At 68.5% G+C, this 55,030-nt stretch carries 54 protein-coding genes, 1 other RNA gene and 1 pseudogene (1 of these 56 cut by a window edge); 20 read left to right on the top strand and 36 right to left on the bottom strand.

Annotated elements, in window-relative coordinates; translation table 11 throughout:
- Positions 1 to 479, bottom strand: the 5' end (the start) of a protein-coding gene (locus AC1RSK_RS09150) for a sigma-54-dependent Fis family transcriptional regulator (RefSeq protein ID WP_492907191.1). It extends 565 nt beyond the left edge of the window; only the first 479 of its 1,044 coding nucleotides appear in the window; it begins with the start codon at positions 477 to 479; the stop codon falls past the left edge of the window.
- 211 nt (positions 480 to 690) lie between these two features.
- Between AC1RSK_RS09150 and adh the strand changes: the two genes are divergently transcribed.
- A complete protein-coding gene (gene adh, locus AC1RSK_RS09145; protein WP_492907190.1) occupies positions 691 to 2,208 on the top strand; it encodes an aldehyde dehydrogenase in 1,518 nt (505 codons plus the stop codon).
- Between the two features lie 173 nt (positions 2,209 to 2,381).
- On the opposite strand, the gene def is transcribed toward adh, so the two are convergent.
- The 7 genes from def to AC1RSK_RS09110 all read right to left on the bottom strand — a co-directional run bounded on the left by def (position 2,382) and on the right by AC1RSK_RS09110 (position 6,932).
- Complete coding sequence (def, locus tag AC1RSK_RS09140; RefSeq protein ID WP_492907189.1) at positions 2,382 to 2,903, bottom strand: peptide deformylase; 522 nt, start codon at positions 2,901 to 2,903, stop codon at positions 2,382 to 2,384.
- A 69-nt stretch (positions 2,904 to 2,972) separates the two neighbouring features.
- On the bottom strand, positions 2,973 to 3,251 hold the full coding sequence (locus AC1RSK_RS09135; protein WP_492907188.1) for a hypothetical protein: 279 nt from the start codon (positions 3,249 to 3,251) through the stop codon (positions 2,973 to 2,975).
- 18 nt (positions 3,252 to 3,269) lie between these two features.
- Positions 3,270 to 4,541 carry a DNA recombination protein RmuC gene (locus tag AC1RSK_RS09130; RefSeq protein ID WP_492907187.1) on the bottom strand — a complete coding sequence of 424 codons (1,272 nt, stop codon included), beginning with the start codon at positions 4,539 to 4,541 and terminating at the stop codon, positions 3,270 to 3,272.
- 227 nt (positions 4,542 to 4,768) lie between these two features.
- Positions 4,769 to 5,371 (bottom strand): recombination mediator RecR, encoded by a 603-nt coding sequence (gene recR, locus AC1RSK_RS09125; RefSeq protein WP_492907186.1) that lies wholly within the window; start codon positions 5,369 to 5,371, stop codon positions 4,769 to 4,771.
- Between the two features lie 3 nt (positions 5,372 to 5,374).
- Positions 5,375 to 5,809 (bottom strand): nuclear transport factor 2 family protein, encoded by a 435-nt coding sequence (locus AC1RSK_RS09120; RefSeq protein ID WP_492907185.1) that lies wholly within the window; start codon positions 5,807 to 5,809, stop codon positions 5,375 to 5,377.
- Positions 5,809 to 6,132, bottom strand: coding sequence for a YbaB/EbfC family nucleoid-associated protein (locus AC1RSK_RS09115; RefSeq protein WP_492907184.1), 324 nt, complete (start codon positions 6,130 to 6,132; stop codon positions 5,809 to 5,811). The genes AC1RSK_RS09120 and AC1RSK_RS09115 overlap by 1 nt, the downstream gene beginning before the upstream one ends.
- On the bottom strand, positions 6,129 to 6,932 hold the full coding sequence (locus AC1RSK_RS09110; RefSeq protein WP_492907183.1) for an SDR family oxidoreductase: 804 nt from the start codon (positions 6,930 to 6,932) through the stop codon (positions 6,129 to 6,131). The genes AC1RSK_RS09115 and AC1RSK_RS09110 overlap by 4 nt, the downstream gene beginning before the upstream one ends.
- A gap of 191 nt (positions 6,933 to 7,123) precedes the next feature.
- On the opposite strand from AC1RSK_RS09110, the gene AC1RSK_RS09105 reads away from it, so the two are divergent.
- Positions 7,124 to 7,627 (top strand): hypothetical protein, encoded by a 504-nt coding sequence (locus tag AC1RSK_RS09105; RefSeq protein WP_492907182.1) that lies wholly within the window; start codon positions 7,124 to 7,126, stop codon positions 7,625 to 7,627.
- Positions 7,628 to 7,667: 40 nt separating this feature from the next.
- Here the strand turns inward: AC1RSK_RS09105 and AC1RSK_RS09100 are convergent, their stop codons facing one another.
- Both AC1RSK_RS09100 and ffs read right to left on the bottom strand, forming a co-directional pair.
- Complete coding sequence (locus AC1RSK_RS09100; RefSeq protein ID WP_492907181.1) at positions 7,668 to 9,518, bottom strand: DNA polymerase III subunit gamma/tau; 1,851 nt, start codon at positions 9,516 to 9,518, stop codon at positions 7,668 to 7,670.
- A 116-nt stretch (positions 9,519 to 9,634) separates the two neighbouring features.
- Positions 9,635 to 9,733: signal recognition particle sRNA small type (gene ffs, locus AC1RSK_RS09095), an RNA gene on the bottom strand.
- A 226-nt stretch (positions 9,734 to 9,959) separates the two neighbouring features.
- Here ffs and nudC point away from each other — a divergent pair.
- Positions 9,960 to 10,883, top strand: coding sequence for an NAD(+) diphosphatase (gene nudC / locus AC1RSK_RS09090; protein ID WP_492907180.1), 924 nt, complete (start codon positions 9,960 to 9,962; stop codon positions 10,881 to 10,883).
- Positions 10,884 to 11,030: 147 nt separating this feature from the next.
- Here the strand turns inward: nudC and AC1RSK_RS09085 are convergent, their stop codons facing one another.
- Positions 11,031 to 11,471 carry an MAPEG family protein gene (locus AC1RSK_RS09085; protein WP_492907179.1) on the bottom strand — a complete coding sequence of 147 codons (441 nt, stop codon included), beginning with the start codon at positions 11,469 to 11,471 and terminating at the stop codon, positions 11,031 to 11,033.
- A 166-nt stretch (positions 11,472 to 11,637) separates the two neighbouring features.
- On the opposite strand from AC1RSK_RS09085, the gene AC1RSK_RS09080 reads away from it, so the two are divergent.
- Positions 11,638 to 13,218: a serine hydrolase gene (locus AC1RSK_RS09080; RefSeq protein WP_492907178.1), complete on the top strand. Its 1,581-nt coding sequence runs from the start codon at positions 11,638 to 11,640 to the stop codon at positions 13,216 to 13,218.
- 174 nt (positions 13,219 to 13,392) lie between these two features.
- Here the strand turns inward: AC1RSK_RS09080 and AC1RSK_RS09075 are convergent, their stop codons facing one another.
- Positions 13,393 to 15,309: a flavin-containing monooxygenase gene (locus tag AC1RSK_RS09075; RefSeq protein ID WP_492907177.1), complete on the bottom strand. Its 1,917-nt coding sequence runs from the start codon at positions 15,307 to 15,309 to the stop codon at positions 13,393 to 13,395.
- Between the two features lie 143 nt (positions 15,310 to 15,452).
- Between AC1RSK_RS09075 and AC1RSK_RS09070 the strand changes: the two genes are divergently transcribed.
- Positions 15,453 to 15,992, top strand: coding sequence for a DUF1697 domain-containing protein (locus tag AC1RSK_RS09070; protein WP_492907176.1), 540 nt, complete (start codon positions 15,453 to 15,455; stop codon positions 15,990 to 15,992).
- A 148-nt stretch (positions 15,993 to 16,140) separates the two neighbouring features.
- Here AC1RSK_RS09070 and AC1RSK_RS09065 read toward each other — a convergent pair whose 3' ends face one another.
- The 6 genes from AC1RSK_RS09065 to AC1RSK_RS09040 all read right to left on the bottom strand — a co-directional run bounded on the left by AC1RSK_RS09065 (position 16,141) and on the right by AC1RSK_RS09040 (position 23,384).
- On the bottom strand, positions 16,141 to 17,196 hold the full coding sequence (locus tag AC1RSK_RS09065; RefSeq protein WP_492907175.1) for a 2-oxoacid:ferredoxin oxidoreductase subunit beta: 1,056 nt from the start codon (positions 17,194 to 17,196) through the stop codon (positions 16,141 to 16,143).
- Positions 17,193 to 19,016 carry a 2-oxoacid:acceptor oxidoreductase subunit alpha gene (locus AC1RSK_RS09060; protein WP_492907174.1) on the bottom strand — a complete coding sequence of 608 codons (1,824 nt, stop codon included), beginning with the start codon at positions 19,014 to 19,016 and terminating at the stop codon, positions 17,193 to 17,195. Before AC1RSK_RS09060 ends, AC1RSK_RS09065 begins: the two co-directional genes overlap by 4 nt.
- Positions 19,016 to 20,749, bottom strand: coding sequence for an FAD-dependent oxidoreductase (locus tag AC1RSK_RS09055; RefSeq protein ID WP_492907173.1), 1,734 nt, complete (start codon positions 20,747 to 20,749; stop codon positions 19,016 to 19,018). Before AC1RSK_RS09055 ends, AC1RSK_RS09060 begins: the two co-directional genes overlap by 1 nt.
- Before the next feature lie 221 nt (positions 20,750 to 20,970).
- Positions 20,971 to 21,306 carry a hypothetical protein gene (locus tag AC1RSK_RS09050; protein ID WP_492907172.1) on the bottom strand — a complete coding sequence of 112 codons (336 nt, stop codon included), beginning with the start codon at positions 21,304 to 21,306 and terminating at the stop codon, positions 20,971 to 20,973.
- 3 nt (positions 21,307 to 21,309) lie between these two features.
- Entirely contained in the window at positions 21,310 to 21,945 is a 636-nt protein-coding gene (locus AC1RSK_RS09045) for a peptidoglycan L,D-endopeptidase MepK (RefSeq protein ID WP_492907171.1), read from the bottom strand.
- The gene (locus AC1RSK_RS09040) at positions 21,942 to 23,384 is read right to left on the bottom strand and encodes a L,D-transpeptidase family protein (protein WP_492907170.1); all 1,443 of its coding nucleotides are present in this window, start codon (positions 23,382 to 23,384) and stop codon (positions 21,942 to 21,944) included. Before AC1RSK_RS09040 ends, AC1RSK_RS09045 begins: the two co-directional genes overlap by 4 nt.
- A 146-nt stretch (positions 23,385 to 23,530) precedes the next feature.
- Between AC1RSK_RS09040 and AC1RSK_RS09035 the strand changes: the two genes are divergently transcribed.
- Positions 23,531 to 24,619 (top strand): hypothetical protein, encoded by a 1,089-nt coding sequence (locus AC1RSK_RS09035; RefSeq protein ID WP_492907169.1) that lies wholly within the window; start codon positions 23,531 to 23,533, stop codon positions 24,617 to 24,619.
- A 59-nt stretch (positions 24,620 to 24,678) separates the two neighbouring features.
- Here the strand turns inward: AC1RSK_RS09035 and AC1RSK_RS09030 are convergent, their stop codons facing one another.
- From AC1RSK_RS09030 to AC1RSK_RS09010, 5 genes are all read right to left on the bottom strand, one after another.
- Positions 24,679 to 26,925, bottom strand: coding sequence for a TonB-dependent receptor (locus tag AC1RSK_RS09030; RefSeq protein ID WP_492907168.1), 2,247 nt, complete (start codon positions 26,923 to 26,925; stop codon positions 24,679 to 24,681).
- Positions 26,926 to 27,127: 202 nt separating this feature from the next.
- Complete coding sequence (gene upp, locus AC1RSK_RS09025) at positions 27,128 to 27,757, bottom strand: uracil phosphoribosyltransferase (protein ID WP_492907167.1); 630 nt, start codon at positions 27,755 to 27,757, stop codon at positions 27,128 to 27,130.
- 11 nt (positions 27,758 to 27,768) lie between these two features.
- Positions 27,769 to 28,992: a DUF1688 family protein gene (locus AC1RSK_RS09020; protein ID WP_492907166.1), complete on the bottom strand. Its 1,224-nt coding sequence runs from the start codon at positions 28,990 to 28,992 to the stop codon at positions 27,769 to 27,771.
- A gap of 208 nt (positions 28,993 to 29,200) precedes the next feature.
- Positions 29,201 to 30,457 (bottom strand): GTP cyclohydrolase II, encoded by a 1,257-nt coding sequence (locus AC1RSK_RS09015; RefSeq protein WP_492907165.1) that lies wholly within the window; start codon positions 30,455 to 30,457, stop codon positions 29,201 to 29,203.
- A 147-nt stretch (positions 30,458 to 30,604) separates the two neighbouring features.
- Positions 30,605 to 30,748, bottom strand: a complete 144-nt coding sequence (locus AC1RSK_RS09010; RefSeq protein WP_492907164.1) for a hypothetical protein — start codon at positions 30,746 to 30,748, stop codon at positions 30,605 to 30,607.
- A gap of 266 nt (positions 30,749 to 31,014) precedes the next feature.
- Between AC1RSK_RS09010 and AC1RSK_RS09005 the strand changes: the two genes are divergently transcribed.
- Entirely contained in the window at positions 31,015 to 32,025 is a 1,011-nt protein-coding gene (locus AC1RSK_RS09005) for an adenosine deaminase (RefSeq protein ID WP_492907163.1), read from the top strand.
- Positions 32,026 to 32,076: 51 nt separating this feature from the next.
- Here the strand turns inward: AC1RSK_RS09005 and AC1RSK_RS09000 are convergent, their stop codons facing one another.
- From AC1RSK_RS09000 to AC1RSK_RS08950, 11 genes and pseudogenes are all read right to left on the bottom strand, one after another.
- On the bottom strand, positions 32,077 to 32,910 hold the full coding sequence (locus AC1RSK_RS09000) for a glycine zipper 2TM domain-containing protein (protein ID WP_492907162.1): 834 nt from the start codon (positions 32,908 to 32,910) through the stop codon (positions 32,077 to 32,079).
- A gap of 158 nt (positions 32,911 to 33,068) precedes the next feature.
- Positions 33,069 to 34,223 carry an acyl-CoA dehydrogenase family protein gene (locus AC1RSK_RS08995; RefSeq protein WP_492907161.1) on the bottom strand — a complete coding sequence of 385 codons (1,155 nt, stop codon included), beginning with the start codon at positions 34,221 to 34,223 and terminating at the stop codon, positions 33,069 to 33,071.
- Positions 34,220 to 35,374 carry an acyl-CoA dehydrogenase family protein gene (locus AC1RSK_RS08990; RefSeq protein ID WP_492907160.1) on the bottom strand — a complete coding sequence of 385 codons (1,155 nt, stop codon included), beginning with the start codon at positions 35,372 to 35,374 and terminating at the stop codon, positions 34,220 to 34,222. The genes AC1RSK_RS08995 and AC1RSK_RS08990 overlap by 4 nt, the downstream gene beginning before the upstream one ends.
- A gap of 173 nt (positions 35,375 to 35,547) precedes the next feature.
- On the bottom strand, positions 35,548 to 36,348 hold the full coding sequence (locus tag AC1RSK_RS08985) for an enoyl-CoA hydratase/isomerase family protein (RefSeq protein ID WP_492907159.1): 801 nt from the start codon (positions 36,346 to 36,348) through the stop codon (positions 35,548 to 35,550).
- A complete protein-coding gene (locus AC1RSK_RS08980) occupies positions 36,345 to 37,382 on the bottom strand; it encodes an NADP-dependent oxidoreductase (protein ID WP_492907158.1) in 1,038 nt (345 codons plus the stop codon). Before AC1RSK_RS08980 ends, AC1RSK_RS08985 begins: the two co-directional genes overlap by 4 nt.
- A 75-nt stretch (positions 37,383 to 37,457) precedes the next feature.
- Positions 37,458 to 37,853, bottom strand: coding sequence for a helix-turn-helix domain-containing protein (locus AC1RSK_RS08975; protein ID WP_492907157.1), 396 nt, complete (start codon positions 37,851 to 37,853; stop codon positions 37,458 to 37,460).
- A gap of 64 nt (positions 37,854 to 37,917) precedes the next feature.
- Complete coding sequence (locus tag AC1RSK_RS08970; RefSeq protein ID WP_492907156.1) at positions 37,918 to 38,328, bottom strand: hypothetical protein; 411 nt, start codon at positions 38,326 to 38,328, stop codon at positions 37,918 to 37,920.
- An 85-nt stretch (positions 38,329 to 38,413) separates the two neighbouring features.
- Complete coding sequence (locus AC1RSK_RS08965) at positions 38,414 to 38,764, bottom strand: hypothetical protein (protein ID WP_492907155.1); 351 nt, start codon at positions 38,762 to 38,764, stop codon at positions 38,414 to 38,416.
- 69 nt (positions 38,765 to 38,833) lie between these two features.
- Complete coding sequence (locus AC1RSK_RS08960; protein ID WP_492907422.1) at positions 38,834 to 38,968, bottom strand: hypothetical protein; 135 nt, start codon at positions 38,966 to 38,968, stop codon at positions 38,834 to 38,836.
- A gap of 5 nt (positions 38,969 to 38,973) precedes the next feature.
- The gene (locus AC1RSK_RS08955) at positions 38,974 to 39,243 is read right to left on the bottom strand and encodes a hypothetical protein (RefSeq protein WP_492907421.1); all 270 of its coding nucleotides are present in this window, start codon (positions 39,241 to 39,243) and stop codon (positions 38,974 to 38,976) included.
- A 193-nt stretch (positions 39,244 to 39,436) separates the two neighbouring features.
- Positions 39,437 to 39,577 (bottom strand): annotated as a pseudogene (locus AC1RSK_RS08950) (LuxR C-terminal-related transcriptional regulator); the annotation flags it as partial.
- Positions 39,578 to 39,662: 85 nt separating this feature from the next.
- Here AC1RSK_RS08950 and AC1RSK_RS08945 point away from each other — a divergent pair.
- Positions 39,663 to 40,655: a hypothetical protein gene (locus AC1RSK_RS08945; protein ID WP_492907154.1), complete on the top strand. Its 993-nt coding sequence runs from the start codon at positions 39,663 to 39,665 to the stop codon at positions 40,653 to 40,655.
- A 32-nt stretch (positions 40,656 to 40,687) separates the two neighbouring features.
- Here the strand turns inward: AC1RSK_RS08945 and AC1RSK_RS08940 are convergent, their stop codons facing one another.
- Positions 40,688 to 41,899: an acyl-CoA dehydrogenase family protein gene (locus AC1RSK_RS08940; protein ID WP_492907153.1), complete on the bottom strand. Its 1,212-nt coding sequence runs from the start codon at positions 41,897 to 41,899 to the stop codon at positions 40,688 to 40,690.
- A gap of 94 nt (positions 41,900 to 41,993) precedes the next feature.
- Here AC1RSK_RS08940 and AC1RSK_RS08935 point away from each other — a divergent pair, with 94 nt between their 5' ends.
- The 9 genes from AC1RSK_RS08935 (at position 41,994) to AC1RSK_RS08895 (ending at position 50,538) form a co-directional block, all read left to right on the top strand.
- Complete coding sequence (locus AC1RSK_RS08935; protein WP_492907152.1) at positions 41,994 to 44,057, top strand: 3-hydroxyacyl-CoA dehydrogenase NAD-binding domain-containing protein; 2,064 nt, start codon at positions 41,994 to 41,996, stop codon at positions 44,055 to 44,057.
- 194 nt (positions 44,058 to 44,251) lie between these two features.
- Positions 44,252 to 45,817, top strand: a complete 1,566-nt coding sequence (locus tag AC1RSK_RS08930; protein WP_492907151.1) for a class I adenylate-forming enzyme family protein — start codon at positions 44,252 to 44,254, stop codon at positions 45,815 to 45,817.
- Positions 45,817 to 46,110, top strand: coding sequence for a putative quinol monooxygenase (locus AC1RSK_RS08925; RefSeq protein ID WP_492907150.1), 294 nt, complete (start codon positions 45,817 to 45,819; stop codon positions 46,108 to 46,110). Before AC1RSK_RS08930 ends, AC1RSK_RS08925 begins: the two co-directional genes overlap by 1 nt.
- Before the next feature lie 143 nt (positions 46,111 to 46,253).
- Positions 46,254 to 46,823 (top strand): GNAT family N-acetyltransferase, encoded by a 570-nt coding sequence (locus tag AC1RSK_RS08920; RefSeq protein ID WP_492907149.1) that lies wholly within the window; start codon positions 46,254 to 46,256, stop codon positions 46,821 to 46,823.
- A gap of 56 nt (positions 46,824 to 46,879) precedes the next feature.
- On the top strand, positions 46,880 to 47,464 hold the full coding sequence (locus AC1RSK_RS08915; RefSeq protein WP_492907148.1) for a DUF1285 domain-containing protein: 585 nt from the start codon (positions 46,880 to 46,882) through the stop codon (positions 47,462 to 47,464).
- Positions 47,461 to 48,093: a CoA pyrophosphatase gene (locus tag AC1RSK_RS08910; protein WP_492907147.1), complete on the top strand. Its 633-nt coding sequence runs from the start codon at positions 47,461 to 47,463 to the stop codon at positions 48,091 to 48,093. Before AC1RSK_RS08915 ends, AC1RSK_RS08910 begins: the two co-directional genes overlap by 4 nt.
- A gap of 42 nt (positions 48,094 to 48,135) precedes the next feature.
- Entirely contained in the window at positions 48,136 to 48,315 is a 180-nt protein-coding gene (locus AC1RSK_RS08905; protein WP_492907146.1) for a hypothetical protein, read from the top strand.
- A gap of 266 nt (positions 48,316 to 48,581) precedes the next feature.
- Entirely contained in the window at positions 48,582 to 49,841 is a 1,260-nt protein-coding gene (locus tag AC1RSK_RS08900; RefSeq protein WP_492907145.1) for a CCA tRNA nucleotidyltransferase, read from the top strand.
- 37 nt (positions 49,842 to 49,878) lie between these two features.
- Complete coding sequence (locus tag AC1RSK_RS08895; protein ID WP_492907144.1) at positions 49,879 to 50,538, top strand: Isoquinoline 1-oxidoreductase subunit; 660 nt, start codon at positions 49,879 to 49,881, stop codon at positions 50,536 to 50,538.
- Between the two features lie 365 nt (positions 50,539 to 50,903).
- Here AC1RSK_RS08895 and hemF read toward each other — a convergent pair whose 3' ends face one another.
- A complete protein-coding gene (gene hemF / locus AC1RSK_RS08890) occupies positions 50,904 to 51,776 on the bottom strand; it encodes an oxygen-dependent coproporphyrinogen oxidase (protein WP_492907143.1) in 873 nt (290 codons plus the stop codon).
- A gap of 243 nt (positions 51,777 to 52,019) precedes the next feature.
- Here hemF and petA point away from each other — a divergent pair, with 243 nt between their 5' ends.
- The 3 genes from petA to AC1RSK_RS08875 are packed head-to-tail and all read left to right on the top strand — an operon-like array spanning position 52,020 to position 54,737.
- The gene (petA, locus tag AC1RSK_RS08885; RefSeq protein WP_492907142.1) at positions 52,020 to 52,562 is read left to right on the top strand and encodes a ubiquinol-cytochrome c reductase iron-sulfur subunit; all 543 of its coding nucleotides are present in this window, start codon (positions 52,020 to 52,022) and stop codon (positions 52,560 to 52,562) included.
- Positions 52,563 to 52,564: 2 nt separating this feature from the next.
- A complete protein-coding gene (locus AC1RSK_RS08880; RefSeq protein ID WP_492907141.1) occupies positions 52,565 to 53,884 on the top strand; it encodes a cytochrome b in 1,320 nt (439 codons plus the stop codon).
- Between the two features lie 7 nt (positions 53,885 to 53,891).
- Positions 53,892 to 54,737, top strand: coding sequence for a cytochrome c1 (locus AC1RSK_RS08875; protein WP_492907140.1), 846 nt, complete (start codon positions 53,892 to 53,894; stop codon positions 54,735 to 54,737).
- Positions 54,738 to 55,030: the final 293 nt, after the last annotated feature.

The following is a 55,030-nucleotide window of genomic DNA, read 5'->3' as shown; positions in this document are numbered from 1 at the left end:
GGGGCGGCGGCGCAGGTCAGGTCGCGGTGGGCGGCGAAGAAGTGTTCGGCCCCGTGCACGGCGACGGGGCGGCGCTCGGCCAGGGCGGCGCCGATGGCGTTGGTGCCGGCGGCGCTCTCCTGCCAGGCGGCGCCGGGGCGCAGGGCCAGCTGGGCGGCGGCGCCGGCGAAGGCCGGGTCGCCGACGGCGTCGAGCACCACCCCGTCGGGATTGGTCAGGATGACGATGCCGCCGGTCTCGCGCGCCTCGCCGTGCAGGGCGTCGAGCTCGGGACGGCAGAGGCGGCGCAGGGCGTCGTGGCGCTCCTGCAGGCTACGCATCTCGGCGGCGCTGGCCGGCTCGATGCGCACCGGGGCGGCCTCGTCGAGGCCCATGTCGGAGCAGCGCATCCAGGACCGCAGGATGGAATGGGCCAGCTGGTCGGCGGGGAGCTGGCCCTGGCCGAAATAGCTGCGGCGGGCGTCGTGGACGGACGTCATCAAGGTCACTCCAAGTTTCTTCCCGAACTGTCGCAGGTTGCGACACTGGCGCTCTTACTGTCGCCCGCAGCGTCAAAGTTCCCGGCGGGCCGGAAACAAGTCCACTGAATTGTTCGCAGAATAACCCAATGCGCGGTTACGCCAATTGACGCATCTCAATGACTGCCGCCGACTGGGAGCAACAATTTTCAACAAATTGGAGGACTTCCCAGTGACCAAGCACCAGCCCATCCAAGCCCAGGCCGCGCCGTTCGCCGCCCGCTATGACAACTTCATCGGCGGCCAGTGGGTCGCGCCGGCCGACGGCCGCTACTTCGACAACATCTCCCCGGTCAACGGCCGCAAGCTGTGCGAGATCGCCCGCTCCGGGGCCGCCGACATCGAGCGGGCGCTGGACGCCGCCCACGCCGCCAAGGACGGCTGGGGCCGCACCAGCCCGGCCGAGCGGGCCCTGCTCTTGAGCCGCATCGCCGACCGCATGGAAGCCAACCTGGACCTGCTGGCCCGGGCCGAGAGCTGGGACAACGGCAAGCCGATCCGCGAGACCACCGCCGCCGACCTGCCGCTGGCCATCGACCACTTCCGCTATTTCGCCGGTTGTATCCGCGCCCAGGAAGGCAGCCTGAGCCAGATCGACGACGACACCGTCGCCTATCATTTCCATGAGCCGCTGGGCGTCGTGGGCCAGATCATCCCCTGGAACTTCCCGCTGCTGATGGCCTGCTGGAAGCTGGCCCCGGCCATCGCGGCAGGCAACTGCGTGGTGCTGAAGCCCGCCGAGCAGACGCCGGCCAGCATCTGCCTGTGGGCCGAGCTGATCGCCGACATCCTGCCGCCCGGGGTGCTGAACATCGTCAACGGCTTTGGCCTCGAGGCCGGCAAGCCGCTGGCCAGCAGCCCGCGCATCGCCAAGATCGCCTTCACCGGCGAGACCAGCACCGGCCGGCTGATCATGCAGTACGCCAGCGAGAACCTGATCCCGGTGACCCTGGAGCTGGGCGGCAAGTCGCCGAACATCTTCTTCGAGGACGTCACCCGGGCGGACGACGACTATTTCGACAAGGCCATCGAGGGCTTCGTGATGTTCGCCCTGAACCAGGGCGAGGTCTGCACCTGTCCCAGCCGGGCGCTGATCCACGAGCGCATCTACGACGAGTTCATGGAGCGGGCGCTGAAGCGGGTGGCGGCCATCGTGCAGGGCGATCCCCTGGACCCGGCGACGATGATCGGGGCCCAGGCCTCGGCCGAGCAGCTGGAGAAGATCGTCGGCTATTTCGATATCGGCCGCGAGGAAGGGGCGCGGGTGCTGATCGGCGGCGAGCGGGCCAACCTGGGCGGCGAGCTGGCGGGCGGCTTCTACGTCCAGCCGACCGTGCTCAAGGGCCACAACGGCATGCGGGTGTTCCAGGAGGAGATCTTCGGCCCGGTGGTCTCGGTGACCACCTTCAAGGACGAGGACGAGGCGCTGCACATCGCCAACGACACCCTCTATGGCCTGGGGGCCGGGGTGTGGAGCCGCGACGCCAACACCTGCTACCGCTTCGGCCGGGCAATCCAGGCGGGGCGGGTGTGGACCAACTGCTACCACGCCTATCCGGCCCATGCGGCGTTCGGCGGCTACAAGTCGTCGGGCATCGGGCGGGAGACCCACCGGATGATGCTGGACCACTATCAGCAGACCAAGAACATGCTGGTCAGCTATTCGGCCAAGAAGCTGGGGTTCTTCTGAGGAAGCAGTTGCTCCCCCTTCGGGGGAGCTGGCAGCCGCGCAGCGGCTGACTGAGGGGGTCCGCTCCCCAAGCCGGCGGCGGCGGACAGAGGATCAGCCGCCGCTGTCGGTGGGGACCCCCTCCACCATCGCTGCGCGATGGTCCCCCTCCCCCGATGGGGGAGGAATTGGCTCTAAGCCGCCCGGGCCGCCTTCTTCACCTTGGTGATGGCGCGGTCGCGCTTGAGGCGGCTGAGGTGGTCGATGAAGAGGACGCCTTCGAGGTGGTCCATCTCGTGCTGGATGCAGACGGCGTAGAGGCCGTCGGCGGCTTCCTCGACCAGCTTGCCGTCGTAGTCGAGGTAGCGGATGTGGACCTGGTCGGGGCGCTCGACGGTCTCGTAGATGTCGGGCACCGACAGGCAGCCTTCCTCGTAGGGGGCGAACTGCTCGTTCTTCTCGAGGATTTCGGGATTGATGAAGTAGCGCGGGGCCGGCGGCTCGCCCTCGCGGGCCAGGTCCATGACGATGATCCGCTCGGGAATGCCGACCTGCACGGCGGCCAGGCCGATGCCGGGGGCGGCATACATGGTCTCCAGCATGTCGTCCATCAGGGCGCGGGTCTCGTCGGTGACGGTCTCCACGGGAACCGACTTCTTCTTCAGCACCGCCAGGTCGGCGGCGTTGTCGACGGTGAGGATGCGACGGACGGCCATGGGGCGCAGGTAAGGTCTCGATACCGGGGCGTCAAGCTGGGCCTGACGTCGCAGGGTGGCGGCGCGGGCTCAGACGGCGCCGAAACGGGTCGCCAGCACCCAGATGTTGAACGCCAGGAAGAGAAGGCCCCCGGCCAGCATCAGGGTCGGCCAGACCAGCCGCTTGCGCCGGTAGGCGACGAGGCGGTCGAAGCGCTCGGGGTCGTCCTCGCGGCGGATGATGGGGGCGCCGTAGGACTTGCTGCGGATGGTCCCCGTCCGGCCCGAGGCCAGGATGCCCGGCAGGTCGCGGACGAACCAGGTGACGCCAGCGAGGATGGCCGCGATGGAGATGCCGAGTTCGATCATGCGACGTCGCTAGCGGTTTCAGTGCTTGTCGGAAAGGGCGGGCGCGTCTGACGCGAGTTTGGCCAGGGGCCGGATGCCGCCCTCGATGGGGGCCAGTTCCGGGATCTCCTTGCCCTCGTGGTCGACCTTCAGGTCCTCGAAGCGGCGGGCCTGGGTGAGGACCTGGGTCTCCAGGCTGGCGACGAACTGGTTGTAGCGGCCGGTGGCGGTCTCCAGGGCCTTGCCCATGGCGGCGACGTGGCCGCCCATCACCGACAGGCGGGCGTAGAGGTCGCGGCCGAGCTTGGCGATCAGGTCGGCGTTGGCCGCCTGCTCCTCGACCCGCCAGCCGTAGGCGACGGCCTTGCAGAGGGCGAACAGGGTGGTCGGGGTGACGATCAGGACGCGCTTGTCCATGGCCTCGGTCATCAGGTCGGGCAGGCGGTCGAGGGCGGCCGCGAGAAAACCGTCGCCGGGGATGAACATGGCCACGAAGTCGGGCGAGCGCTCGCCGGCGAACTGGTCCCAGTAGCTCTTGGCGGACAGGCCCTGCATGTGGGCCCGGACGCTCTGGGCGTGGCGGACCAGGGCGGCCTCGCGGACCGCGTCGTCGGTGGCCTCCTGGGCGTCGACGAAGGCGCCGAAGGAGCATTTGGCGTCGATGGCGAAGACGGCCCCGGCCGGCATGCGGACCTTGACGTCGGGCCGGCGGCGGCCCTCCTCGGTGTCGAGGCTGAACTGTTCGACGAAGTCGTACTGGTGGGCCAGGCCGGCGGCCTCCAGCACGTTGCGCAGGGTCTGTTCGCCCCAGCGGCCCTGGACCCCGGCCCCGCGGCGCAGGGCGGCCGACAGCTTGCGGGCCTCGGCCTGGGTGGCGACCGAGGCGTCCATCAGGGCGGCGATCTGGGCCTTGAGGCCGCCCTGCTCTTCGGAGCGGGCCTTTTCGACGGCGGTGACCTGGGCCTCGAACTTGGCCAGGGTGTCGGCGACGGGCTTCAGCTGGGCGGCGATGCGCTCCTGGGCGATCAGTTCGCGGTTGCGGAAGCTCTCGTCGGTGCGCTTGAGGAGTTCCTCGGCGACGGCCCCGGCCTGTTGCGCGGCCTGGGCCTTGAGGAGTTCGGCGGTGGCCCCGGACTGGTCCTCCAGCATGCGGGCGCGGGCGTCGGCGGTGGTGAACTGCTCCTGCAGCGACCAGGCCTTGGCTTCGGCGGCGGTGGCCCGGCGGCGCTCCATCAGGGCCCAGGCGAGAGCGACGACGGCCAGCAGGGCGAAGGCGGCGGCGACGATCAGGGCCAGGGCGGGAGCGTTCATGGTTGGTTCTTAGCGTGGTTCGGGGCGTCGTCACAGGGGTTCCTTCTCCCGCTTGTCGGGAGAAGGTGGCGGCGAAGCCGACGGATGAGGGCAGAGCGGAAGATGAAAGGTTGGCGGCTGCGCTGAACGCGCCAGAACGCGGGCCATCGGCCGGAGCCGGCGCTGCCCTCATCCGACCCGCTTCGCGGGCCACCTTCTCCCGACAAGCGGGAGAAGGGCGCTGCGCTTTACGCCGGCCGACGCGCCCGCATCGCCTGCGCAATCGTGCCGTCGTCGAGCCAGTCGAGGTCGCCGCCGACCGGGACGCCGCGGGCCAGCATGGTCACGGCCACGTCGAGGTTGGAGAGGCGTTCGGCGATGTAGTGGGCGGTGGTCTGGCCGTCGACGGTGGCGGGCAGGGCCAGGATCACCTCGCGGATGTCGCCGTCGGTGACCCGCTGGGTCAGCTCGTTGATGCGCAGGTTGTCGGGGCCGACGCCGTCCAGCGCCGACAGCAGGCCGCCGAGCACATGGTAGCGGCCGCGGAAGGCCCCTGCCCGCTCCATGGCCCAGACGCTGCCCACCTCCTCGACGACGCAGATCAGGGTGCGGTCGCGAAGGCCGTCGGCGCAGAGGCTGCAGGGGTCGCAGGTGTCGAGGCTGCCGCAGACGCTGCAGGTCTTGACGTTGGCCTGGGCGTCGGCGAGGGCGGAGGCGAGCGGCCCGAGCAGCTGGTCGCGGCGCTTGAGCAGGGTCAGCGCCGCGCGGCGGGCCGAGCGGGGGCCAAGCCCCGGCAGCTTGGCCAGCAGGCTGATGAGGCGTTCGATCTCGGGTCCGGCGACGGAGGCCATGGTCTACTTGGGTTCCGGGACTCGTGTCACCTGACCGTAGACCACCACCCAGCGGCCGTCGCGCCTTTCCCAGACGTCGGCGAAGCGCATGACCTGGCGGATCGGCTTGCCGTCGTAGGTTCCGGTGAACTCGACCAGGCCGCCGATGACGGCGGCGTCCTTCCAGACCTTCTCGACCGGCTCGCGGACGGTGACCGGATTGGCCTTGAGCTTGGGGTCGGTGAATTCGGCGATCAGCTGGGCCTTGGTCGAGCGGGTCCCATCGCCGCCGACCAGGACGTAGTCGTCGGCCATCAGGGCGCTCATGGCCGCGCCGTCGCCGTCGATCTGGGCCGCCTCATAGGCGTGGGCGGCCTTGGCCAGGTCGGGCGGCAGCTGGGCCAGCGCCGGGGTGGCCAGGAGGGCCACCGCCAGTGTGAGAGCTGTGAGCGCCTTCACTAGAACGGCATCCCCGGGATCTTCATCCCGGCCAGCGGACCCGCCGCCGCCTGCATCAGCTCGGCGGTCTGGGCTTCCAGCTTGCGGCGGGCGTCGGCGTGGGCGGCGATCAGGAGGTCGGCGATGACCTCGCCCTCGCCGGGGACCAGCAGGCTTTCGTCGAGGATGACGGCGGAAAGTTCGCCGGCCCCCTTCAGCGTCACCTTGACCATGCCGCCACCGGACGTGCCTTCGACGACGATGGCGGCGGCTTTCTCCTGGGCCTCGGCCAGCTTGGCCTGCATGGCCTGGGCCTGTTTCATCAGGCCTTGGATGTCTTTCATGTCTTCTCGCTTCCCTCGCTGAAGAGGCCCCCCATGCTCAGCATCTGGTCGCGGATGGCTTCCGGATTCGATGTCTGCATGGCGTCGTAGGCCTCCAGTTCGGAGGGCACATACCAGTGGATCTTGTCCGAATGGTAGGCGCCCCAGACCGCTTTCGCCACCTCCATCGGCGGGGTCAGTCGCCACATGCCTTCCGTCGGGGCGTTGGCTTTCGCCTCGTCGGGCAGGATGGGAGTGTCGATCATGCCGGGCAGGGTGTCGGCGGCGCGCACCCCATGGGCGCGCAGTTCCACCGACAGGGCTTCGGTCAGGCCCTTCACCGCGTGCTTGGTGGCCGAATAGACGGCGATGTTGGGGATGCCGAAGATGGCCGAGGACGAGGAGGTGGTGAAGCAGAGGCTGTTCGGCGTGGCTTTCAGCAGCGGGGCGGCCAGGTGGATGCCCGAGAGGACGGCGACGAAGTTGATGTTGACCAGCGCCATGACGTCTTCCCACGGCTGGTCGATGAACGGCCCGCCGCGGCCGATGCCGGCGTTGTTGAAGAGGAGGTCCAGCTGGCCGCCGGTGGCCTTGGCGAAGGTATCGAGCGCGGCGGCGTAGGCGGCGCGGTCGGTGACGTCGAGCACCTGGGTGAGGACGGCGTCGCCCAATTCCACTTTCAGAGCGTCCAGGCCGGCGGCGTTGACGTCACAGGCGCCGACGAACCAGCCCTCGGAGGCGAACAGCCGGGCGGTCTCCAGGCCCATGCCCGAGGCGCCGCCGGTGATGAAGATGGATTTGCGGCCGTTGGCTGCGGTCATGGTCTCTTCCCCTTGTCCTGATCTTCCGCGATGGCGGGGGTCATGTCTTCGGCCCGCCTGCTTTTCATAGGGCTATCCGCTTCACGCCGGGGAAGGGCAAGGGGGCTTTCCGACGGACCTATGCCGCCGGGCGGGCGGCCTCTAGTCTCATGGGCCCGGAGCCTCACGTGACCCCCTCAGCAGATGACCGAATGACCCCGCACTTCAACATCAGCATGGACGATGAGACGACCTTCGGGCTCTGCCGCCTGACTGTCGGGGACGCCGTCTTTGAGGTCGAATTCAGCGACACCACGGACGCGGTCGGGGACCTGCTGCACGCCGTGACCGCGATTGTCATCGGCGGCATGCGGGCGACCTGCCGGTTTGATCAGGAACCCGGGGCCTGGATCTGGCGCTTTTCAGTTCGCGGGTCCGGCTCGCTGGAGATTGCCGTCCGTGACGAGAAGAGCGACCGGCTGCTGTTCCAGGCGAGCGCCGACGTGGATGCGACCGGGCGGGCTTTGCTCACCGAAATCGACCGGTTGAAGCTGGTGCTTGGGCTGGACGGCTATGATGAAACCTTCGACCAGCCCTTTCCCGCACGGGCGGCCGAAGCCTTGCGGGCCGCCCTGGCTGTCGCGCCGCCAGCGCGCCGTCAGGTCCCGCCGGATTCGTCGGAGTTCTATCAAACGAGGTGGGAGTCGAAGACCTAGACCCTGTCCTGGCGGCTGAACCGCGGAAACCTGACAGACCCTAGTCCTCATCCTCCGGTTCGACCGGCGGCTCGCTGGCGGCCTCGGATTGCGGAATGGCAAGCTGCTTCACGCCGAGAATCTCGGCGCCGGGGAAGGCTTCCATCACCGAGCGGACCCAGGGGTCGGCTTCGATCTCGGCGCGGGCCTCCTTCTGCTCGCGCTTCTGCTTTTCCCAGGCGGTCTCGGCCCCGCCGCCGCCCTCGGCCGCGACCAGCCAGGGCTGGCCGGTCCATTCCTTCAGGCGGGAGACCAGGCGGCCGGCGAAATTGGCCGGGGTGTTGGGGGCCGGTTCGTAGACGATGGCGCCGGGGCGGTAGCTGACCAGCCGCAGATAGCGGTCGACGTCGAGCTTCATGCCGATGTCGCGCTTGGCCTCGATCAGCTTGAGGACGTCGTCGAAGGTGGCCAGGGCGACGGTTTCGGTCTGGGGCGCGGCCTGCACGGCCGGCTGGGCGAAGCGGGCCTGGGCGACCGATCCGCCGCCGGAGGACTGGCCGCCACCGCCGCCACCGCCGGACGGGCCGCCGCCGACGGGTTCGCCGTCGCGCAGGGCTTTCAGGGCTTCTTCCGGGCCGGGCAGGTCGGCGGCGTAGGTCAGCCGGATGAGGGCCATCTCGACGGCGGCCGAGGGATCGGGGGCGCGGCGGACCTCGTCATGGGCCTTCAGCAGCATCTGCCACAGGCGCGACAGGCTGCCGGCGCTGGCCAGGGCGCCGACGGCGGCGAGGCGCTGGGCCTGTTCCTTGGGCAGGGTGAGGGCGTCGGGGCCCAGCGCCTTGGAGACGGCGGCCTGGTGGCTGTGTTCGAGGAGGTCGAGGACCACCTGCACCGGGTCGGCGCCGAAGCCCCAGAGGGTGCGGAACGTGCCGATCGCCGCCCCGGTCTCGCCGCGCATGACCTGTTCGAAGAGCTCGATGGTCTGGGACCGGTCGGCCAGGCCCAGCATGTCCTGCACGACCTTGGCGGGGACCACCTGGCCGGGATCGGTCTGGACGATGGCCTGGTCGAGCAGGGAGAGGCCGTCTCGGACGGAGCCCTCGGCGGCGCGGGAGATCAGGGCGATGCCCTCGGCCTCAACCTTGGCGCCTTCCTTTTCGCAGATGCGCTCCAGGTGGGCGGCCAGCACCGGCGGCTCGACGCGGCGCAGGTCGAAACGCTGGCAGCGCGACAGGATGGTCACCGGCACCTTGCGGATCTCGGTGGTGGCGAAGATGAACTTGGCGTGCGGCGGCGGCTCTTCCAGCGTCTTCAGCAGGGCGTTGAACGCCGCCGTCGACAGCATGTGCACTTCGTCGATGACGTAGACCTTGTAGCGGGCCTCGACCGGCGAATAGCGCACGCCGTCGAGCAGCTCGCGCATCTCATCGACCTTGGTGCGGCTGGCGGCGTCGAGTTCCAGCACGTCCATGTGGCGGCCCTCGACGATGGCGGCGCAGTGCCGGCCCTCGACGGAGAGGTCCATGGAGGGCTGGTGGACGGTCTCGCTTTCGTAGTTGAGGGCGCGGGCCAGCAGGCGGGCGGTTGTAGTCTTGCCGACCCCGCGGACGCCGGTGAGCATGAAGGCGTGGGCGATGCGGCCGGTGGAGAAGGCGTTGGTCAGGGTGCGAACCATCGCCTCCTGGCCGATCAGGTCGTCGAAGGTGCGCGGCCGGTACTTGCGGGCCAGCACGGTGTAGGCCGGGCCGTCGGCGGTCGGCGGGGCGGGCATGGGCTGGAGGGCCTGGGGCGGCGGCATCGGGGCCTGGGGCTCCGGGTCGGGCTCGCCGAAGATGTCGACGGTCAGGGTGTCGCGTTCCTCGACCTCGGCGGCCGGCTCGTCTTCATCCCAGGGCGGTGCGGTGTCGGACATCGAGGCCTTCGGCGGCCCGGCGGGCGGCCGGGGAATCTTCTTGAAGCGCCACTCTACGTCATCGCGGGCGCGCGCCGAAAGGGCGGGCGATATCTAAGCGATCACGATGAGGGGTGAGGTGGAGACCGGACAACGACCCGGAGCAAATCTCGTTGTGGCTGCTGCCTTCCGGCCCTGACCAGGTTGGCGAGGACTCCGCCCATCGCCGATCTCCGAGGCCTATATCGCGATGTCGGAGCCCGAACGCAAGTGCGACATCCCTCCCCTTCATGGGGAGGGACCGGCGGCGAAGCCGCCAGGGTGGGGAAGTCGGCCAAGTTCACCGGCGTCTGTGGGCGGCATCCGACTTCCCCACCCGGCGCTGCGCGCCTGCCCTCCCCATGAAGGGGAGGGAGGGTTGGGGGCTTGCCTCGGCGCGCAGTTGATGGAACGAACTTGGGCATGCCTCTCTCCGCTATCGCCAACGTCTTCACCGGCAACCCCTTGGACCGCGCCAGCGAGCGACGGTCGGACACTGCCTGGATGGCCGAGAAGCTGGCCGATGCCGGCTCTCTGGCCGTGGCGCTGTGGAACGGCCAGCCGCTGGTCGAGCAGCAGGACGGCAGGACCCAGCTTTCCTACATCCCGGCCGCCATGGCCCAGGAGCTGTCGAACGGCTGGGAGCGGCTGCTGTTCATGGGGCTGTGGAAGGACACCGCCGTGTTCGCCCTGGATCTGGAGGGCGGGGCGGATCCGGCCGAGGGGCCCATGCAGGGGCTGGGGCGTTTCCAGGAGCTGCGCGGGCTGGCGATGATCCTGCCGGGGACCGAGGCGGCCATCGCCGCGACGGCCAAGGGCATGTTCGAATGGCGGCGCAAGCATCGCCACTGCGCCAACTGCGGCGAGCCAAGCGCGCCGGCCGAGGGCGGCTGGAAGCGGGTCTGTCCGGCCTGCAAGGCCGAGCACTTCCCGCGCACGGACCCGGTGTCGATCATGCTGGCGACGCATGAGGGGCGCTGTTTGATGGGTCGCCAGGCGATCTGGCCCAAGGGGATGTTCTCGGCCCTGGCCGGGTTCCTGGAGCCCGGCGAGAGCATTGAGGAGTGCTGTGCGCGGGAGCTGAAGGAGGAGGCGGGGCTGAACGCTGTGTCGGTGCGGTATCACTCGACGCAGCCCTGGCCCTATCCGTCGTCCCTGATGATCGGGCTGATCGCCGAGGTCGATTCGGACGAGGCGACGCCGGACCAGACGGAGCTGGAGGCGGTGCGCTGGTTCACCAAGGCCGAGGCGCGGGCGCTGCTGGCGGGGGAACTGGAGGGGCTGTTCTGCCCGCCGCCGCTGGCGATCGCCCATCAGCTGTTGAAGAGCTGGGCGAACGAGGATTGACCCCCCAATTTCCGATCACCCCGACGAAAGTCGGGGCCCAGCTGGCAAACCAAAAGATAGGCCTGCGCTGATCAGAACCGGTCCGGCGCCGCCGGTGGACACTGGGTCCCGACTTTCGTCGGGATGATCGGTATTGGGGGTTGAGCCTTAAGCGAACGCGTCCAGCGCCACGCAGCCGGCCCAGACCATCAGGGTGACGGTCGACAGGCTGAAGACCAGGAAGCGCAGGGCGACCCGGTTGATCGTGTTCTGGATCAGGCTGTGGAGGATGCGTAAGGCCACGTAACCCCAGGCCAGGGCGGCCGTGAACGGCGACTGCAGACCGGCCAGGTAGGTGACGAAGGCCAGCGCATAGAAGATCGTCGGCTGCTCCATCAGGTGGTTGTAGTTGTCGGCCACCTGGCGCGCGCCACCGGGCAACACGTCGAGGCTGCCCGGGAAACGGGCGTCATCGGGCTTGAGGCCGGCCTTGCCGATGGCCGGCAGGCGGGTGGCGTACATCCACACCCAGATGAACAGCGACCAGATCACCAGCACCAGCGCGGGCGCCAAAACCGACTCGAACACGGACTGTCCTTGGAACGTCATCTCGCCCTCCCCGGCGATTCTTGTGGAGACGGACGGTAGACGAAACACCGGTCTTTGAAAGTCTGACGTAGGGGCAAGCGGGAACACGGGGCGGAAGCTGTCGAAAGCGTAGGTGGCGGCGCGCCTCCCCCTCGCCTATCGAAGGACGACGGATTTCGGAGGCGTGATGAGCGGTTGGCTTTCCCGGCGCGGGGCGCTGGCGGGACTGGGTGGGTCGGCGGCGCTGCTGGCGGCGCGGCCTGGATGGGCGCTGGACGCATCGCTGGCGGCGCGGAGCGAGGCCCTGATCACCGCGGCCATGGCGGCCTTCGAACAGCCGGGGCTGGGCGTGGCCATGGTCAAGGACGGCCAGGTGGTGCTGGCCAAGGGCTTTGGGGTGCGCAAGCTGGGCTCGCCGCAGCCGGTCGACGAGGCGACCCTGTTCTCGATCGCCTCCAACTCCAAGGCCTACACGGCGTTGTCGCTGGCCCTGCTGGTCGAGGAGGGCAAGGTCGGCTGGGACGAGCCGGTGGTGAAATACCTGCCCGAGTTCGCCATGTACGACCCCTATGTCACCGCCAACATGACGGTGCGCGACCTCTTGGTGCATCGCAGCGGCCTGGCGCTCGGCCAGGGCGACCTGATGATCTGGCCGAGCACCACCCACACCACCGCCGAGCTGATCGCCGGCCTGCGCTACCTGAAGCCGGCGCGGGGCTTCCGGTCGGGCTACGCCTACGACAACGTCCTCTATGTGGTGGCCGGCGAGGTGGTGGCCCGGGTCTCGGGCATGAGCTGGGAGGACTTCGTGATCGGCCGCATCTTCGCGCCGCTGGGGATGGTCGACAGCGTGCCGTCCTTCGACCAACTGGCCGCGAGGATCAACGTCGCCTCGCCGCATGCGCGGGTCAGCGGGCCGGTGCGCGGCGTCGGGCCGCTCAGCGCCATTACCTCGGACGACTTCCGCAACGCCTCACCGGCGGCGGGCCTGCAGGTCAGCGCCCGGGACGCGGCCAAATGGCTGCTGGTGCAGCTGGCCAAGGGGGTCCGGCCTGGCGGTGGGCGGCTGTTCAGCGAGGCGACATCCGCCGAGATGTGGAAGGGCCAGACCATCGTCGCCGAGAGCACCGGCCCGACGGCGGAGGACCCGAACCGGCCGTTCGTGAACCTCTATGCACTGGGCTGGGGCGTCGCCGATTTCCGCGGCCGCAAGCTGATCAGCCACACCGGCGCGGTCAGCGGCCAGCTCAGCGTCACCTGCCTGCTGCCGACCGAGAATTTCGGGTTCAGCGTCTGGACCAACGCCGAGGAGGGCGGGGTGTTGCGGACGTTACGCTATGGGCTGCTGGACCTGGCGCTGGGGGTCGGGGACTACGACTGGCTGGCCAGCAGCCAGGCGCGGCAGGCCAAACAGCGGGCCGACAACACCATCGCCCTGCCGCCGCGACCCAGCCCGGCCAAGCCGCCGGGGTTGCCGCTGAAGGCCTATGCCGGGGTGTATCGCGATCCCTGGTACGGGACGGTGACGATCCGGGAGGCGAAGGGGGCGCTGAGTTTGAGCTTCGACAAGTCGCTGAACATGAGCGGGGCGCTGGAGCCGTGGGACGGGGAGGTGTTCAAGACGAGTTTCACCAACCGCAACATCGAGGACGCGTTGGTGACGTTCGAGACCGACGGGACGACGGTGACGCGGATGACGATGAAGGCCTATTCGCCGTCGGCGGACTTCAGCTTCGACTACCACGACCTGGATTTCCGGCCGGCGTAGTTCCAGTTCCTCCCCCTCTCGGGGGAGGGGGACCGCGCGCGCAGCGCGTGGTGGAGGGGGTTCCCACCGGCGGTTCGGCTTCAGCAGGTTTACCCGCCGACTCGGGCGGTGACCCCCTCCACCATCGCTGCGCAATGGTCCCCCTCCCCCGAGAGGGGGAGGAACTGGGGGCCGCTACTTCAGTTCGAAATCCCCGACATTCGGGCTGCGCGTTGCTTCCCAGTAGTCCACCAGCGGGAAGGGCCAGTTCTGGCTCACCCGGCCCTTGGCGTTCTTGTACCAGCTGGAGACGCCCTCGACGCCCCAGGCCATCTGGGCGTTGGCGGCGTCGACCTTGGCGTTGAAGGCGTCGTGGACGTCGGCCTTCACCTCAAGCGTCCTGGCCCCTTTGTCGACCATCAGCCGCAGGGCCTCGACGACATAGCGGACCGAGGCTTCCGAGAAGAAAATGATGGAGCCGTTGACGACGATGTTGGTGTTGGGGCCGTAGAGCATGAAGAAGTTGGGGAAGCCCGGCGCCGTCATGCCGAGGTAGGCGCGGGCGTCGCCGTCCCAGGCCTCGTGCAGGGAGACGCCGCCCTTGCCGACGATCTTCATCGGGGTGAGGAACTGGCTGGCCTTGAAGCCGGTGCCGTAGATCAGGACGTCGGCCGCGTGCTCGGCGCCGTCGGCGGTGACCACGCCCTTGGCGGTCACGGCGGTGACCGGCTGGGTGACGAGGTTCACGTTCGGCCGGCGCAGGGCTTCGATCCAGACGCCGTTGTCGCGCAGGGCCCGCTTGCCGCCGAAGGGGTATTGCGGGACCACGGCTTCGTGCAGGGCCGGATCGCCGACGGTCTGTTCGCCGATCTTCATGACCAGCAGTTCGCGCAGGCCCGCGCTGGCCTCGCTGATCGTGCCGGCCGGGCCGGTCCAGGCGGGGTCGGCTTTCACGGCCTCGTAGACGCCGTCGGTCATCGTCCAGAACAGGTAGAAGCGGTACCATTTGTCGTAGAAGGGCACGTGCTCCAGCAGGGCCTTTTTCCCCTCCCCAACCGTCTCGTGATAGTCCTCGGTGGGCGCCAGCCAGGGCGGTGAGCGCTGGAAGACGGTGACCCGGCCGGCCTGCGGGGCGATCTTTGGCACGAACTGGAAGGCGCTGGCCCCGGTGCCGATGACGGCGACGTTTTTGCCCTTCAGGTCGACCGAATGGTCCCAGCGGGCGGAGTGGAAGCTGGGCCCCTCGAACAGGTCGCGGCCGGGGATGTTCGGGAAGTTGGGCTGGTTCAGCTGGCCGACGGCGCTGATCACCGCGTTGCCCGTGAAGCTGCGGCCGTCCTTGGTGGTGACGGTCCAGGTCGTGGCGGCTTCATCGTAGCGGGCTTCCTGAACTTCCGCCCCGAACTGGATGTGGTCGCGCAGGCCGTATTTGTCGGCCAGGCGCTGGAAGTAGTTCAGCAGGACGTCCTGGGTGGAGTAGCGCTGGGGCCAGTCGTGGTTGGGCTCGAAGCTGAGCGAATAGAGGTGGTTGGGGGTGTCGACCCGGCAGCCGGGGTAGCTGTTCTCCAGCCAGGTGCCGCCGACGTCGGGGTTCTTGTCGAGGATCGTGAAGCCGATGCCGGCTTGCTCAAGGCGGATGGCGGTCAGGAGCCCCGACATGCCGGCCCCGATGACGATGACCTTGAGATCGGCGGCGGCCTGTTTCTCCTGCGGCGTCCACGTCGGGCGGTCGGCGTCGACGCCGTCCAGGCTGAGCTGTTCCATCAGCATGGGGCCGTAGCGTTCGGGAATCTCGGCCCCGGCCACATAGTCCATCATGAAGCGGACCTGGACGGCGGTCGGGGGCGGCGGCAGGGGTTTGCCGTTCGCGTAGTCGGTCAGGGCCTTGCGGGCGAGGTCGCGGATGGCCTGGGCGTCGGCGTCGGAGAGACCGCCCTGGCCGTCGCCGAGCACCTCGTAGACGGGGCGGCGGGCCTCGGTCAGGTGGTCGGTGCTGCCGGTCAGGTGGACCAGGGCGACCATCAGGCTGGGGATGTGGGCCTCGGCCAGGGCCAGGTCGAGATCGAGGCCGGTCAGCGCCGATTGCGGCCTGGCATGGGTGTCGCCGTCCATGGGGTGCTCCTGAACTGTCCTCGCGGCGCCTCTGGCGGGCGCTCGTTGGAAACACTGTAGGCCTCTGGTCGGCCGTGGGAAGATTGACGTCGCGGCGCCGCGCGGAGGTTTGATCGGCCGGGCGACGCGGCTAGGCTGGCGGCATGGGAAAGATCATCGGGCTGCTCAGGGCCATCAATGTGGGCGGGACCGGCAAGGTGGCGATCGCCGACCTGCGCCGGCTGGTCGAGGACGAGGGCTTCACCGAGGTGAAGAGCTATATCGCCAGCGGCAATCTGGTGTTCGAGGGGGCGGGCAAGCCGGCGGAGCTGGAGGCGCGGCTGGAGGCGGCGGCGGAGAAGGCGCTGGGGCTGAAGAGCGACTGGATCCTGCGCACCCCGGCCGAGTGGACGGCGATGATCGCGGCCAGCCCGTTTCCGGACTTCGCCAAGGCAACGCCGAGCAAATACCTGGTGACGGTGTTCAGGACGGAGCCGAGCCCTGAGCGGCTCGGCGAGGTCGAGGCCATGGCGACGCTCGGCGAGGAGATGAAGCTGGTCGGGCGGTCGCTGTATGTCTGCTTCCCGGAGGGGGCGGGGCAGTCGAAGCTGGCCGGGGCGGCGATCGAGAAGCGACTCGGGGCGCGGGGGACGGCGCGGAACTGGAACACGGTGCTGAAGCTGGCGGAGATGGCGGGGGGATAGCGCCCTCCCCCAATCCGATTATCCCGACGAAAGTCGGGACCCAGTGTCCGCCAGCGGGGCCGAGGCTGGCGCAGATCAGAGCTGAACCCTTTGACAGGTTGCCAGCTGGGCCCCGACTTTCGTCGGGGTGATCGGAATTCGGGGTGGGCTACCGCAGGCTGGCGTTGATGTCCGACAGCGCGGCCGAACCGGGCGTCAGGTCCGCCGTGTTCAGTTCGTTCAGCGGGGTCGAGGTCGTGCCCAGCGCGTCGTGCAAATCCTCGGCTTCCGGGTCGACGTACAGCAGCCCGGTGACCACCTCGCCGGCCGCCGCCCGTTCCTGCAGGAAGCCCATGGCCCGCACGCGGTCGGTGGGGTCGTAGTCGGCGGCCAGTTTGCGCAGGGTCAGGACGGTGCCGTCGTGCTGTTCGACCTGGACGGTGGAGCCTTCCGAATATTCCGCCGTGATCGGGCTTCGGCCGATCATCACGTCCAGCCGGTTCACCGCCTCGTTGTGCTCGCGGACCCAGTCGAAGCTCTTGGTGCTGCCGGCGTGGTTGTTGAAGGCGATGCAGGGGCTGATGGTGTCGATGAAGGCGGCCCCCTTGTGCCGGAGCGCGGCCTTGATCAGGGGGACCAGCTGGGCCTTGTCGCCGGAGAAGCTGCGGGCGACGAAGGTGGCGCCCAGCTGCAGGGCGAGGCTGACCATGTCGATGGCGCTGTCGTGGTTGACGACGCCCTTCTTGGACTTGCTGCCCTTGTCGGAGGTGGCGCTGAACTGGCCCTTGGTCAGGCCGTAGACGCCGTTGTTCTCGACGATGTAGGTCATGTTGACCCCGCGCCGGATCGAGTGGGCGAACTGTCCCAGACCAATGGAGGCCGAGTCGCCATCGCCGCTGACGCCGAGGTAGACGAGGCTGCGGTTGGCCAGGTTGGCGCCGGTCAGCACACTGGGCATGCGGCCGTGGACGGTGTTGAAGCCGTGGCTGGCGCCGAGGAAATAGTCCGGGGTCTTGGACGAACAGCCGATGCCCGACAGCTTGGCCAGGCGATGGGGTTCGAGGTCGAGTTCGAAACAGGCCTGGACGATGGCGGCGCTGATCGAATCATGGCCGCAGCCGGCGCAGAGGGTGGAAACCCGGCCCTCGTAGTCGCGGCGGGTGTAGCCGACGGCGTTGGGCTGCAGCGAGGGGTGGGCGAATTTCGGCTTGGCGATGTAGGTCATTTGGCCATCTCGCTCTGGACCGGCGCGCCCATCAGGGCGGAGATCTGCTTGGTGATGAAGCGGGCGGTGATCGGCGCGCCCTCGTAGTGGAGGATCTTGGCCAGGCGGGCCGGATCGACGCCGCCTTCGGTCATCAACAGGGTGCGCAGCTGGGCGTCGCGGTTCTGTTCGATGACGAAGACCAGGTCGTGGCGGTCGATGAAGTCGAACACCTCGCCCGGGAAGGGGAAGGCGCGCACCCGCAGGGCGTCGACGTAGAGGCCCTTGGCTTCCAGCGTCGCCATGGCTTCGTCCATGGCCGGGCCCGTGGAGCCGTAGTGGATGACGCCGAAGCGGGTCGGCTTTGAGGCCTTCTGTTCGATGGGCGGCGGCACAAGGGCCTTGGCCGTTTCGAACTTCTTGAGGAGGCGCTCCATGTTGTCGACGTAGACCGCCCCCTCCTCGCTGTAGCGGGCGTAGCGGTCGCGGCTGGTGCCGCGGGTGAAGTAGGCGCCCTTGCTGGGGTGGATGCCGGGGTAGGTGCGGTAGGGCACGCCGTCGCCGTCGACGTCGAGGTAGCGACCGAAGGGGACACCCTCGTCGAGCATCTGGGCGGTCATCACCTTGCCGCGGTCCAGTTGCTTGGCGTCGTCCCATTTGAAGGGCTCGGTCAGCCACTCGTTCATGCCCATGTCGAGGTCGAGCATGACGAAGATGGTGGTCTGCAGCCGGTCGGCGAGATCGAAGGCCAGGGCCCCGAACTCGAAGCATTCGCCCGGGTCGCGCGGCAGCAGCAGGACGTGCTTGGTGTCGCCGTGGCTGGCGTAGGCGGCGCTGAGGATGTCCGACTGCTGGGTGCGGGTCGGCATGCCGGTCGAGGGGCCGCCGCGCTGGACGTCGAAGATGACGGCCGGGATTTCGGCGAAGTAGGAAAGGCCGATGAACTCCTGCATCAGGCTAATGCCCGGCCCCGAGGTGCAGGTGAAGGCGCGGGCGCCGTTCCAGCCGGCCCCGACGACGATGCCGATCGAGGCGATCTCGTCCTCGGCCTGGACGATGGCGAACTTGGCGTCGCCGGTGTCCTTGTCCATCCGCAGCTTGCCGCACCAGTCGGTGAAGCCTTCGGCCAGACTGGTCGAGGGGGTGATCGGGTACCAGGCGCAGACGGTGGCCCCGCCGTAGACGGCGCCCAGGGCGGCGGCGTTGTTGCCCTCGATGAAGATGCGATCGCCGACCGCGTTGGCGGTTTTGACCTGCAGGCCCAGGGGCTTGAGGTTCTCGCGGGCGTAGTCGACGCCCATGTGGAAGGCCTCGATGTTGGCCGGGATCAGCTTGGGCTTGTTCGCGAACTGCTCGGCCAGCAGGGTCTCGATGACGGCGTTGTCGATGCCCAGCAGGTAGGTCAGGACGCCGATGTAGATGATGTTTTTGAACAGCTGGCGCTGGCGCGGGTCGGTGTAGGCGGTGTTGCAGATGCGCTGCAGCGGGGCGCCGATGACAGTGATGTCGTTGCGGAAGCGGTCGGCCGGCATCGGCCGGGTGGAGTCGTAGAACAGGTAGCCGCCGGGCTCGATCTCGGCGACGTCCTTGTCCCAGGTCTGGGGGTTCATGGCGACCATCAGGTCGACCCCGCCCCGCCGGCCCATCCAGCCCTCGCCGCTGACCCGCACCTCGTACCAGGTCGGCAGGCCCTGGATGTTGGAGGGGAAGATGTTGCGGGCGGCGACGGGCACGCCCGAGCGCAGGATGGATTTGACGAACAGGCCGTTGGCGCTGGCCGAGCCGGAGCCGTTGACGTTGGCGAACTTCACCACGAAGTCATTCACAGCGGTGATCGGCATCAGCGGCAGCCCCCCGCTTGCGTGGTGTTCAAGAGGAACTTCTGCATGTCCCAGGCCCCGGTCGGACAGCGTTCGGCGCAGAGGCCGCAGTGCAGGCAGACGTCCTCGTCCTTGACCATCACCCGGCCGGTCGGCAGGGCGCCGGAGACGTAGAGGTCCTGGGTGAAGTTGATGGCCGGCGCCTTCAGCCGTTCGCGCAGGTCCGGCTCCTCACCATTGGCGGTGAAGGTGATGCAGTCGGTCGGGCAGATGTCGACGCAGGCGTCGCATTCGATACAGGCCGGCGCGCTGAACACCGTCTGGACGTCGCAGTTGAGGCAGCGCTGGGTCTCGGCGTAGGCGAGGTGCTCGTCGAAACCGAGTTCGACCTCGTTCTTGATCGAGCTGAGCGCCAGCGCGGTCTCCATCAGCGGCACCTTGCGGCGCTCCTCAAGGGAGATGTCGTTGTCGTAGCTCCACTCGTGGATGCCCATCTTCTGGGACGCCAGCGTCACGCCGGGCGGCGGCCTCAGAGAGACGTCCTGGCCACGGCAGTAGAGGTCGATGGAGACCGCCGCCTCATGGCCGTGGGCGACGGCCCAGATGATGTTCTTGGGTCCGAAGGCGGAATCGCCGCCGAAGAAGACCTTGGGGTTGGACGACTGGAAGGTGGTTTCGCCGACCACCGGCATGCCCCATTTGTCGAAGTCGAGCACCTCGCGCTCGATCCAGGGGAAGCTGTTCTCCTGGCCGATGGCGACCAGGACATCGTCGCATTCGAAATGCTGGTCGGGCTCGCCGGTGGGCTTGAGGGCGCGGCGGCCGTCCTCGCCGGTCTGCCAGGCGACCTTCTCGAACCAGACGCCGGTCAGCTTGCCGTTCTCGTGGGTGACGCTCTTGGGGACCAGGAAGTTGAAGATCGGGATGCCCTCATGCATCGCGTCCTCCTTCTCCCAGGGCGAGGCCTTCATCTCGTCGAAGCCGGAGCGGACGATGACCTTGACGTCCTCGCCGCCCAGACGGCGCGAGGTGCGGCAGCAGTCCATGGCGGTGTTGCCGCCGCCCAACACGATGACGCGGCGGCCGATCTTCTCGATGTGGCCGAAGGAGACGGATGACAGCCAGTCAATGCCGACGTGGACATTGGCGCCGGCTTCGGCCCGGCCGGGCACGTCGAGGTCGCGGCCGCGCGGGGCGCCGGTGCCGACGAAGATGGCGTCGTAGGGCTCGGCCAGCATGCCCTTGAGGCTGGTCACCTCCTGGTTCAGCACCAGCTGGGGGCCGAGGGCGGTGATGTAGCCGACCTCTTCGTCGATGACTTCCTCGGGCAGGCGGAAGCGGGGGATCTGGCTGCGGATCATGCCGCCGCCTTTGTGTTCGCGGTCGTAGATGACGACCTTGTAGCCGAGCGGGGCGAGATCACGCGCCACCGTCAGGCTGGCCGGGCCGGCCCCGACGCAGGCGACGGTCTTGCCGTTCCAGGTCGGGTTGGGCGTCGGCATGCGGCCGTTCAGGTCGCCCTTATTGTCGGCGGCGGCGCGCTTGAGGCGGCAGATGGCCACCGGCTCCTCTTCCACCCGGCCACGGCGGCAGGCCGGCTCGCAGGGGCGGTCGCAGGTGCGGCCGAGAATCCCCGGGAAGACGTTCGACTTCCAGTTCACCATGTAGGCGTCGGCGTACCGACCCTGGGCGATCATCCGGATGTATTCGGGGACCGGGGTATGGGCCGGACAGGCCCACTGGCAATCGACCACTTTGTGAAAGTAATCAGGCGACTCGATATTCGTCGGTTCCAACTCCGGAACGCTCCTCTTCCCCCGCTCCCATGTCTGAGTGGAGGGTCGAAGCCGCAACCGGGCGACCACGCCCTACGCCCGCACAAGATGCACTTAAACGGACGTTAGACCCGCGAGTCATGCCGGGACAAGGGGGAAAGGGCCCCACGCGAAACCTTATCGCCCCAGCGAAGAATCGCTCACTCGTCCGGCGGCGGCGCGCGCGAGGTGTTGCCCGAGGAGGCGGCGTCGTCGGCGATCTGGTCGTCGGTGTCGGGGTCGAGGCCGGGCGGCGGGTCGCGCGGGGCCGGCGCCTTGGTCTCGGCCTTCGGCGTCGGGGCCGGCAGGGCGGGCGCCGTTTCGGGGGCGAGCTCCTGGGCGCTCTCGGCCGCCTCGTCGGCGGCCGTGCGCTGGTCGTAGCCGCCGCCGCTCTCGCGACTCATGAAGGCCAGCAGGGCCAGGGTGACGGCCACCCCGACGAGGAAGCCGACCACCCCCCAGAAGAATCCGCCGCCGCCGCTACGCTTCTCAGCCATCTCTCAAGTTCCCTGCCAGGTTCTGACCCGGCCAATGTCCACGTGGACGAATCCACTGTCCGCATAATAGCCGACGCCGCCGCCCTTGAGGGCCAGGGCCGCGTCGCGGAAGGCGGTCAGGGCGACGTCGTTGAGACGCACGTCCATGGCCTTGCCCTCCATATGCATCGATTTGGTGGCCACTTCGCTCTTGCCGTTGGCCTGGGCGCTGCGATCGGCCAAGGCGGCGTTGGTCACCGGCGAGCGGAAGGCGGAGATGATGCGGTAGGGCTCGGTCGAATTGAACTGGGTCTTCAGGGTGAAGAGGATGTCGAGCAGCCGCACGTCGATCGGGTGCTCTTCGGTCGAGCGGAAGTCGCGCAGGAGCTTCTTGATGCTCATCAGCCCGTCCCAGACGTAGCCGCCGTCCTTCCAGTAGGTGACGTCGAGCTCTTCGAGGGTGTGCAGGTGGCGGAAGGTCAGGCGGCGCGGACCGGACGGCGGCGGCTGGACCGGCGTGGGGGCGAGGTTGAGGTCCTCGGCGCTGACCGGCTCCGACGGCGGCTCTTCCTGGGCGACGGCGGCGCGGGTCAGAAGGCCGACCGAGGCGGCTGCCAGCAGGCCCGGCCCGGCCTTCAGCAGGGTCCGGCGGTTGGTCACACCTGCCACCCCTGCGCGGCGATCCGCTGCATCAGCAGGCTGTCCCAGCCGTAAGGGTCGGAGCGGAAGTTGACGCCGCCATCGGGGGTCACATAGGCCGTCCAGTAGAGCAGGAAGACATCGACCGGGCGGGCGACAGTGGCGCGGGTGGTCTTGCCGCCGGCGATGGTCGCGTCGATCTGCTCAGGCGTCCAGTAGGGGTCGCCGGCCAGGATGTGGCGGGCCAGGGCCATGGGCTTTTCAAGCCGCACGCAGCCGTGGCTGGCCAGGCGGCTGTAGCTGGCGAAGCGGCCCTTGCTGGGCGTGTCGTGCAGATAGACGGCGTAGCGGTTCTGGAAGTCGAACTTGATCAGGCCCAGCGCGCTGCCCGGCCCCGGGGCCTGTTGCAGGCCGCCGCCCGGCAGGATGCGGAAGCCGGCGCTGGCCAGATAGCCGCGGCCCTTGGGATAGAGCTCATTCTTGGCGATGCCGGCCGGCACGTTCCACGGCGGATTGAGCACGATGCTGTGGATGGACGACTGCAGCATCGGGGTCTCCGACCCCGGCTTGCCGGTGACGGCCCGCATCGACAGGATCGGCTGGTCACCTTCGAAGACGGTCAGCACGGCGGCGGCGATGTTCACCTGCACCCGGTGCTCGGGCAGGGTCTGGGGCAGCCAGCGCCAGCGCTCCATATTGGCCAGGATCTGGTCGAGGCGGCGTTCGACCGGAACGTTGAGCGCCACGCGCAGGCCGGCGGTGAAGACGCCGGTCGGCTGTTGGCCAAAGCGGCGCTGGGCGCGCTTGACCGCCTCGGTCAGGTCTTCGTTGTAGACCGCGACGCCTTCGGTCCCGGCCGGGGCGGCGGGCGGCGGCGCGGCGGTGACGGAAGCCGGTACGGCCTTGTCCTCGAGCGCCAGGCGGGCCCGCAACAGCTCGACCATCGGGCCGGTGGAGCCGGGCTTGAGGTCGACCTCGGGCAGCGGCGCCCAGCCGCCGTCGGCCTGGATCTGGCGGTACTGGACCAGGCCCTTCTGCAGCGCCTGGTAGCCGGTGTAGGGCGGCGGCAGGCTGTTCAGCCAGCCTTGCACCCGGTTGTTGGCGACGGCGGCGGCGAGGCCTGGGGCGGGGTCGAAGGCGGCAGGGCGCAGCCCCCAGTCGTCGCGGAAGCCTGATTCGGCCAGCCGGCCCGAATGCACGGCCTTGGCGTAACGCAGGCTGGCGGCGACCAGGGCGGCGTTGTCGCCACCGCGCGGGGTGAAGGCGCCGGGGGCAAAGCCATGCAGGTGGGCGTTGTCGAGGGCGCGGCGGAGCTGGACGGCCTGTTCGGGGCTGGGATTGATCGGTCCCGGCGCGGCCGGCCCGCGCAACGGCTGGGCCGTGGCCGGGCCCAGCGCCGATAGCGCCGCCAGACCCAGGAAAATGCTCGCGACCGCCCCGACCCTACGCCCCGTCGACACAGACCTAGACCCCATAAAATAGCCCTTCGTCGAACGTTAACGCACGTTCTCGCAGAAGGCGCCATGCTGACTCCTGTTACGCGAGCCCGCCGTCCTATGATTTGGGGACATGCGGCGTTCTGGCAACGGTTGAGAAGGGGTGGAGGATGCGAAACTGGCTGTTGGGCGCGGCGGCGGCGATGCTGCTGACGGGGGCGGCGGGCGCCGCCGAGCCGGAGAAGCTGCTGGACGCCAGGCTGCCGTCCGGCGGCGAGGGCGGTGGGCGGTTGATCCGCACGGCCCAGGGCCTGGCGCTGCTGGACGCGCGGGGCCTGACCCCGTTGCAAGGCGGCCGGGCGGCAGCGCGCTGGCAGGACGACCTGGTGACGCCGGTGGAGCCGGGCGGGCGCTGGCTGCTGGGGGTGGAGAAGCCACGCACCGGCGGGTTCATGGAGCCGCAGAAGCGCGGACCGCTGCGGCTCGGCGACCTCAACGCGGCGACGCCCTTCCCCGAGACCGGGGCCAAGTACCTGCACATGGCCGCGTGGCCCTATGCGGCAGCCGAGGGGCCGGACGGCAGCCTGCTGATGGTGTTGTGGGCCAAGGCCCCGCCGTTCGTCACCGATCCGGGCTATCGGCTGGTGCTGTGGTCGCCGACGGCGCCCGCCAAGGTCGCCGAATGGCCGGAAGCCTGGCGCGACATCGGCCAGGGTCAGATGATCGCCGACGGCCAGGGCGGCTGGCGGCTGCTGACCCGGCTGGGCGAAGAGGCTTGTGGGCGGAGCGCTGGGGTGGCGGTGCTGAGCATCTCGGCCGATCTGAAGGTGTCAGAGGGCGAGAAGCTGTGCCTGCCGGCCGCCTACACCGCCTTCACCACCGAGGTGCTGGCCGGGGTGGCGACCGACAGGGGACCGGTGTGGTTCGTCAGCGGCAAGTCGGCCGGGGCCCATCGGCTGGCGCGGATCAGCACGACGGCGAACGGGCTGAAGGCCAAGGCGCTGGCCGAACTGCCGGCCGGCGAGGTGGCCTCGACGGCCTATGATCCGGCCAGTGGCGAGCTGTACGTGGCCCAGGACAATGGCGCGCGGCTGACGCGGGTCGACGCGAGCGGCAAGGCCAAGGAAGTGGACCTGCCGGCGCCGGCTTGCGATGGGGCCAAGGCCGGCGGCAAGCGGTCGGCGAGCCTGGCGACGCTGGATGGGCGGGTGCACATGGCGGTGGCGGCGGGGTCGTGCGTGAACGTTTGGCGGTTCTGAACCTGCGCCGTCCCCCCGGTAGAGGGTGTGGGGGCGAACGAACGCCCCCACACACTTGATCAGAACAACGTCACCTTCACCTCGAGCCCGAAGGTCCGCGGGTCGTTGATGAAGCCGGTCAGGTTGTTGAAGTCGATGCCGCCTTCCAGCGAGGTGTCGTCGGTGATGTTGCGGCCGAAGGCGGCCACTTCCCACTTGCCGCCGGGGGCCACATAGCCAACCCGCAGGCCGCCCTCGACCAGCCGGTCGTCGGTGTATTCGACCGACTCATAGAGGAAGAAGTTGATCTTCGAGCGGTAGGCCCAGTCGGTGTAGACGTAGATCTCACCGTCGCCGACCGGGATGCCGTAGCGGGCGGTCAGGTTGCCGACCCACTTGGGCGCGTTGGGCAGGCTGTTGCCGTCGATGTTGACCGTCCCCGGCAGGGCGCCGGCCGGATCCTTGACCGTGCAGCCGCTGCCGCAGGGGGCGGTGGCCAGGTCCGCATCGTCCAGTTCGGTGTGGTTGTAGCTGAGGCCGGCGGTGACCAGCAGGTTCTCGATGGGCTTGGCCTCGATATCCAGCTCGAAGCCGTAGCCCTTGGCCTTTTCGGCGTTGAGCAGGCGGTTGAAGTTGGCGCCGCCGCCGACGGCGGTCAGCTGGATGTCCTCGACCTCATAGGTGAAGATCCCGAAGTTCACCCGGGCGCGGCGGTCGAACAGATCGGCCTTCACCCCGCCTTCCCAGGACAGCACCGTCTCCTCGTCGGCGATCGACAGGGTGTCGCCGAACAGCAGCCGGCCCTGGATGCTGGGCGCGCGATAGCCGGTGGCGACCCGGCCATAGAGGTTGATGTCCTCGTTGACGGCGTAGGTGGCGCTGAGGGTCCAGGACAGGTTCTCACTGTCCGGATTGGCCCGCAGCTTGCCGGTCGGCGGGGCGCCGAACGGCGAGACCAGCCGCTCGGCGACGAAGGACTTTTCGTCGTGGCTGTAGCGCAGGCCGCCGCTGAGGGTCAGGGCCTCGGTGACCTTCCAGTCGATGTTGCCGAAGATGGCGGCCGCATCGGTGTCCTGCTGCTGGATCGCATAGCCGTTTTGAGCGCCGCCCCCCAGGGTGTCGTAGTTGAAGCTCTCGATGGTGACGTCTTCGTGGAAGTAGAAGGCGCCGACCAGGTAGTTCACCGGCCCCGCCTCGCCGGCCAGGCGGATCTCCTGGGTGAACTGGCTGTGGTCGGGCATGCCGTCGGCGCTTTCGGCCGGGAACGGGATGAAGCCGGGGCCCGAGGGCGGCGCGAAGACAGCCCCGAAACCGCCGTCGATGTCGCCGCGCGACAGGGCCTCGACCGTCTCATAGGCGGTGATCGAGGTGACCTCGCCCCAGCCCAGGTCCCAGATCAGCCGGGCGTTGGCGCCCATGGCCTCGACGTCCTGGAAGGCGCGGGGCTGAGCGTCCTGGGCGATCTTTTCCGGGTCGAAGCCAGCGACGAAGTCGTTGGTGCCGGGCTTGATGATGTTGGCGCGGAACAGGCGCGGGGTGCCGTCCAGCTTGCCGTAGTGGAGGTTGAACAGGGCGCTGAAGTCGTCCGACGGGGTCAGCAGCAGCTGGCCCCGGATGGCGAACTGGTCATAGCCCTCGGAGACGTCGTCCTTGCCGGTGAAGGTGTTGTCGACCCAGTCGTCGCGGCGCTGGTAGAGGGCCGAGACCCGGCCCGAGGCCAGGCCGGGAACCAGGGGCCCGCCGATGGCGCCCTCGGCGTTGATGGCGCCGTAGGTGCCGTAGGACAGGCGGCCGAAGCCGCTGGGGGTCTCGGACGGCTTGACGGAGTCGAACTTCAGGACGCCGGCCGGAGTGTTACGGCCGAACAGGGTGCCCTGCGGCCCGCGCAGGGCCTCGACCCGCTCGATGTCGAACAGCGGGAAGCCCTTGAGGATCGGGCTTTCGAGGACGACCTCGTCATAGACGAACGACACCGGCTGGGAGGCGTTGAGGTCGAAGTCGGTGTTGCCCAGGCCGCGGATGTAGGGACGCGGGAAGGTGCGGCCGAAGCTGGATTCCAGGGTCACGCTGGGAATGCGCGAGGACAGCATGCGGATGTCGCCGCCGCCGGAGCGGAAGACGTCGAGCTTCTCGCCGCTGACGGCGGTGACGGACAGGGGCACGTCCTGCAGGTTCTGTTCGACGTGCTGGGCGGTGATGATGACGGTGTCGACCTCACCCGGATCGGCGTCCTGGGCGGCGGCGGCGCCGGCGGTGGAAACGGCGGCCGCCAGGGCCAGCATCGAGACGCGGCCGAACCCGCGCGGAAGTGTGGTGGATCGAGTCATCTGCCCCTCGTGGAAATGTGGTGGAAACAGAACTGAAACCGGACTGTCACACCAGTTTTACGCGGAGTCGGCGGAGGCGCCGATGGCAATAGCCCGGGGATTAGGCGCCGAGCCCAACTCTGGCGCTCATTGCGTCGTCGCGGCCACAATCGGTCTGTGGCCGGAATCGGACGGCGGTGACGATCCGTATAGGGACGAACCGCTAGCGGGTGCCGTACAGCCGGTCGCCGGCGTCGCCAATGCCGGGGCGGATGAAGCCCTGCGGATCAAGCTCGCGGTCGATGCCGGCGCACCAGATGTGGACGCCGGGATGGTCGCCCTGCAGGCGGGCGATGCCTTCGGGGCAGGCCAGGATGCAGACGAAGGAGAGATCGCTGGCCCCCTGTTCCTTCAACCGCTCGACGGCGGCGCTGGCGGTGCCGCCGGTGGCCAGCAGGGGGTTGATGACGATGACCTGGCGCTCGGACATCGTCTCGGGGACCTTCAGGTAATACTCGACGGCGACCATGGTGGTGGGGTCGCGGTAGAGGCCGATGTGGGCGACGCGGGCGCTGGGGACCAGGCTGAGCATGCCCTCCAGCATCCCCTCCCCGGCCCGCAGGATGGGGGCGAAGACCAGCTTCTTGCCGGCGATCTGCGGCGACTGGGTGGTCTCGAAGGGGGTCTCGACCGCTCGGTCTTCGAGGGCCAGGTCGCGGGTGGCCTCGTAGCAGAGCAGGATCGAGATCTCGCGCATGATCTCGCGGAAGGTCTTGGTCGAAGTGTCCTTGTCCCGCAGGCGGGTCAGCTTGTGCTGCACCAGCGGGTGGTCGACGACGGTGACGCCCTTCATCGGTGGTTCTCCTAGAAGACGGTGCCGTCGCTGACGATGCTGAGCGGGGGACCGCCGTCGGCGCGGCGCTCCTTGGCGAGGATGCGGCCCGTCGCCCAGGTGCCGCCTTCGAGCACGCGGGCCAGCGGGAAGTCGGCTTCGGCGACGCCGAGGCGCATCCGGACCATGGGGGCGATACGGTCGAGCAGGGCGACGGTCAGGCTGCGCCAGCCGATGATCAGGGGGCGGGAGACGTCCTGGCTGAGGTGCTGCTGGGCGGGGTCCTTGAGCAGCAGCACGCCGCCGTCCATGAACAGGCCGCCGTTGCGGTATTCCGCCAGGCCGGTGAGGCCGTCGATGTCGTGGACGGCGATGCCGGCCTCTTCGAGCGGCTCGATCAGGCTGTAGGCCAGCCACTGGCTGAGCTTGTGGATCGGCACGAGATTGTTGGTGGCGTCGTCGCGCTTGATGGCGGGGTGGCGCCAGGTGTCGCCGAGCGGCAAGGACCCGAGGGTCAGGCGGTTTCGCCAGATGGGGCCGAGGGCTTCCAGCAGGACTTCGAGGATGACCGGCGCCGGCAGGCGGCCGTCCTTGGCGCGGGCGGCGATGGCGTCGAACAGGCCGCCGGGGCGGGGGCTGTCCTTGAGGCCGAAGAGGTCGGGGCGGGCGCTGGCCTGGTCGCCGAGGCGGCGCAGCAGGTCGGCGCGGCCGTCGAGGCCGAGCAGCGGGTTGGCGTCGGTGACCTGGAAGCCTTTGGCCAGGGCCTTGGTGGTCAGGGCCGAGAGGTTGTCGGCGCGCAGGGGGTCGTCGCCGGTCGAGAAGGCGCCGGACTCGAAGAGGCGCAGGCTGGCGACGGCCAGACCTTCCGAACGGGTGGTGATGGAGCCGGTGGCGCGGTCTTCGTAGCGCCAGGCGGGACCGGCGCCGGCGTCGAGCAGGACGCTGGTGATGGCGAGATCGAAGGCGGCGCGGGCGCGGTGGGCGGCGTCTTCCCAATCGTTGCGCCCGGAGAGTTGGGCCCAGAGGTCCTGGCCGCCGACCACGAAGTGACGCCAGCGGGCGTGGAACGGCACCTGCAGCGAGGGGTACTGGCTGCGGATGACGGCGGCGACGCGGTCGGCCACCGGCTCCAGCTGGGTCAGGTCAACGCGCCAGTCGGTGAGGTCGCCGTCGAGGGCGAGGGACAGCATCTCATGGGCGCGGGTCCGCACGGCGGCGGGGGTGAGGAGCGACTGGGCGGCTTCGGTTTCGGTCATATCAACTCTGGTGTTCCTTCTCCCGCTTGTCGGGAGAAGGTGGCGGCGAAGCCGTCGGATGAGGGCAGCACCGGCTATGGAAGATTGGCGACCGCGCGGTCGGCGCCAGAACGAGGGGCCCCGGAAAGGCCGGCGCTGCCCTCACCCGACCCCCTTCGGGGGCCACCCTCTCCCGACGAGCGGGAGAGGGAACACCGGTGGCGCGTCGCTAGAACTTATCCAGCCCCCGCCCGACCACCTTCGTCAGGTCTTCGGCCGAGGGCGGGGCGTCGGGGGTGTAGTAGCCGGCGGCCTTCTTGGCCTCCATCTCGACGCTGGCGTCGTCCGGCACCAGGTAATCCGGGATCGGCACGCGTTCGCCGATCTCGATGCCGCCGTGGGCCAGGGCGTCGTACTTCATGTTCGACATCGAGACGAAACGGTCGATCTTGCGAATGCCAAGCCAGTGGATGATGTCGGGCATCAGCTGCTGGAAGCGGGCGTCCTGCACCCCGGCGACGCATTCGGTGCGCTCGAAGTAGGTGGCCGCCTGGTCGCCGCCGGGCTGGCGCTTGCGGGCGTTGTAGACGAGGAACTTGGTGACCTCGCCGAGCGCCCGGCCTTCCTTGCGATTGTAGACGATCAGCCCGGAGCCGCCGTTCTGGGCCTCGCGCACGCACTCCTCGATGCCATGCGTCAGGTAGGGACGGCAGGTGCAGATGTCGGAGCCGAAGACGTCGGAGCCGTTGCACTCGTCATGCACCCGGCAGGTCAGGCGCTTGTCGCCGCGGCCGATGAAGGCCGGGTCGCCGAAGATGTAGAGGGTGATGCCGCCGATCGGCGGCAGGAAGACCTTGAGGTCCGGCCGGGTGACCAGTTCGGGGTACATGCCGCCGGTCTGTTCGAACAGGGTCCGGCGCAGCTGGGTCTCCTCGACCTCGAACCGCTCGGCGATGCCGGGCAGGTGCCAGACCGGGTCGATGGCGGCCTTGGTGACGGCCACGTCGTGGCTGTCATGGACGATGTCGCCGTCGATCTTCAGCCGGCCGGCGCCGATCGCCTCGCTGATCTCGGGCAGCGTCAGGCGGGCCTTGGTGATGGCGATGGTCGGGCGGATGTCGACGCCCTCGGCGATCAGGTGGCCGAAGTCCTGGGCGACACGGTGGCCCCAGGGGTCGAGGCTGACGATCTTCTCGGGATTCAGCCACTGATCGTGCGGCCCGATCTCGACGACCGGCGAGGTGTCGGTGAGGTCGGGACGGACCAGGGGGTTCATGGCCCCCGACGAAATGGCCAGCGCCCGGTAGACGCTGTAGGCGCCGCCGTGGGCGCCGATGGCGTTGCGGTCGACGCCGGAATTGACCGTGGCGACGACCGGTCCGCGCTCTTGCGCGGTGGGGGCGCCCCAGGTCAGGGGGAAGCGGCTGGCGCCGCCGACACCCGGGTGGGACGTCAGGCGAATGTGACCTTGGCGGTTAAGAGACATGCGTAGTTGGCCCGTGGGCTCTCCAGAAACGAAAAAGCCCCCGCCGGTTTTCGCCGGCAGGGGGCCTTTGAGCGGAGATAGTGGTCCCGAACCGTTTGCTTGGCAAGAGGGGGCGAGGGAGCGGTAGAGAGGCTCGAATACCGGGCGCTAGGGGCGCGTCACCTCGAACAGCCGCGTATCGTCTTCGCGAACCTCGACGGCCAGGTGGGCCATGGACTCGTCGAGCCGCGCCTGGGCGATTTCACGGGCCCGATCCTCGTCGAGGGCGTCGACGAGTTGGAGGGTCGGCACGCTGTACCGGCTATCATGGATGTAAAACGAAAACAGACGCACCGGAAGCTCCCCAACACGGGAAACGGGAAGATCGAAACCTCTCCGCCGAGGCTTGTTTTCTGGATCAGCGGAGAGGACATCCTAGAACAGGATGACTGATTTGCAACATTCTGAATATTCACACTTTGGATACCATGCTTATACTGTCGGTTACCCGACAGTCTCTGCGACTTGACCTGACGCCGCCTTGCAGGCGAAATCCTTGTTTCGACTGGAGTTTCTTGATGTCCGACCTCGACGCCTTCATCGCCGGCCTGCCCAAGGCCGAGCTCCACCTGCATATCGAAGGCAGCCTGGAGCCGGAGCAGATGTTCGCGTTCGGCCGCCGCAACGGCGTCGACCTGCCGTTCAAGTCGGTCGAAGAGGTGCGGGCGGCCTATGAATTCTCCAACCTGCAGGACTTCCTCGACATCTACTACCAGGGCGCCGGGGTGCTGCAGACCGAGGAGGACTTCCACGATCTGGCCGTGGCCTATTTCGACCGGCTGGCGGCCGATGGCGGCGTGCATGCCGAAATCTTCTTCGACCCGCAGACCCACACCGACCGGGGCCTGCCGTTCAGCGTCGCCGCCGAAGGCCTGCTGGCCGGCATGCGCACGGCGCAGACCCAGCACGGGATTACCAGCAAGCTGATCCTCTGCTTCCTGCGCCACCTGGACGAGGACGCCGCCTTCGACACCCTGAAGGCGGCCGAACCGTACCTGGACCGCATCGCCGGGGTCGGGCTGGACAGCTCGGAACTCGGTCATCCGCCCTCCAAGTTCGCACGCGTGTTCAAGGCGGCCGGCGAGCGGGGCCTGTTGAAGGTCGCCCACGCCGGCGAGGAGGGGCCGCCGGAGTATGTCTGGGAGGCGCTGGACCTATTGAAGGTCGACCGCATCGACCACGGCAACCGCAGCCTGGAGGACGCCGCCCTGACCGCGCGACTGGCGGCGATGGACATGACCCTGACCGTCTGCCCGCTGTCGAACCACAAGCTGTGCGTGGTCGAGGACATGACCAGACACCCGCTGAAGCGGATGCTGGACCTGGGGCTGCACGCCACCGTCAACAGCGACGACCCGGCCTATTTCGGCGGTTATGTCGGCGACAACTACCGGGCGGTGACCGCCTCGCTGGGCCTGACGAAGGAAGACCTGGTGCTGCTGGCCAAGAACAGCTTCACCGGCAGCTTCCTCGACGAGGAACGGGTGGCGCTGCACCTGCAGGCGATCGACGCCTATGCGGCCCAATAGAGAAAGGGCCGCCCGGACGGACGGCCCCTCCCCTCACACAGATCGCCAGCTCTAGCTGGTGATGCGGTAGCGACCGCGACGGTCGGGGCAGACGCGGACGTAGCGGTAGTCGGTGCGGCCGCCCCATTCGGTCGGGGCCACGGCCAGGCGGCAGCGGTTGCGGACGTACCAGTCGCGCTCATATCGGCCGCTGCGGTAGCCGCGGTCGTAGCGAGGCTCGCGGTACTCATAGGTCTGGGCATAGGTGTAGTAGTAGCCGTCGTCGTCGCATTCGGCGGCCTTTTCGCCGATGTTGGCGCCGATCGCGCCGCCGACCACGGCCCCGAGCACAGTGCCTTCCGTGCGGGCTTCATTGCCGGCGACGTTGGAGCCGATGGCGGCGCCGGCCAGGGCCCCGATCAGGCCGCCGACGACCTGGCTGCGGTCCTCGCGGCGTTCGCAGCGCTCATCACGCCAGTCGGCGTAGTAGTCGCGACCGCCACGGCGGTCATCGCGATCGGCGACGTAACGGCCGTCCGGATCGTAGCGCCAATCGCCATAGCGGCGGACATAGGCGCCGTAGCCGTAGCGGCGGTCATACTCGGCACGGTCGCGTTCCCACTGGGCGCGACGCATCTCGTAGTCCTGGCGGCGTTCCTGATAGCGGGCCTGGCGGGCCTGGTAGGCGGATTCACGCTCCTGCCAGGCGCGGCGGGCGGCCTCGTATTCCTGCTGCTCGCGGCGATAGTCTTCCTGTTGGTCCAGCCATTCCTCGTAGGTCTGGGCCGGGGCCGGAGCCGGCGCCGGGTCCCTGCGGCGATACTGCGCCAGGGCGGAGGCCGGGATGGCGGTGCTCATGACCAGGATACTGGCCAGGGCGATGGTGATAGGTCGGTGGGCTTTCATTGGTCTTGCTCCAGGCGGTTCCCAGGCGGCCGTAGCCGCCCCCTGCGGATCTCTCCGTCCCCGAGGTCCGATGGGCTAAGAAACGCCGTTGTCGCTAAGCGGTTGCCGTCGCCTCGAATTGGGTCGGGCGGTGTGGCGCCGACCTCACAACGGGGCTTTCACAGCATGTCGTCGCGGGTCGGCAGGCCGAGCAGCACCCGGCCCGCCAGTTCGAACACCGAGGGCGCGACCATGATGTGGTGGGTAATGACGTGGGCGTCGCGGAACCGGCGCTGCAACGGGCTTTCCAGAAACACCGCCGCCCCGCCGCCGAGGTCGTAGATCCGGCGGGTGGCGTCGGCGCTGGCCTTGGCGGAGTGGGCGCAGGCCAGGCGCAGGTGGGCGCGGTCGGCGATGGGGGTGGCTGCGCCCGTCTGGACGGCCCGCCAGAGCACCTCGATCGTTTCGTAAAAGCGGGCGCGGGCGGCCTCGACCTCGCCCATGACCTGGGCGAACTCCGACTGCACGACATTGCGTTCAGCCAGGGACCGCTGCGAGCCCTGGCTGGTGCTGACGGCGGCGACGGCGGCGAAGTCGGCCAGGGCCCCGCGGGCGTTGCCCAGCGCCACGGCGGCGATGCCCATGGCCAGCATGCCAAACGGCGGGAAGCGGAAGACCGCCCCGTCGGCCAGCGGCGGATCGGACTGCAGGGCGACGGTGCGGCCCTTGGGGACAGCCAAGTCCTTGACGGCGAAGTCGAGGCTGCCGGTGCCGCAGAGCCCGGAGGTGCGCCAGGTGTCGATGAACTCCACCTGGGCGGCCGGGAAGAACATCATCCGGTGCAGCGGCTGGCCGCCCGCGTCGAGCTGCGGACCGCCCTCCCCCATCAGCACCGCCCCGCCGGCCACCCATTGGGCGTTCTGCGAGCCGCTGCCCCATTTCCAGCGGCCGGTGACCCGCCAGTGGTCGCCGGTGTCGACGGCGCGGCCCATGGGCGCGAAGACGCCAGCGGCGAGGCTCGACGGGTCTCCGAACACCTCGGCGGCGTGGTCGGGGGCCAGGCGGGCCGACATCATCGCCGTGGTGGCGGCGATCATCAGGCACCAGCCGCTGGAGGCGTCGCCCTCGGCCACGGTCTCGATGGCGCGGGCGACGGTGGCGGGATCGGCCTCAAGGCCGCCCATGCCGGCCGGGACGAGCAGGCGCAGCAGGCCGGAGGCGACCAGGGCCTGCGCCAAATCGGGCGGGAAACGGCGCGCCGCCTCGATCTCGGCGGCGCGGGGGCGGACCTGCTCGCGCAGGCTGCTGGCGATCTGGATAGGGTCCATGGTCATCCGGCCAGTCGCCACAGGGCGGCGAGGTTGTTGCGCTGCATGTTGGAGCTGCCGCCGACGATCGGCATGGAGAGCAGGTCGCGGACGTTGCGCTCGATGTCGTAGTCGGCGCTCAGCGCATAGGCGCCCATGACCCGCTGACAGGCCAGGGCGATCTCGACGCCGGTCTCGCCGATGAACAGCTTGGCCATGCTGGTCTCGGCGGCGCAGGGCTGGCCGTCGTTGGCCAGGTTGGCCGCGTGGTAGAGCATCAGGCGGCAGGCCTCGAGCCTGGTCTTGGCGTCGACCAGGGCGTGGCGGACGGCCTGGTGGCCGCTGATCGGTTTGCCGAACTGCTGGCGGGTCTGGGCGTAGTCCCAGGCCTCTTCCAGCGCCGCCTGGGCGAGGCCGAAGGCGCAGGCGCTGATCTCCAGCTTCTCGATGTCGAGGGCCCGGCCGGCCAGCATGCCCCAGCCCCGGTTCCACCTGCCCTCGCCGCCGACGATAGCGCTGGCCGGCAGGCGGACGCCGTCGAAATGGACGTCCGAGGAGAGGGTGTAGCGCAGGTTCACATGGTCGATGGGGGTGATGGTGACCCCCGGCGCCTTGGTCGGGATAAGCACGAAGCTCAAGCCCTGGCGGGCGGGGGCGTCGGGGTCGGAGCGGACCAGGCAGTAGATGTAGTCGGAGAAGTCCGCGCCGGTGCACCAGCGCTTGGCCCCGTCGATGACGATCTCGTCGCCGTCGCGGCGGGCGCGGGTGCTGACGGCCGACAGGTCGCCGCCGACGTCGGGCTCGGAGAGGCCGTAGGCGAAGATCAGCTCGCCCCTGGCCAGGCGCGGCAGGAGCTCTGCCTTCTGCTCGGGCGAGCCGTTCTCCAGGATGTTCATGCCGCCGTAGAAGGCGCACTGGATGAAGGGGCCGGCCAGGAAGGACCCGGCCCGGCACAGCTCCTCGATGGCGGCGACGGCGGCCAGGATGTCGGGGCCCGAGCCGCCGTATTCCTCCGGCACGGTCAGGCCGCAGAGACCCATGGCGGCCAGCTCGGCGTAGAGGTCGCGCGGGAAGCTGTGGGTGCGGTCCCACTCGCGACGCTTCTCGCGCGGCGCCTTCTCGGCGACGAAGCGCTGCAGTTGCCGGCGCAGTTCTGTGACGTGGCCCGGCTCACTCATACCCTTCTCCCGCTTGTCGGGAGAAGGTGGCGGCGAAGCCGACGGATGAGGGCAGCACCGGCTGAGGAAGGTTTGCGATGGGCGGTCGTCTAACGGCGGCGCTGCCCTCATCCGACCCCCTTCGGGGGCCACCTTCTCCCGACAAGCGGGAGAAGGAACGGTGATGATCCATTCTATTCCCCCGTCAGGTCCGGTTTGCGCCGTTCGCGGAAGGCGTTGACGGCCTCGGCGCGGTCGGCGGTCATGTTGGAGAGCATCTCGTAGGCGACGGCGGCGTCGCTGGTGCTGACGGCCAGCTGCTTGAGCGCGATGTTGGCCACCGTCTTGGTCCAGCGCACGGCCCAGCGGGGGTTGGCGAGGATTTTCCCGACCAGTTCGGCGACCTTGGCGTCGAGCTCTTCGGCCGGAACGGCGTAGTTGATCAGCCCCATGCGGGCGGCCTCCGTCGCCGACAGGAGCTCGCCAGTAAGCAGCAGCTCCTTGGCGCGGGCGAAGCCGATCAGTTGCGGCCAGATCACCGCCCCGCCGTCGCCGGCCACCAGGCCGACCTTGACGTGGGGATCGCCGATCTTGGCGGTCTCATCGGCGATGATGACGTCGCAAAGGAGGGCGATGGTGGCCCCCAGGCCCGCCGCCGCGCCGTTCAGGCGGCAGATGATCGGCTTTTCCAGGTCCAGCAGGGTGGAGACGATGCGCTTGGCGTCGTGGGCGATGGCGCGGAAGGCGGCTGGGCGTCTGATCTGTTCGTCGAACCAGTCGAAGTCACCGCCGGCGCAGAAGGCGCGGCCCTGGCCGGTGAGGACGATCAGATCGCTGTCCTCGTCGGCCTGCAGCTCGATGAACAGGCGGGCCAGCTCGTCGTGCATGGCCGCGTCGACGGCGTTCACCGCATTGCCGGTGAGGGTCACGGTCAGCACCCGGCCATCGCGGTCGAAGCGGAAGCGGGTGAAGTTCTGCAACAGGGCCTGGGTCATGCGGGATCCGGAGCCAGGCGGGCGAGGCGCCGGCCGAAGTTCTCGCCCCGGAACAGGCCGCAGAAGGCGCCGGGCAGGGATTCGAGGCCGTCAAACTCCTCGATGGCGATCTTCAGCGAGCCGTCGGCGATCCAGCCTGCCAGGGTCGCCTGCGCTTCGGCAAAGCCGCGCAGGTCGTCGAACACCACCAGGCCCTCCATGCGCACCCGGTGGGTGATGAAGACGCTGGTGTTCCTGATGCCGACGCGATCGGCCGCCTCGATATTGTAGTCGGCGACCTGGCCGGAGACGACGACGCGGCCGCGCAGGCGCATCATCGGCAGCACCCGGTCGATGCTCTCGTTGCCGACGTTGTCGAACAGGATGTCGACGCCCTTGGGACAGGCCGCGGCGATGGCCGCCGTCAGGTCGGGTTCGGCCTTGTAGTCGATGACGGCGTCGAAGCCGGCCTCATCCTTCAGCCAGGCGCATTTCTTGGGGCCGCCGGCGACGCCGACGACGCGCAGGCCGAGCTTCTTGCCGATCTGGCCTGCCGTGGCCCCGACCGGGCCGGCCGCCGAGGTGACCAGCAGGGTCTCGCCTTCCTTGGCCTGGGCGACGCGGTGCAGGCCGAACCAGGCGGTCATGCCGGGTACGCCCAGCACGCCGATCCAGGCGCCGAGCGGCACGCCCTTGGGCTTCCATTCGGTCGGGATCTTCTGGATCACGCCGCGGCCGTCGGAGACCAGATGCTCGCGCCAGCCGCCGCCGGCGGCGATGACGTCGCCGGGGGCGAAGTTCGGGTTTTGGCTTTCTTCGACCTGAGCCACCGCGAAGCCGTCGATGCCTTCGCCCAGCTTCATGGCTCCGGCGTAGCTGTCGCCGCCCGACAGGCGCGAGCGCATGCCGGGATCGACCGAGGCCAGGATGGTGCGGGCGCGGAACTGGCCCTCGGCGAGGGCGGGAAGCTGCGCCGTCTCCAGCCGGAAGTCGTCGGGCGTCGGCGCGCCGCTCACATGGCGGGCCAGCACCCAGCGTCGGGTCGTTACGGTCACCAGGCCTCCCATCCCGGCTCTATGGCGGCCGGCGTTGGAGGCAGCTTAGGAGGTCAGGCCCGGCGAGGGGAACCCCTACTCTTCGACGATGGCCCGCATCAGATGGACCATCTGGCGACGCAGGCCTGGCTTTTCGATGCGGACGAACAGGGAGGCGATCTCCAGGCCCTCGGGGCTCATCAGGAATTCGTTGATCGCCCGGTCGAAGCCGGTCTCGCCGACCACCGGCTGGTCGACCGGATCGCTGAGGCCCTCGAAGAAATAGGCCACCGGCGTCTGCAGGGTGGCGGCGATCTGGTAGAGCTTGGAGGCCGAGACGCGGTTGGCCCCGCGCTCGTACTTCTGCACCTGCTGGAAGGTCAGGCCGAGGCTGTCGGCCAGCTGTTCCTGAGTGACGCCGAGCGCCTTTCGGCGTTGCCGGATGCGGCGGCCGACATGCAGATCAACTTCGGCGGGACCATCGGGGGGCATGGCCACATCTCCAACACGACTGAAACGAAAGTTTCAAGTCGGATAGCCGACGGAGGTTTCGCGTTTATTGCCGTCTTGCGGCAAGGCGAGTCCCCCACGCCAATGCTGCCAGGGTAGCATAACTCCAGACGTAATAGGCGGTGATGACCGCCAGGGCGAACAGACGCGGGTCTAGCAGGGCGGTGAAGTGGGTCGCGGCGGTCAGGAGCTGGGTCGCGCAGGCGAAGATCAGCCAGCCGCGCCGCCAGCGCAGAGCCATGATCACGAAGACGATCAGCAGCCCGACATCGAGCCAGGCGACGGCCCATTGCGTCTCGAGGATATGGACCCTGTCCTGCAAAAGCCAGGACCCGATCCAGGCCAGGGCGACGACCGCGCCGCCGATTTTCGCTGGCCTGTCGCCCTTCCAGAGGGCGTAGAGGCAGACGCTCGCCATGATCACATTGCCGGCGATGAGCAGAAGTTTGGGCCACATGGCGGGGGTCCGAAGCGTGATCGAATCCCCGCCAGTGTCGGCCAATCGGGCCTGGGCGCAATGACACAGGCCTCACGACGCGGCGTCAGACCACCCGGCGCAGGCGGCGGGGCAGTTCGCCGGTGGGCGCCGGGGCGTTCTCCTCGGGTTTTTCCATGCCGCCGATGGCGACGGACCGCAGGCCGATCTGGTTCTTGACCTCGGTCAGGGCCCCATGAGCCTCGACCAGTTCACGGCGGCCGTTGGCCAGGGCGACGATAGAGGCGCAGGTGCGGTCCATGACCGACTGGCCGACCACCGCCGACAGGCCGGCCTCGACGCGGCCGTCGCTGAGCATGCTGGTCAGGCGGGCGGTTTCGCTGAGCGCCCTGTCGATGGCGAGTTCCGCGGCGAACAGCTGGTCGGCCACCTTGTGGGCGACGATTCGGCGTTTCATGGCATGAGTCTCCTGCTCGCGCGGACCGGTGGCCGGCGCGGCGTGTTCGAATGGGTTGTCGGGAATGGTTCAGCCGCGGGGCGGCACGACCCCGTCGATGATGCGCTGGACAAGCAGGGCGACTTCGTGAGCCCCCATCAGAACGCCCCCCAGCAGAAGGCTGCCGATGATCGCGATGAGGGCGACCAGCGTCAGCAGGCGCAACGGCGTCAGGTCATGGACGCCTCCCCGGATACGGCCAAGGAGGTCTCGTCCGAGGTCAGCCAGGCCGTGGCGCTGAGGATCTGCACCAGCAGCTTCTCCGGCGGCAAGGAAGGCTGCAGCCGGCGCAGGGCCGAAATAACCGTCGGTATCTGGCCGGCCCGATCGGGACTGGCCAGCAGGCTCAGAGCCGCTTCCAGCGCCGCCCAGCTGACCAGGAACACCGGGCTGGAAATCGGTCGCCCGTCCTGGCTGGTTTGTGTCTCGGATGCGGTCACTGGAAGTCCCCGGTTCGGCGTTGAACTGAGGCTCAACTGACCGGGGTGCGGCGGGCTTGGGTATGGTGTCCGGATCGGGTGGGTATTCGATATCCATACCCGGATTGTGGGCGAGTTCGTGGGCGACGAAGGCCAGGGCGGCGGCCCGGCGGTCGGCGGCGCCGATCCGTTCGCGGGCCCGGTCGATATGTTTGTCGACCGTGCTCTTGGAGATGTTCAGGAGGCGGGCGATTTCCTTGGACTGGCGATGGCGCGCCACCAGCCGCAGACACTCACGCTCGCGCGGCGTCAGGGCATCGAACCCGGTCCGGGACTCTGCGTCATTCTCCCCCATAGGTGGAGACTGGCACAAGCTGCCCGCAATGCCAGTGGAGTCAACCGGGCAGTGTTGGCGCTATTGGTTCAAGGCGGGGTTTAATTTGAACCAGTTGCCCACCGAGGCGGTCGGCACCATGCTGGAGAACGACAGGCTTGGCCGGGGGAATACATTGAGCACATCGAAGCTCCGACGCACACGCGCAATCTTTGCTCTGAACGTCCTTCTGATTTCCGCACTATCGGCAAGCTGCGCCGAACAGCCCTCGGGAGAGTATCGCAGGATCGTCAGCAAAGAGCGCACCCCGCAAGGGTATTGGGATCAGAGCTCAGTTCATGCAACGCCAAGCGGCTTTGGGGTCGAAGTAGCCGAAGTGATCGCGTTTTACGAAGGTCCGATCGAGCGCTTCACCCGCGCGGACGTCAAGACTGACGTTCGCCAACTCACGCTGGAAATATCCTGCGACTGGGGAATGGTGAGCGCGACAGGCGCGCCAGCCAAGGGGACCCCTGAGATGCCATTTCCCCGATCTTACCAAGGCGCGCTCGTCGACCATTTCTGCGGCGGTCCTCGGCAGGCGGAAACGCCGGTCTTTGCGCGGCTCGATCAAATCGAAATCGACGCCGCCCGCCGAACTGGGGGAGCCCAGAGGGATCGGTCATTTCCGGGCGCCCGTACCGCGACAGCTATCTCTGCCCTTGAGTCCGGCAGCTACGTTCCGGTGGCAATCGATGCAAGCCTTGGCCGCGCGATGTATCTGGATCGGGAAGGCGGCGGCAAGTCTGGGGATCAGGCCATCTTCCACATGTTGGTCCTCGTCCGAGGCACGGGCGGCAGGGTCCGGTACATTTCAGACCGACAGATGGTCTTCGACTGCGATGTGGGCCAAGCGTCGACCTTGGGGGAGACCTTCTGGGACGTGGAACGGCGCGTCACAGATGACAGCCTTCCTCGCGGGCCCTGGTCGGTAAAAGACTATCCCCACACCCGAAAGGCTCTTGACGCGGCATGTGGCGATCAGTCGAAAAATCCCAGTCCCGTCGAAGCGGTCAACGTCCGATCCCACGCCGAAGCGGCTTGGCGGCGGGGTGGGTGAGGCTCTAACGCCCCTGAGGGGTCAGGCGCCAATCAAAGCCCCAGCACCGCCTTGGCCATGATGTTGCGCTGGATTTCGTTGGAGCCGCCGAAGATCGAGGTCTTGCGCATGTTGAAGTAGGTCGGGCCCGCCTTGAAGGCGAAGTCGGGGCTGATCGGCAGGGCGTTGCCGCCCTCCTTGGGAAAGCCGCGGAAATAGGGCTCGCCGTAATGGCCGGCCGCTTCAAGGGTCAGTTCGGTCAGCCGCTGGCCGACCTCGGTGCCCTTGACCTTGAGCAGCGACGCTTCCGGGCCGGGCCCCTTGCCGCTGCTCTCGCCGGCCAGGGTGCGCAGCTCGGTGTATTCGAGCGCCTGCAGGTCGACCTCCAGCTCGGCGATCTTGCGGCGGAAGTCGGCGTCGTCGATCAGCGGAGCGCCGTCGTCGGCCAGTTGGCCGGCGGCGATTTCGCGCAGGCGTTCGATGCCGCGCTTGGACCGCGCCACGCCGGCGATGCCGGTGCGCTCATGGCCGAGCAGGTATTTGGCCACCGTCCAGCCCTTGTTCTCCTCGCCGATGCGATTCTCCACGGGCACGATGACGTCTTCCAGGAAGGTGTCGTTGACCTCGTGGCCGCCGTCGATGGTGATGATGGGCTTAACGCTGATGCCCGGGGTCTTCATGTCGATCAGCAGGAAGGTGATGCCTTCCTGCTTCTTGGCGGTGAAGTCGGTGCGGACCAGGAAGAAGCCCCAGTCGGCGAAGTGGCCCTGGGTGGTCCAGGTCTTCTGGCCGTTGACCTTGTAGTATTCCTTGCCGTCGTCGCCGGTGAAGCGCTCGGCCTTGGTCGACAGGCCCGCCAGGTCGGAACCGGCGCCGGGCTCGCTGTAGCCCTGGCACCACCAGATGTCGCCGGCCAGGGTGGGTTTGAGAAGGTTCTCCTTCTGGTCGTCGGAGCCGAAGGTGTAGAGCACCGGCCCGATCATCCCGAGGCCGAAGCTGGGCTGGCTGGTGTTGGCCCGGGCCAGTTCCTCACTGAAGATGTAGCGCCGCACCGGGTCCCAGCCCGTGCCGCCGTACTGGGTCGGCCAGGACGGCGTCAGCCAGCCCTTCTTGTGGAGGATCCGGTGCCAGGAGAGGATTTCCTCCTTGTTGAGATGCTCGCCGGTCGCCTGTTTGTCGCGGATGGCCTTGGGGAAATTGTCCTCGATCCAGGTCCGGACCTCTGTGCGGAACTCGGCGTGCTCGGGCAGGAAATCAAGGTCCATGGCAGGCTCCCTCCAGGTCGGGCTGGACTCTGGCGGTCCGCCTCGGCAGTTTGCGCTCAAACAAACGTTTCAACGACGATAGGGGCGCAACGCCATGGCCGCAATCAATTCCGTCACCGACCTCTCCAACGAGGGCGACGTCGCCGTCATCACCCTGAACTCGCCCCCGGTGAACGCCCTGTCGTTCGGCGTGCGCGACGGTCTGTTCGAGGGTTTCAAGGCCGCCATCGCCGATGACACGGTCAAATCCATCGTCCTGATCTGCGACGGCCGCACCTTCATCGCCGGCGCCGACATCAGCGAATTCGGCGGGGCCGCCAAGGGCGCCAGCCTGTTCGACGTCCAGGGCATGATGGAAAATTCGCCCAAGCCGGTGGTCGCGGCGATCCACGGCACGGCCCTGGGCGGCGGCCTGGAAGTGGCGCTGGTCGCCCACTACCGGGTGGCGGTGCCCTCGGCCAAGCTCGGCCTGCCGGAAGTGAACCTCGGCCTGCTGCCCGGGGCCGGCGGCACCCAGCGCCTGCCGCGCATCGTCGGGGCCGAAAAGGCCCTGGAGATGATGACCAGCGGCAGCCACACCCCCGCCAAGGCGGCGGCCGCCATGGGCCTGGTCGATGAGCTGGTCGAAGAGGGCAAGCTGCGCGAGGGCGCGATCGCCTTCGCCAAGAAGGTGGTGGCCGAGAACTGGCCGCTGAAGAAGGTGCGTGACCGCGAGGTCAAGGCCGACCCGCAGGTGTTCGCCGATTTCCGCAAGGCCAACGCCCGCAAGTTCCGCGGCTTCAAGGCCCCGGAAGCCAACATCCAGTGCATCGAGGCGGCGGTGAACCTGCCCTTCGAGGAGGGGCTGAAGGTCGAGCGCAAGCTGTTCATGGAGCTGATGACCGGCCCGCAGTCGGCCGCCCAGCGCTACGTCTTCTTCGCCGAGCGCGCCGCCAACAAGATTCCCGATGTCGGTGACGATGTCGAAGTCCTGCCGATCAGATCAGTCGGCGTCATCGGCGCCGGCACCATGGGCGGCGGCATCTCGATGAACTTCCTCAACGCCGGCATCCCGGTGAAGATCGTCGAGATGAAGCAGGACGCCCTCGATCGCGGCCTCGGCGTCATCCGCAAGAACTACGAGAACACCGCCAAGAAGGGCCGCCTGACCCAGGACGATGTCGAAAAGCGCATGGCCGCCCTGACCGGCTCGCTCGACCTCTCCGATCTGGCCGACTGCGACCTGATCATCGAGGCCGTGTTCGAGAACATGGACATCAAGAAGGACATCTTCGGCAAGCTGGACAAGATCGCCAAGCCGGGCGCCATCCTGGCCACCAACACCAGCTACCTGAACGTCGACGAGATCGCCGCGGCCACCAGCCGGCCGGAAAGCGTCATCGGCCTGCACTTCTTCTCGCCGGCCAACGTCATGCGCCTGTTGGAGATTGTGCGCGGCGAAAAGACCTCCAAGCCCGTCATCGCCACCTCGATGAAGCTGGCCAAGACCATCGGCAAGGTCGGCGTCCTGGTCGGGGTCTGCCCGGGCTTCGTCGGCAACCGCATGCTGTCCAGCCGCCAGGGCCAGGCCCAGGCCCTGGTCGCCGAAGGGGCCATGCCCTGGGACGTCGACCGCGTGCTCTATGACTTCGGCTTCCCGATGGGCCCGTTCGCGATGAGCGACCTGGCCGGCCTCGACATCGGCTGGGACAAGGACAAGTCCTCCTCCTCGACCATCCGCGAGGTGCTCTGCGAGATGGACCGCCGCGGCCAGAAGACCGGCGCGGGCTATTACGATTATGACGAGAACCGCAACGCCAAGCCCTCGCCGGTGACCGAGAAGATCATCAAGGACTTCGCCGCCAAGGCCGGCACCAACGCCCGCGACATCGGCGACGAGGAGATCCTCGAGCGGACCATCTTCACGATGATCAACGAGGGGGCCAAGATCCTCGAAGAGGGCAAGGCCATCCGCGCCTCGGACGTCGATACGGTCTGGGTCAACGGCTACGGCTGGCCGGTCTACCGCGGCGGGCCGATGCACTACGGCGACAGCGTCGGGCTGAAGACGGTGGTCGAGCGGCTGAAGGACTACCAGAACAAGCACGGCGACTTCTTCAAGCCGTCGGCCCTGCTGGAGAAGCTGGCCGCCGAGGGCAAGGGGTTCAAGGACCTGTAGCGGCCGTATCCGTTCCCTTCTCCCGCCTGTCGGGAGAAGGTGGCGGCGAAGCCGACGGATGAGGGCAGCACCGGCTTCCGACGATTGAGTTTGTTCTGGCGCTGGCCTTCAGGCTTCCGCGCTGCCCTCATCCGACCCCCTTCGGGGGCCACCTTCTCCCGACGAGCGGGAGAAGGATCACTGAGAGCGTGACGATGACCCTCCTCGACCAGTTCCGCGCCGCCGACTTCGGCAACCTGCCCGACATCATGCGCGAGCATGCCGCCGCCCGGCCGGACCACCCGGCCCTTTGGCAGGACGGCCAATCCATCAGCTGGGGCCAGCTCGACGCCCTGATGGACCGCGTCGCCGCCGGGCTGCAGCGGGACGGCGTCGCCCAGAAGCAGGCGGTGGCCATCTGCGCCACCACCTCGATCAACTATGCGGTGCTGTTCCTGGGCTGCCTGCGGGCCGGCATCGCCGCCGCGCCGCTGGCCCCCTCCTCCACCGCCGAACAGCTGGTCGGCATGATCGCCGACAGCGGGGCCAGCCTGTTCTTCCTCGATCGTGGCGTCGCCGAGCTGATGAGCGGCGTCATGGACCAGGTCACCGCCCGCCGCATCGCGCTGGACGAGTCCGACGCCGGCGACAGCTTCGCCGCCTGGCTGCCGCCCGCCGGAACCAAGCCCGCCCCAGTCGCCATCGACAGGAAAGACCCCTTCAACATCATCTACAGCTCGGGCACGACCGGCATCCCCAAGGGCATCGTCCAGAGCCACGGCATGCGCTGGCGCCACCTCGCCATCCGCCCGGACGGCGCCGGCTATGGCCCGGACGCCCGCAGCCTGATCTCCACCCCGCTGTACTCGAACACCACCCTGGTCTGCTTCTTCCCGACCCTGTCGGGCGGCGGCACCGTTCACATGATGGGCAAGTTCGACAGCGAGAAGTTCCTGAAGATCTCGCAGGCCCAGAAGATCACCCACGCCATGCTGGTGCCGGTGCAGTACCGCCGGCTGATGGAATTCCCGGGCTTCGACGACTACGACCTGTCGAGCTATGTCGGAAAGTTCTGCACCAGCGCCCCCTTCTCGGCCGAACTGAAGGCGGAGATCCTCAAGCGCTGGCCGGGCGGCCTGATCGAGTACTACGGCATGACCGAGGGCGGCGGCAGCTTCATGCTGGCGGCGCACGAACACCCCGACAAGCTGCACACCGTCGGCCAGCCGGCCCCAGGCTGCATCATCCGCCTGGTCGACGAGGAGGGGAACGAGGTCCCCACCGGCGAGATCGGCGAGATCGTCGGCTACAGCCCCGCCACCATGAACGGCTACCACAACCAGCCGGGCAAGACGGCCGAGGCCCAGTGGGTCCACCCGGAGACCGGCGACATCTACATCCGCACGGGTGACGTCGGCCGGCTCGACGCCGACGGCTTCCTGCAGCTGATGGACCGCCGCAAGGACATGATCATCTCCGGTGGCTTCAACATCTATCCCAGCGACATGGAGGCGGTGATGGTCGAGCATCCCGCCGTCGTGGAAGCCGCCGTCGTCGGCGTGCCGTCCAAGGACTGGGGCGAGACGCCGGTGGCGTTCGTGGCTCTGAAGGAGGGCATGTCCGCCACCCCGCAGGACATCCGCGAGTTCACCAACAGCAAGGTCGGCAAGACCCAGCGGGTGGCCGACGTGGTGCTGGTCGACGCCCTGCCCCGCAGCCACATCGGCAAGGTGCTGAAACGCGAACTGCGCGACGCCTACGACGGCCCGGCGAAAAGCTGATGATCGTCGTCACCGGCACGGTCACCGGCAGGCCGGAAACCTTCGACGCCATGCTTGAGGCGGCGCTGGACCACGTCCGCCGCTCCCGCACAGAGCCCGGCTGCCTGCAGCATGGGGTCAGCATCGATGCGGAAGACCCGCTGACTTTGGTCTTCTACGAGGAGTGGGAAGACCGCGCCGCCCTGGACGCCCACTTCCAGGTTCCGGAATCGCTGGCCTTCATGAAGGCGATGCGGTCACTGGCCGCCAGCCAGACGAAGATGAAGATCCTGCCGGTCGAAGCGCGGGACTGACCGCGCCGCCCGTTGACCGGCTCCGGTGGCGGGTCATAGTGGCCGCCATGGCCTGACCCTGGACATCGGCGCCCGCTCCCGCGCGGCGCCCAACGCCACCCGCCCTTCCGGCGGGCCCGCTGCCTATGATCCCGGACCTGCTCATGACCTCGTCAGATCCCTCCGACGCCCTGGCCACCGCCGCCGACGTCGCCCTGCGCCGCATCCGCCCCGGCGACCTCGCCCAGATCCGCCCCTTCCCCTTCACCGTCTCCATCCAGGAGCCACTGGACGAGGACGCTGAGCTGCGTCGGGCCTTCGCCGACACCGGCCTGTGGACCCGCGACGCCGGCGCGGCGGCCATCGTCGAGACCGCCACCGGCCGCCTGCTGGGCACCACCCAGTTCTACCGCGCCGCGCCCTGCATCCACGGCCTGGAGATCGGCTACATCCTGCATGACCCTCAGGATCGCGGCCGGGGCTTCGCCAGCCAGGCTCTCGGGCTCCTCACCGATCATCTGTTCGAGACCCGGCCTGACGTCCATCGCCTGCAGCTGCTCATCGAGACCTGGAACGTCGCCAGCTGGAAGCTCGCCGAACGCCGCGCCTACGTCCGTGAGGGCCTGCTTCGCAGCGCCGGCTTCGGCTCCGAGCCGGCCGATTGCTTCGTCTACGCCCGGACGCGGAGGGACTGGGCGGCGGGACAGGACCGGCCGGCGAGCCTGGGCGGCTGACGCGAAGTCCGCGCGGCGCCTTGCCGACCGCCGCGTAACCCTCCTAAACCCTCCCCATGAGTTCCTCCCCGCCCGGCCTCGAGAGCGTCATCGCCGCCGCCCAATCAGCGGGGGGCAAGACGGCGGGACCGCGCGGCCTGCCGCCGGTGCATCTGTGGAACCCCGCCCACTGCGGCGACATCGACATCGTTATCCGCAAGGACGGCCTGTGGTTCCATGAGGGCAGCCCCATCGGCCGGGAGGCGCTGGTGCGGCTGTTCTCGACCGTGCTGCGCAAGGACCCGGACGGCTTCCACCTGGTCACCCCGGTCGAGAAGATGCGGATCACGGTCGAGGACGCGCCGTTCATCGCCGTGCGGGTCGACCGCGAGGGCGCTTCGCTGAAGTTCCTGACCAACGTCGGCGATGAGGTGGTTGCCGGCCCGGACAATCCGATCCGCGTCGAGGCCGACCCGGCGACCGGCGAGCCCCGCCCCTACGTCCACGTCCGCCGGGGCCTGGAGGCCCGCATCGCCCGGCCGGTCTTCTACGAACTCGTCGAGATGGCCACCGAGCACCTGACCGCCGACGGCCCGGTGCTGGGCGTCGAAAGCGGCGGAACCTTCTTCCCCGTCGGCCCGGTCGGGGCGCATCTGACGTGAAGCCGGGCTCCGAACTGCGCGAGTGGATCAGCCACCACCTCGACCCGCTGGACGACAGCGGCACCGGGCGGCCTTACCGCTCCGACTTCGACATGAACCCGGACCTGCATCCGGGCGAGACCACAGTTACCCCGGCCGCCGTGCTGGTGCCGTTGATCGAGCGTCCCGAGGGCCTGTCGGTGCTGCTGACCCGCCGCGCCTCGACCCTGCGCCGCCATTCGGGCCAGGTCGCCTTCCCCGGCGGCCGCATGGACCCCGGCGAGACCGCCGTCGAGGCGGCCCTGCGCGAGGCCGAGGAAGAGATCGCCCTGGACCGCGCCCATGTCACCCTGGCGGGCCTCTCGACCCCCTACCGGACCGGCACCGGCTACCTGGTCACCCCGGTGGTCGGCTTCCTGCCGCCGGACCTGCCGCTGGTCGCCAGCGAGGCGGAGGTGGCGCACATCTTCGAGACCCCGTTCGGCTTCCTGATGAACCCGGCCAACTACGAGGAACGCCACTACGACATGCCCGACGGCCAGCGCCGGCGGTTCTACGCCATGACCTGGGAGGACGAGCTGATCTGGGGCGCGACGGCGGGCATGCTGCGGGCGCTGTACGACCGCCTGTATGGGGCGGCGGTGGCCTGAGGGCCCGGAAAATCGTAGACTATTCTCCGGAGGTCCAACCAGATGGCCATCGCAACGAGCCGCATTCTTGAAGACGCCGAAGGGCCTTACGTCCTGCTGCCGGACGGATGCGGTTTCGGCGAAGGGACCGAGGTCGAGATCACGCGTGCCGGCGACGTGATTACGGTCCGCCGCAAGCCTTCGGCTTCTGATGACCCCCAATCCCCCCAACCGGCGGCTTAGACCCACCCCACCCAAAACTGTCATCCTTCGGGCCCGCGAAGCGGGAACCGGAGGACCCATCGTGGGTGAGGAACCGCCTGGATTGTCAGTCCGTCATCGACGGCGGCGCCCCAGCTGCCGACGCCATGCGCCTGGCGGAAAAATGGGTCCCCCGGTCCGCTACGCGGCCGTGGGATGACAGCAAAGGAAAGGAGACCGGCGGCGCGGCGCGAAAGCCGAGACAACGCCCCTTCTCAGCGGCCATCCCCCGCGATAAGCCAACGCCCATGTCCACCCTTCCCGACAGTATCGGCCAGCCCGCCTGGATGACCCTGCCCGCCACCCAGGCGGTCATCACGGCGCTTGAGGCCAAGGGCTTCGCCGGCTGCGCCCGGTTCGTCGGCGGCTGCGTGCGCAACACCCTGCTGAAGACCGAAGTCGACGACATCGACATCGCCACCACCCTGACCCCCGACCAGGTCACCGAGGCGCTGGAGGCGGCGGGCCTCAAGGCGGTGCCGACCGGCGTCGACCACGGCACCGTCACCGGCGTCAGCCAGGGCCGGCCCTACGAGATCACCACCCTGCGCCGCGACGTGGCGACCGACGGGCGGCGCGCGGTCGTCGCTTTCACCAAGAACTGGGCCGAGGACGCCCAGCGGCGCGACTTCCGGCTGAACGCCCTCTACGCCGACGCCGACGGCCGACTGTTCGATCCCACCGGCGAGGGCATCGCCGACTGCCTGGCCGGCCGCATCGTCTTCGTCGGCGATCCGATGACCCGTATCCGCGAGGACTACCTACGCATCCTGCGCTGGTTCCGCTTTCATGCCTGGTACGGCAAGGGCGACCCTGACCAGGCGGCCCTGACCGCCTGCAAGGCGCTGAAGGGCATGTTGTCGGGCCGCGCGGCCGAGCGGACGCAGAAGGAGCTCCTGAAGCTGCTGGCCGCCGAGGACCCGCGCGCGGCCCTGCGGCTGATGGCGGCGACCAGCGTGCTCTCCTCGGTGCTGCCGCAGGTCAAGGCGCTGACGAGGTTCGAGACCCTGGTGGCCATCCAGACCGAGCAGCTGTTCGAGACCGACGCCGAAATTCGCCTGGCCGCCCTGCTGCCCGACGATCCGGTGGTGGCCCGCGACACCGCCGAGCGGCTGCGGCTGTCGAACGCCCTCAAGGACCGGCTGATCGAGGCGGCCGGCAAGGAGCCGCGCATCGTCTCCTGGATGAGCCCGCGCGAGGCGCGACGCACCGTCTACAAGATCGGCCTGCGGGCCTTCAGCGACCGCATCAAGCTGGGCTGGGCCGCCTCGGGCCGGCCCTCGACCACCCCGCAATGGCGCGGCCTGCTGGCCCTGGCCCAGACCTGGACGCCGCCGACCTTCCCGCTGACCGGCGAGGAGGTGCTGGCCGCCGGCGTGCCCAAGGGCCCGATGGTCGGCGAGGTGATGCGCGAGGTCGAGGAGTGGTGGATCGACCACGACTTCATGGACGACAAGCTGGCGGCCGTGGAACGGCTGAAGGCGGTGGCGCAGGGGATGGCCTACTAGTTTCGCAACCATGCTGAGAGCGCGCCGTTCTGCGACCATGCGCGCCTTCTTCTTCATCTGCCTGGCGACCTTCGCCGTCATCGCCGCCGTCGGTCTGATGCCGGCCAGGGCGCAGACCACCCGTCCGCTGCCCGCCTGGGAGGCCGCCCTGGCCAGGCAGGCGGCGCTGAAGCCCGCCTCGGCCTTCAACGGCGTAACCGACCGGAACGCCCGCTCCCTGGCCCTCTATGCCGAGGCCGCCAAGGTGATCACCCATCCGCGCTGCATGAATTGCCACCCGGCCGACAACACCCCCCGCCAGGGCGCGGCGATGAGGGTGCACAATCCGCCGATGACCGGCGCCCTCGACGGCCACGGCCCGGCCGGCCAGCGCTGCACGGCCTGCCATGGCGCCAGGAACTTCGAGGTCGGCGGCGACAACATCCAGTCCATCCCGGGCAATCCGAAGTGGGCCCTGGCCCCGGCCAAGATGGCCTGGCAGGGCAAGAGCCCCGGCGAGATCTGCCGCCAGATCAAGGACCCGACCCGCAACGGCGGCAAGGACCTGGAGGCGCTGTTTCACCATATGAACGAGGACGAACTGGTCGGCTGGGGCTGGAACCCCGGCAAGGGCCGCGTCCCGGCGCCAGGGGATCAGAAGACCTTCGGCGACCTGATCCGGGCGTGGATCGACACCGGCGCGGCTTGTCCGGCCTAGGGCCGGCTGGCTCCCAACACTGAATTCCGGCCAAAAACCCCCGGCCGCCGGGCCTTTCCGCAATATGTCTAGACATATTCATCGACGTTTTCGGCCCTCGCGCCGGGCCTCGCCGGAGGCGTTGGTCGGACCGGCGCGCTTTCGACCAACAAACCCGGCGGGTCGGCCAACCCACTGACCAACGCCCTGGGCCACATCCTCGCGGCCCGGGCCCACGCAAAAGCCAACGGGGCATGAGATTTCGCCCGGTTTTCGCGAGTTTTCGGCGACATCGCCTTTATGGTTGGTCCGGCGACCGGCGGTATAATGGTCTGCCGCTTCGATAGTCAGGCCTTCAGACGCCTGCCGGCGATTTTCCCGGCGCCCTAGGGCCACTTCACCGTCGGCGGCATCGAGCTGAGGATCGAGTCGACGTTGCCGCCCGTCTTCAGCCCGAACATCGTGCCGCGGTCGTAGAGCAGGTTGAACTCCACATAGCGCCCGCGCTGGATCAGCTGCTGCTCGCGTTCCTCCGCCGTCCAGGGCTCGGCCATGCGGCCCTCGGCGATGGCCGGGTAGCTGGCCAGGAACGCCTCGCCCACCGCCTGGGTGAAGGCGAAGTCCTTGTCCCAGTCGCCGCTGTCGTGATGGTCGTAGAAGATGCCGCCGATGCCGCGCGGCTCGTTGCGGTGCGGCAGGAAGAAGTATTCGTCGCACCAGGCCTTGTACTTGGCGTGCCAGTCCGGATCGAAGCGGTCGCAGGCGTCCTTGAAGGCGGCGTGGAAGGCGATGGCGTCGGGGAAGGCCTGGTCGCGCTGGTAGCCCAGCAGCGGCGTCAGGTCGGCGCCGCCGCCGAACCAGCCCTTGGTCGTGCAGATGAAGCGGGTGTTCATATGCACGGCCGGCACCCGCGGGCTGTGCATATGGGCGATCAGCGAGACGCCGGTGGCGAAGAAGCGCGGATCCTCCTCGGCCCCAGGCATGGTCTTGGCCATTTCCGGGGTGAAGGTCCCGAAGACGACGGAGGTGTGCACCCCGACCTTCTCGAAGAAGCGGCCGTGCATCATCGACATCACCCCGCCGCCGCCGGCGGCGCGGACCCAGGGCTTCTTCTCGAAGCGCCCGGGCTGACCCGGATAGAGGTCGGCGGGGGCGGCGTCCTCCAGGGCTTCGAAGCGCTGGAGGATGCGATCGCGCAGGGCTTCGAACCAGGCCTGGGCGCGTGACTTGCGGGTTTCGAGGAGGGCGGCGTCGGTCATGCCGGGCCTTTTATACGCATCGCGGCCCAGGTCCATGCGGCCCCTCGCATCCTTTTCCGATCACAGCCGGTTGAAAAAGGGTCGGGTAGGTTCTAAGCGATCCGGCCACGGGAGCTTGCTGGGGCGGCCCGTCGAATCGCGTGCGCCCGCCGTACGCTTTGCGGCAGTCCGAGCAACGACCGGGATTTTTCCTTAGAGCCGACCTCTCCTCCGGGGCCGGCGATTGCGAAGGGTGACCTGCAGGTGGCCGACAGCGCCGTTCATTCCACGGAAGCCGGGGACGATCCCTCCCGGCGCGATTTCATCTACATCGCGGCCATCGCCGCGGCGGGCGGCGCCGTCGGCGCGGTGGCCTGGCCGCTGGTCAGCCAGATGAACCCCTCGGCGGACACCCTCGCCCTGGCCAGCGTCGAATACGACCTGACCAAGATCGAGACCGGCCAGCAGGTGACGATCAACTGGCGCGGCAAGCCCCTGTTCATCCGCAACCGCACCCAGGCCCAGATCGACGCCGCCGTCCGCGACGACAGCGCCGTCCTCAAGGACCCGCAGGCCGACGCCCAGCGCCACAAGGAAGGCAAGCCGCAATGGCTGGTCCTGATCGGCAGCTGCACCCACCTGGGCTGCGTGCCCACGGTCGGCGGCGGCGACTACGGCGGCTGGTTCTGCCCCTGCCACGGGTCGACCTACGACACCTCCGGCCGCATCCGTAAGGGCCCCGCGCCCAAGAACCTCGTGGTTCCGGACTACGCCTTCCTTTCCGACACCAAGGTCAAGATCGGCTGACGATGAGCGGACATTCCACTTACGAGCCGAAAACCGGCATCACCCGCTGGCTCGACCAGCGCCTTCCCGTCACCCGCCTGGTCTGGGACAGCTTCGTCGACTATCCGACGCCGCGGAACCTGAACTACTGGTGGACCTTCGGCGGCATCCTGGCCCTGTGCCTGGGCGTGCAGATCGTCACCGGTATCGTGCTGGCGATGCACTACAATCCGTCGGCCGGCGGCGCCTTCGCCTCCGTCGAGCACATCATGCGCGACGTGAACTACGGCTGGCTCTTGCGCTACACCCACGCCAACGGGGCCTCGATGTTCTTCATCGCGGTCTACCTGCACATGTTCCGGGGCCTCTACTACGGCAGCTACAAGCCGCCGCGTGAGATCCTGTGGATCCTGGGCTGCGTCATCTACCTCCTGATGATGGCCACCGCCTTCATGGGCTATGTCCTGCCCTGGGGTCAGATGAGCTTCCACGGCGCGGTCGTGATCACCAACATCATCGGGGCCATCCCGCTGATCGGCGGCCCGATCCTGACCTGGCTGCAAGGCGGTTTCGCCGTCGACAACGCCACCCTGAACCGCTTCTTCTCGCTGCACTACCTGCTGCCCTTCATGATCGCCGGCGTGGTGATCCTGCACATCTGGGCCCTGCATGTGGTCGGCCAGAACAACCCGACCGGCATCGACCCCAAGTCCAAGGCCGACACCGTGCCCTTCACCCCGCATGCGACGGTGAAGGACGGCTTCGCGATGAGCGTCTTCCTGATCCTCTTCGCGGTGTTCGTCTTCTACATGCCCAACGCCCTTGGCCATGCCGACAACTACATCGAGGCCAACCCGCTGGTGACCCCGGCGCACATCGTGCCCGAATGGTACTTCCTGCCCTTCTACGCCATCCTGCGCGCCGTGCCGGACAAGGTGATGGGCGTGGCGGCCATGTTCGGCGCCATCGGCGTGCTGTTCGCCCTGCCCTGGCTGGATACGTCGAAGGTGCGCTCGATGCGCTACCGGCCGATGGCCAAGCTGTACTTCATCATCCTGCTGGTGGTCTGCGTCATCCTCGGCTTCTGCGGCGCCAAGCTGCCGGACGACCAGGTGATCCCGGGCCTCGAGACCATCAAGATCCTCGAGAGCGATCTCAACAGCTGGGTCTGGCTGTCGCGTCTCGCCACCCTCTACTACTTCGCCTACTTCATCGTGATCATGCCGCTGCTGGGCCTCATCGAGACCCCGCTGCCGACACCTGAAACCATCGCCGCGCCGGCGTTGTCCCACCCCGCCACGACGCCCGCGGGCGCCACGGCCGACGCCGAAAAGAAGGGCTGAGCCTCAGATGCTGCGCAAACTCACCCTGATCGCGGCGGCTCTGACGACGCTGGTGGCGGCCCCCGCCCTGGCGTCGGGCGGGGCCAAGCATCCGCACGACATCGCCTACAGCTTCGAAGGCCCCTTCGGGAAGTTCGACCAGGCCCAGCTGCAACGCGGCTACAAGGTCTACCGGGAGGTCTGCTCGGCCTGCCACTCGATGAAGCTGCTGTCGTTCCGCAACCTCGGCGACAAGGGCGGCCCCTTCTATGACAAGAAGTGGGGCAACCCGAACGACAACCTCTATGTGAAGGCGCTGGCCGCCGACATCCAGGTGCCGGACATCGACACCGAGACCGGCGACGAGATCACCCGTCCCGCCGTCCCGGCCGACAAGTTCCCGTCGCCCTACAAGAACGACTACGCGGCCCGCGCCGGCAACGGCGGCGCCCTGCCGCCGGACCTGTCGGTGATCGCCAAGGCCCGTTCGGGCGGCCCGGAATACCTCGCCGCCTTCCTGACCGGCTTCGAGGCTCCGCCCAAGGGCCTGACCGTGCCGACCGGCCAGCACTACAACGCCTACTTCCCGGGCGACGTCTCGGCCGGCTGGACCGGTTCGAAGGAACACGCCCCGCCCGGCGGCTTCGTGGCCATGCCGCCGCAGCTGGCCGACGGCAAGGTGACCTTCGACGACGGCACGAAGTCGACGGCGCACCAGCAGGCCGTCGACGTCGCCGCCTTCCTGATGTGGGCCGCCGAGCCCAAGCTGGAAGAGCGCAACCAGATGGGCCTGGCCGTGATGATCTACCTGATCCTGTTCAGCGGCCTGCTCTACATGAGCTACCGCCGGGTCTGGCGGAACGAGAGCCACTAGGCTTTCAGTTCTGAAAAATGACGAAGGGCCCGGAGCGATCCGGGCCCTTTTTCATTGGTGGGTGTGAACCTCCCCGCCCCCTCCCCTCCGCTATCGTCATTCTAGGCCTTGTGCCTAGGATCCCGCTGTCGGCTTTCTCTCGCGGTGGGGTGGAGGCGCAGCCGCGCCTCCAGGGCACGGGCCTGTCGCGGCTGAACCCGGGATCCTAGGCACAAGTGTTCAGCCCGGGGACATGCCTGACAGGTGTTCGGGGACATAGCTGACACATCATTTTCTGGATTGGCTCTTGAGGA

This window comes from Caulobacter sp. GW821-FHT11A05 (genome assembly GCF_058809015.1).
This window is presented reverse-complemented; position numbering and strand designations above follow the sequence as displayed.

Bases quoted from the DNA above. Each gene is read 5' to 3' on its own strand.
- def (WP_492907189.1), bottom strand. From the start codon at position 2,903: ATGGCCGTCCGTCGCATCCTCACCGTCGACAACGCCGCCGACCTGGCG.
- AC1RSK_RS09135 (WP_492907188.1), bottom strand. From the start codon at position 3,251: ATGATCGAACTCGGCATCTCCATCGCGGCCATCCTCGCTGGCGTCACC.
- AC1RSK_RS09130 (WP_492907187.1), bottom strand. From the start codon at position 4,541: ATGAACGCTCCCGCCCTGGCCCTGATCGTCGCCGCCGCCTTCGCCCTG.
- recR (WP_492907186.1), bottom strand. From the start codon at position 5,371: ATGGCCTCCGTCGCCGGACCCGAGATCGAACGCCTCATCAGCCTGCTG.
- AC1RSK_RS09115 (WP_492907184.1), bottom strand. From the start codon at position 6,132: ATGAAAGACATCCAAGGCCTGATGAAACAGGCCCAGGCCATGCAGGCC.
- AC1RSK_RS09110 (WP_492907183.1), bottom strand. From the start codon at position 6,932: ATGACCGCAGCCAACGGCCGCAAATCCATCTTCATCACCGGCGGCGCC.
- AC1RSK_RS09105 (WP_492907182.1), top strand. From the start codon at position 7,124: ATGACCCCGCACTTCAACATCAGCATGGACGATGAGACGACCTTCGGG.
- AC1RSK_RS09100 (WP_492907181.1), bottom strand. From the start codon at position 9,518: ATGTCCGACACCGCACCGCCCTGGGATGAAGACGAGCCGGCCGCCGAG.
- nudC (WP_492907180.1), top strand. From the start codon at position 9,960: ATGCCTCTCTCCGCTATCGCCAACGTCTTCACCGGCAACCCCTTGGAC.
- AC1RSK_RS09085 (WP_492907179.1), bottom strand. From the start codon at position 11,471: ATGACGTTCCAAGGACAGTCCGTGTTCGAGTCGGTTTTGGCGCCCGCG.
- AC1RSK_RS09080 (WP_492907178.1), top strand. From the start codon at position 11,638: ATGAGCGGTTGGCTTTCCCGGCGCGGGGCGCTGGCGGGACTGGGTGGG.
- AC1RSK_RS09075 (WP_492907177.1), bottom strand. From the start codon at position 15,309: ATGGACGGCGACACCCATGCCAGGCCGCAATCGGCGCTGACCGGCCTC.
- AC1RSK_RS09070 (WP_492907176.1), top strand. From the start codon at position 15,453: ATGGGAAAGATCATCGGGCTGCTCAGGGCCATCAATGTGGGCGGGACC.
- AC1RSK_RS09065 (WP_492907175.1), bottom strand. From the start codon at position 17,196: ATGACCTACATCGCCAAGCCGAAATTCGCCCACCCCTCGCTGCAGCCC.
- AC1RSK_RS09060 (WP_492907174.1), bottom strand. From the start codon at position 19,016: ATGCCGATCACCGCTGTGAATGACTTCGTGGTGAAGTTCGCCAACGTC.
- AC1RSK_RS09050 (WP_492907172.1), bottom strand. From the start codon at position 21,306: ATGGCTGAGAAGCGTAGCGGCGGCGGCGGATTCTTCTGGGGGGTGGTC.
- AC1RSK_RS09035 (WP_492907169.1), top strand. From the start codon at position 23,531: ATGCGAAACTGGCTGTTGGGCGCGGCGGCGGCGATGCTGCTGACGGGG.
- AC1RSK_RS09030 (WP_492907168.1), bottom strand. From the start codon at position 26,925: ATGACTCGATCCACCACACTTCCGCGCGGGTTCGGCCGCGTCTCGATG.
- upp (WP_492907167.1), bottom strand. From the start codon at position 27,757: ATGAAGGGCGTCACCGTCGTCGACCACCCGCTGGTGCAGCACAAGCTG.
- AC1RSK_RS09020 (WP_492907166.1), bottom strand. From the start codon at position 28,992: ATGACCGAAACCGAAGCCGCCCAGTCGCTCCTCACCCCCGCCGCCGTG.
- AC1RSK_RS09015 (WP_492907165.1), bottom strand. From the start codon at position 30,457: ATGTCTCTTAACCGCCAAGGTCACATTCGCCTGACGTCCCACCCGGGT.
- AC1RSK_RS09005 (WP_492907163.1), top strand. From the start codon at position 31,015: ATGTCCGACCTCGACGCCTTCATCGCCGGCCTGCCCAAGGCCGAGCTC.
- AC1RSK_RS09000 (WP_492907162.1), bottom strand. From the start codon at position 32,910: ATGAAAGCCCACCGACCTATCACCATCGCCCTGGCCAGTATCCTGGTC.
- AC1RSK_RS08995 (WP_492907161.1), bottom strand. From the start codon at position 34,223: ATGACCATGGACCCTATCCAGATCGCCAGCAGCCTGCGCGAGCAGGTC.
- AC1RSK_RS08990 (WP_492907160.1), bottom strand. From the start codon at position 35,374: ATGAGTGAGCCGGGCCACGTCACAGAACTGCGCCGGCAACTGCAGCGC.
- AC1RSK_RS08985 (WP_492907159.1), bottom strand. From the start codon at position 36,348: ATGACCCAGGCCCTGTTGCAGAACTTCACCCGCTTCCGCTTCGACCGC.
- AC1RSK_RS08975 (WP_492907157.1), bottom strand. From the start codon at position 37,853: ATGCCCCCCGATGGTCCCGCCGAAGTTGATCTGCATGTCGGCCGCCGC.
- AC1RSK_RS08970 (WP_492907156.1), bottom strand. From the start codon at position 38,328: ATGTGGCCCAAACTTCTGCTCATCGCCGGCAATGTGATCATGGCGAGC.
- AC1RSK_RS08965 (WP_492907155.1), bottom strand. From the start codon at position 38,764: ATGAAACGCCGAATCGTCGCCCACAAGGTGGCCGACCAGCTGTTCGCC.
- AC1RSK_RS08940 (WP_492907153.1), bottom strand. From the start codon at position 41,899: ATGGACCTTGATTTCCTGCCCGAGCACGCCGAGTTCCGCACAGAGGTC.
- AC1RSK_RS08935 (WP_492907152.1), top strand. From the start codon at position 41,994: ATGGCCGCAATCAATTCCGTCACCGACCTCTCCAACGAGGGCGACGTC.
- AC1RSK_RS08930 (WP_492907151.1), top strand. From the start codon at position 44,252: ATGACCCTCCTCGACCAGTTCCGCGCCGCCGACTTCGGCAACCTGCCC.
- AC1RSK_RS08925 (WP_492907150.1), top strand. From the start codon at position 45,817: ATGATCGTCGTCACCGGCACGGTCACCGGCAGGCCGGAAACCTTCGAC.
- AC1RSK_RS08920 (WP_492907149.1), top strand. From the start codon at position 46,254: ATGACCTCGTCAGATCCCTCCGACGCCCTGGCCACCGCCGCCGACGTC.
- AC1RSK_RS08915 (WP_492907148.1), top strand. From the start codon at position 46,880: ATGAGTTCCTCCCCGCCCGGCCTCGAGAGCGTCATCGCCGCCGCCCAA.
- AC1RSK_RS08905 (WP_492907146.1), top strand. From the start codon at position 48,136: ATGGCCATCGCAACGAGCCGCATTCTTGAAGACGCCGAAGGGCCTTAC.
- AC1RSK_RS08900 (WP_492907145.1), top strand. From the start codon at position 48,582: ATGTCCACCCTTCCCGACAGTATCGGCCAGCCCGCCTGGATGACCCTG.
- AC1RSK_RS08895 (WP_492907144.1), top strand. From the start codon at position 49,879: ATGCGCGCCTTCTTCTTCATCTGCCTGGCGACCTTCGCCGTCATCGCC.
- hemF (WP_492907143.1), bottom strand. From the start codon at position 51,776: ATGACCGACGCCGCCCTCCTCGAAACCCGCAAGTCACGCGCCCAGGCC.
- AC1RSK_RS08880 (WP_492907141.1), top strand. From the start codon at position 52,565: ATGAGCGGACATTCCACTTACGAGCCGAAAACCGGCATCACCCGCTGG.
- AC1RSK_RS08875 (WP_492907140.1), top strand. From the start codon at position 53,892: ATGCTGCGCAAACTCACCCTGATCGCGGCGGCTCTGACGACGCTGGTG.